This is a genomic window from Pseudomonas silensiensis (assembly GCF_050434865.1).
GTDB classification, from domain to species: Bacteria; Pseudomonadota; Gammaproteobacteria; order Pseudomonadales; family Pseudomonadaceae; genus Aquipseudomonas; species Aquipseudomonas fluorescens_W.
On sequence record NZ_JBNDJH010000021.1, the window covers coordinates 1 to 57,671 of the forward strand.

The 57,671-nt window shown below is 60.2% G+C and carries 44 protein-coding genes and 8 tRNA genes; 5 read left to right on the forward strand and 47 right to left on the reverse strand.

Going from position 1 to position 57,671, the window contains the following annotated elements; genetic code table 11:
* Window positions 1-1,104: 1,104 nt before the first annotated feature.
* Window positions 1,105-1,181 (reverse strand) — tRNA-Val (locus tag QF010_RS24910).
* Between the two features lie 183 nt (window positions 1,182-1,364).
* Here QF010_RS24910 and QF010_RS24915 point away from each other — a divergent pair.
* The gene (locus tag QF010_RS24915) at window positions 1,365-2,648 is read left to right on the forward strand and encodes an NAD(P)/FAD-dependent oxidoreductase (RefSeq protein WP_033061824.1); all 1,284 of its coding nucleotides are present in this window, start codon (window positions 1,365-1,367) and stop codon (window positions 2,646-2,648) included.
* A gap of 61 nt (window positions 2,649-2,709) precedes the next feature.
* On the opposite strand, the gene QF010_RS24920 is transcribed toward QF010_RS24915, so the two are convergent.
* From QF010_RS24920 to leuC, 35 genes are all read right to left on the reverse strand, one after another.
* Complete coding sequence (locus QF010_RS24920) at window positions 2,710-3,342, reverse strand: RraA family protein (RefSeq protein ID WP_429534141.1); 633 nt, start codon at window positions 3,340-3,342, stop codon at window positions 2,710-2,712.
* The gene (locus QF010_RS24925) at window positions 3,333-4,115 is read right to left on the reverse strand and encodes an IucA/IucC family C-terminal-domain containing protein (RefSeq protein WP_429534142.1); all 783 of its coding nucleotides are present in this window, start codon (window positions 4,113-4,115) and stop codon (window positions 3,333-3,335) included. Before QF010_RS24925 ends, QF010_RS24920 begins: the two co-directional genes overlap by 10 nt.
* Window positions 4,112-4,903 carry an ABC transporter ATP-binding protein gene (locus tag QF010_RS24930; protein ID WP_033061828.1) on the reverse strand — a complete coding sequence of 264 codons (792 nt, stop codon included), beginning with the start codon at window positions 4,901-4,903 and terminating at the stop codon, window positions 4,112-4,114. Before QF010_RS24930 ends, QF010_RS24925 begins: the two co-directional genes overlap by 4 nt.
* A 12-nt stretch (window positions 4,904-4,915) precedes the next feature.
* Window positions 4,916-5,947 carry a FecCD family ABC transporter permease gene (locus QF010_RS24935; RefSeq protein ID WP_429512685.1) on the reverse strand — a complete coding sequence of 344 codons (1,032 nt, stop codon included), beginning with the start codon at window positions 5,945-5,947 and terminating at the stop codon, window positions 4,916-4,918.
* Complete coding sequence (locus QF010_RS24940) at window positions 5,940-6,929, reverse strand: FecCD family ABC transporter permease (RefSeq protein ID WP_033061830.1); 990 nt, start codon at window positions 6,927-6,929, stop codon at window positions 5,940-5,942. The genes QF010_RS24935 and QF010_RS24940 overlap by 8 nt, the downstream gene beginning before the upstream one ends.
* Window positions 6,926-7,846 (reverse strand): ABC transporter substrate-binding protein, encoded by a 921-nt coding sequence (locus QF010_RS24945; protein ID WP_429534143.1) that lies wholly within the window; start codon window positions 7,844-7,846, stop codon window positions 6,926-6,928. The genes QF010_RS24940 and QF010_RS24945 overlap by 4 nt, the downstream gene beginning before the upstream one ends.
* A complete protein-coding gene (locus QF010_RS24950) occupies window positions 7,839-9,686 on the reverse strand; it encodes an IucA/IucC family protein (RefSeq protein ID WP_429534144.1) in 1,848 nt (615 codons plus the stop codon). Before QF010_RS24950 ends, QF010_RS24945 begins: the two co-directional genes overlap by 8 nt.
* Before the next feature lie 4 nt (window positions 9,687-9,690).
* On the reverse strand, window positions 9,691-10,464 hold the full coding sequence (locus QF010_RS24955) for an HpcH/HpaI aldolase family protein (RefSeq protein WP_429534145.1): 774 nt from the start codon (window positions 10,462-10,464) through the stop codon (window positions 9,691-9,693).
* On the reverse strand, window positions 10,458-12,329 hold the full coding sequence (locus QF010_RS24960; protein WP_429534146.1) for an IucA/IucC family protein: 1,872 nt from the start codon (window positions 12,327-12,329) through the stop codon (window positions 10,458-10,460). Before QF010_RS24960 ends, QF010_RS24955 begins: the two co-directional genes overlap by 7 nt.
* Before the next feature lie 19 nt (window positions 12,330-12,348).
* The gene (locus QF010_RS24965) at window positions 12,349-13,776 is read right to left on the reverse strand and encodes a DHA2 family efflux MFS transporter permease subunit (protein WP_429534176.1); all 1,428 of its coding nucleotides are present in this window, start codon (window positions 13,774-13,776) and stop codon (window positions 12,349-12,351) included.
* A complete protein-coding gene (locus tag QF010_RS24970; RefSeq protein ID WP_429512674.1) occupies window positions 13,773-14,984 on the reverse strand; it encodes a type III PLP-dependent enzyme in 1,212 nt (403 codons plus the stop codon). Before QF010_RS24970 ends, QF010_RS24965 begins: the two co-directional genes overlap by 4 nt.
* Window positions 14,977-16,761 carry an IucA/IucC family protein gene (locus QF010_RS24975; RefSeq protein WP_429534147.1) on the reverse strand — a complete coding sequence of 595 codons (1,785 nt, stop codon included), beginning with the start codon at window positions 16,759-16,761 and terminating at the stop codon, window positions 14,977-14,979. Before QF010_RS24975 ends, QF010_RS24970 begins: the two co-directional genes overlap by 8 nt.
* Before the next feature lie 212 nt (window positions 16,762-16,973).
* Complete coding sequence (locus tag QF010_RS24980) at window positions 16,974-18,350, reverse strand: diaminobutyrate--2-oxoglutarate transaminase (RefSeq protein ID WP_429534177.1); 1,377 nt, start codon at window positions 18,348-18,350, stop codon at window positions 16,974-16,976.
* 355 nt (window positions 18,351-18,705) lie between these two features.
* Window positions 18,706-21,129 (reverse strand): TonB-dependent receptor, encoded by a 2,424-nt coding sequence (locus QF010_RS24985; protein ID WP_033061837.1) that lies wholly within the window; start codon window positions 21,127-21,129, stop codon window positions 18,706-18,708.
* Between the two features lie 67 nt (window positions 21,130-21,196).
* Window positions 21,197-22,147 carry a FecR domain-containing protein gene (locus QF010_RS24990; protein ID WP_429534148.1) on the reverse strand — a complete coding sequence of 317 codons (951 nt, stop codon included), beginning with the start codon at window positions 22,145-22,147 and terminating at the stop codon, window positions 21,197-21,199.
* On the reverse strand, window positions 22,144-22,653 hold the full coding sequence (locus tag QF010_RS24995; protein ID WP_033061839.1) for a sigma-70 family RNA polymerase sigma factor: 510 nt from the start codon (window positions 22,651-22,653) through the stop codon (window positions 22,144-22,146). The genes QF010_RS24990 and QF010_RS24995 overlap by 4 nt, the downstream gene beginning before the upstream one ends.
* A gap of 381 nt (window positions 22,654-23,034) precedes the next feature.
* Window positions 23,035-23,111 (reverse strand) — tRNA-Asp (locus tag QF010_RS25000).
* A 93-nt stretch (window positions 23,112-23,204) separates the two neighbouring features.
* Window positions 23,205-23,281: transfer RNA gene (locus QF010_RS25005), tRNA-Asp, on the reverse strand.
* Window positions 23,282-23,336: 55 nt separating this feature from the next.
* A tRNA-Val gene (locus QF010_RS25010) sits at window positions 23,337-23,412 on the reverse strand.
* Between the two features lie 159 nt (window positions 23,413-23,571).
* On the reverse strand, window positions 23,572-24,348 hold the full coding sequence (locus tag QF010_RS25015) for an SDR family oxidoreductase (protein WP_033061840.1): 777 nt from the start codon (window positions 24,346-24,348) through the stop codon (window positions 23,572-23,574).
* A complete protein-coding gene (locus tag QF010_RS25020) occupies window positions 24,345-25,556 on the reverse strand; it encodes an O-succinylhomoserine sulfhydrylase (RefSeq protein ID WP_033061841.1) in 1,212 nt (403 codons plus the stop codon). The genes QF010_RS25015 and QF010_RS25020 overlap by 4 nt, the downstream gene beginning before the upstream one ends.
* Window positions 25,557-25,637: 81 nt before the next feature.
* A complete protein-coding gene (gene purF / locus QF010_RS25025) occupies window positions 25,638-27,143 on the reverse strand; it encodes an amidophosphoribosyltransferase (RefSeq protein WP_007905939.1) in 1,506 nt (501 codons plus the stop codon).
* Window positions 27,144-27,184: 41 nt separating this feature from the next.
* A complete protein-coding gene (locus tag QF010_RS25030) occupies window positions 27,185-27,745 on the reverse strand; it encodes a CvpA family protein (RefSeq protein WP_033061843.1) in 561 nt (186 codons plus the stop codon).
* 98 nt (window positions 27,746-27,843) lie between these two features.
* A complete protein-coding gene (locus QF010_RS25035; protein ID WP_429534149.1) occupies window positions 27,844-28,494 on the reverse strand; it encodes an SPOR domain-containing protein in 651 nt (216 codons plus the stop codon).
* A complete protein-coding gene (gene folC / locus QF010_RS25040; RefSeq protein WP_429512663.1) occupies window positions 28,478-29,785 on the reverse strand; it encodes a bifunctional tetrahydrofolate synthase/dihydrofolate synthase in 1,308 nt (435 codons plus the stop codon). Before folC ends, QF010_RS25035 begins: the two co-directional genes overlap by 17 nt.
* On the reverse strand, window positions 29,782-30,702 hold the full coding sequence (gene accD, locus QF010_RS25045; protein WP_033061847.1) for an acetyl-CoA carboxylase, carboxyltransferase subunit beta: 921 nt from the start codon (window positions 30,700-30,702) through the stop codon (window positions 29,782-29,784). Before accD ends, folC begins: the two co-directional genes overlap by 4 nt.
* Window positions 30,703-30,884: 182 nt before the next feature.
* The gene (locus QF010_RS25050) at window positions 30,885-31,505 is read right to left on the reverse strand and encodes a phosphoribosylanthranilate isomerase (protein ID WP_429512660.1); all 621 of its coding nucleotides are present in this window, start codon (window positions 31,503-31,505) and stop codon (window positions 30,885-30,887) included.
* Between the two features lie 63 nt (window positions 31,506-31,568).
* Complete coding sequence (gene truA / locus QF010_RS25055) at window positions 31,569-32,393, reverse strand: tRNA pseudouridine(38-40) synthase TruA (RefSeq protein WP_033061849.1); 825 nt, start codon at window positions 32,391-32,393, stop codon at window positions 31,569-31,571.
* Window positions 32,394-32,589: 196 nt separating this feature from the next.
* A complete protein-coding gene (locus QF010_RS25060) occupies window positions 32,590-35,436 on the reverse strand; it encodes a FimV/HubP family polar landmark protein (protein ID WP_429534150.1) in 2,847 nt (948 codons plus the stop codon).
* A 207-nt stretch (window positions 35,437-35,643) separates the two neighbouring features.
* Window positions 35,644-36,654, reverse strand: a complete 1,011-nt coding sequence (locus tag QF010_RS25065; RefSeq protein WP_033061851.1) for an aspartate-semialdehyde dehydrogenase — start codon at window positions 36,652-36,654, stop codon at window positions 35,644-35,646.
* 272 nt (window positions 36,655-36,926) lie between these two features.
* On the reverse strand, window positions 36,927-38,039 hold the full coding sequence (gene asd, locus QF010_RS25070; protein ID WP_033061853.1) for an aspartate-semialdehyde dehydrogenase: 1,113 nt from the start codon (window positions 38,037-38,039) through the stop codon (window positions 36,927-36,929).
* 68 nt (window positions 38,040-38,107) lie between these two features.
* On the reverse strand, window positions 38,108-39,190 hold the full coding sequence (gene leuB, locus QF010_RS25075) for a 3-isopropylmalate dehydrogenase (protein WP_046054220.1): 1,083 nt from the start codon (window positions 39,188-39,190) through the stop codon (window positions 38,108-38,110).
* A 65-nt stretch (window positions 39,191-39,255) separates the two neighbouring features.
* Entirely contained in the window at window positions 39,256-40,023 is a 768-nt protein-coding gene (locus tag QF010_RS25080; RefSeq protein ID WP_033061855.1) for a class I SAM-dependent methyltransferase, read from the reverse strand.
* 137 nt (window positions 40,024-40,160) lie between these two features.
* A complete protein-coding gene (leuD, locus tag QF010_RS25085; RefSeq protein WP_033061857.1) occupies window positions 40,161-40,805 on the reverse strand; it encodes a 3-isopropylmalate dehydratase small subunit in 645 nt (214 codons plus the stop codon).
* 10 nt (window positions 40,806-40,815) lie between these two features.
* Window positions 40,816-42,234, reverse strand: coding sequence for a 3-isopropylmalate dehydratase large subunit (gene leuC, locus QF010_RS25090; RefSeq protein ID WP_008151269.1), 1,419 nt, complete (start codon window positions 42,232-42,234; stop codon window positions 40,816-40,818).
* A 146-nt stretch (window positions 42,235-42,380) separates the two neighbouring features.
* Here leuC and QF010_RS25095 point away from each other — a divergent pair, with 146 nt between their 5' ends.
* Window positions 42,381-43,271, forward strand: a complete 891-nt coding sequence (locus QF010_RS25095; protein ID WP_008151271.1) for a LysR family transcriptional regulator — start codon at window positions 42,381-42,383, stop codon at window positions 43,269-43,271.
* A 65-nt stretch (window positions 43,272-43,336) separates the two neighbouring features.
* The gene (locus tag QF010_RS25100; protein WP_429512652.1) at window positions 43,337-46,615 is read left to right on the forward strand and encodes an EAL domain-containing protein; all 3,279 of its coding nucleotides are present in this window, start codon (window positions 43,337-43,339) and stop codon (window positions 46,613-46,615) included.
* Between the two features lie 46 nt (window positions 46,616-46,661).
* On the opposite strand, the gene QF010_RS25105 is transcribed toward QF010_RS25100, so the two are convergent.
* The 10 genes from QF010_RS25105 to gltX form a co-directional block, all read right to left on the reverse strand.
* On the reverse strand, window positions 46,662-47,111 hold the full coding sequence (locus QF010_RS25105; protein ID WP_033061859.1) for an Hsp20 family protein: 450 nt from the start codon (window positions 47,109-47,111) through the stop codon (window positions 46,662-46,664).
* A gap of 122 nt (window positions 47,112-47,233) precedes the next feature.
* On the reverse strand, window positions 47,234-48,193 hold the full coding sequence (locus tag QF010_RS25110) for a tRNA dihydrouridine synthase (protein ID WP_429534151.1): 960 nt from the start codon (window positions 48,191-48,193) through the stop codon (window positions 47,234-47,236).
* A gap of 172 nt (window positions 48,194-48,365) precedes the next feature.
* Window positions 48,366-48,803, reverse strand: coding sequence for an acyl-CoA thioesterase (locus QF010_RS25115; RefSeq protein ID WP_033061861.1), 438 nt, complete (start codon window positions 48,801-48,803; stop codon window positions 48,366-48,368).
* A 48-nt stretch (window positions 48,804-48,851) separates the two neighbouring features.
* Window positions 48,852-49,685 carry an alpha/beta fold hydrolase gene (locus QF010_RS25120; RefSeq protein WP_033061862.1) on the reverse strand — a complete coding sequence of 278 codons (834 nt, stop codon included), beginning with the start codon at window positions 49,683-49,685 and terminating at the stop codon, window positions 48,852-48,854.
* 31 nt (window positions 49,686-49,716) lie between these two features.
* A complete protein-coding gene (locus QF010_RS25125) occupies window positions 49,717-50,256 on the reverse strand; it encodes a TetR/AcrR family transcriptional regulator (RefSeq protein ID WP_429534152.1) in 540 nt (179 codons plus the stop codon).
* A gap of 183 nt (window positions 50,257-50,439) precedes the next feature.
* Window positions 50,440-50,515: transfer RNA gene (locus tag QF010_RS25130), tRNA-Glu, on the reverse strand.
* Window positions 50,516-50,595: 80 nt separating this feature from the next.
* Window positions 50,596-50,671, reverse strand: a tRNA-Ala gene (locus QF010_RS25135).
* A 53-nt stretch (window positions 50,672-50,724) separates the two neighbouring features.
* A tRNA-Glu gene (locus tag QF010_RS25140) sits at window positions 50,725-50,800 on the reverse strand.
* Between the two features lie 79 nt (window positions 50,801-50,879).
* A tRNA-Ala gene (locus QF010_RS25145) sits at window positions 50,880-50,955 on the reverse strand.
* A gap of 190 nt (window positions 50,956-51,145) precedes the next feature.
* Window positions 51,146-52,627, reverse strand: a complete 1,482-nt coding sequence (gltX, locus tag QF010_RS25150) for a glutamate--tRNA ligase (protein ID WP_008037650.1) — start codon at window positions 52,625-52,627, stop codon at window positions 51,146-51,148.
* 219 nt (window positions 52,628-52,846) lie between these two features.
* Between gltX and QF010_RS25155 the strand changes: the two genes are divergently transcribed.
* Complete coding sequence (locus QF010_RS25155; protein WP_429534153.1) at window positions 52,847-53,896, forward strand: HlyD family secretion protein; 1,050 nt, start codon at window positions 52,847-52,849, stop codon at window positions 53,894-53,896.
* Complete coding sequence (locus tag QF010_RS25160) at window positions 53,886-55,436, forward strand: MDR family MFS transporter (RefSeq protein WP_488169047.1); 1,551 nt, start codon at window positions 53,886-53,888, stop codon at window positions 55,434-55,436. Before QF010_RS25155 ends, QF010_RS25160 begins: the two co-directional genes overlap by 11 nt.
* 145 nt (window positions 55,437-55,581) lie before the next feature.
* Here the strand turns inward: QF010_RS25160 and uvrB are convergent, their stop codons facing one another.
* Window positions 55,582-57,597 (reverse strand): excinuclease ABC subunit UvrB, encoded by a 2,016-nt coding sequence (gene uvrB, locus QF010_RS25165; protein WP_033061866.1) that lies wholly within the window; start codon window positions 57,595-57,597, stop codon window positions 55,582-55,584.
* Window positions 57,598-57,671: the final 74 nt, after the last annotated feature.

A 57,671-nucleotide genomic window follows, 5' to 3' on the forward strand; every position in this document is an offset into this window, starting at 1 on the left:
AGGAGTAAAGGAGCGGCGTTGTTTGGTCATCTGACACCTCGATCTGGCGAGCATTCTCGCCTAAATGGGTGTCCGGTTTCATTAGACCACTACACGTTTGCCTTAGACCACCTTATAACACCCAGTTTAAAACCAATCAAGAGATCAAGGCAGCGAAACACTTACCGTGCTGTCCGATAAGCTAACCCTCTATTAAAAGGCACAGACCGCATTAGCTCCATCTGATCGATTCCCTCCACCTCCCCCCGAAACATCTGAACGTTTTTTATTGCACTCAGTATCAATTGCTGCTCTCCGAACGCAGCCCGCATTTCCTCAAGCCCATCAACCAAATACCCACTCACAAGTGTTGCCGTATCTCCAATAGACTGATTAGCATTGGACGCCAAACCTAATAAAATAAGGTGCCGGCTTAGCCCTCCCAACTCAACAGCGCTATGAAATAGACGCCTATTCACACATAAATAGTCCGCAACCCGATTCCCGAACTTCCGACCCGACCAGACCAGACCAGACGACAGCAACCGCCTTAAATATACCCACCGGATTCATAAACGCACTCCCTGCTACTCACTTGCTGAGAGGCTACCTTCGCACCTCAGAGGGAGTGATGTCACCTCGACATCCTGAGTTTCCGCTAGAAATTCATGAGCGACATTGCATACATAAGCACCCCTCCCCTAACCCCCTGCCCCACCCCTGTTAAACAAACCCTCACAGGAATTCCTACAGCATCACCTATGGGCGTTCACGATTTAACACATGGCGTTGGATGTAGAGCGTGGCCGATAGGCGTCTATCGCCTCACAGCAGGCACGTAGCTCAGTTGGTTAGAAAGCCTGCCCTTGTGAGGTACGAACAACGGGCAAGGGAGTGAGCTTGCGAACGTACCACCACCTAGACAAGATAGTGCTCGCGCCTTACGTATCAATAGGTTAGGTAGAGTCGTTCACAATTCTGAGTGTGAACAGAGGCAGGCATGAATCCACGTTCACATTGCCTTGTGTGAACGAAGCCTATAATTTGTGAACGTTTTCTTAGGCAAAGAAAAAGGGGAACCCTTTCGGATTCCCCTTCACACCGCCCAGCAGAGCGGATTTTGTTTGGTAGGCGCGATTGGACTCGAACCAACGACCCCCACCATGTCAAGGTGGTGCTCTAACCAACTGAGCTACGTGCCTGCTGTGAGGCGGCATTCTACGGAATTCCGGAGGGGTGTCAACACCTTTTTTCGAGCTAACCCTATGAATATGCAAAATATTTAATTTCGCCGCTGCAAAGAAGATTTTGCGGTGGCTGGCGGTCGATTTTTATCTCGGGTAGGATCGATGCACTCGTAAAATATATTAAACAGAGGCTGCAGGATGGCGAACACCCCCTACCCGGAATCCTATTACGCCGCATCGGCCAATGCGGTTCCGCCGCGCCCGGCCTTGCAGGATGACGTGGAGACTGATGTCTGTGTGATCGGTGCCGGTTACACCGGTCTGTCCTCTGCCCTGTTTCTGCTGGAAAACGGTTTCCGGGTCACGGTGCTTGAAGCGGCGAAGGTAGGTTTTGGTGCGTCGGGGCGTAACGGTGGCCAGATCGTTAACAGTTATAGCCGCGACATCGATGTGATCGAGCGCAGTGTCGGTCCCAAGCAGGCTCAGTTGCTGGGGCAGATGGCGTTCGAAGGTGGGCGGATCATTCGTGAGCGGGTTGCCAAATATAATATCCAGTGCGACTTGAAGGACGGTGGTGTATTCGCCGCCATTACCGCCAAGCAGATGGGCCATTTGGAATCCCAGAAGCGTCTGTGGGAGCGGTTCGGTCACACGCAGCTTGAATTGATGGATCAGCGTCGCATCCGTGAAGTGGTCGCTTGCGATCAGTACATTGGCGGCATGCTCGACATGAGCGGCGGGCACATTCATCCGCTGAACCTGGTGTTGGGCGAAGCAGCAGCGGTCGAGTCGCTGGGCGGCACCCTTTATGAGCAATCGCCGGCGGTACGCATCGAGCGCGGCGCGAGTCCGGTGGTGCATACGCCTCAGGGCAAGGTCAGGGCCAAGTTCATCATCGTTGCGGGCAACGCGTACCTCGGTAATCTGGTGCCGGAACTGGCCGCCAAATCGATGCCCTGCGGGACTCAGGTGATCACCACTGAACCCCTGGGCGACGCGTTGGCCAAGAGCCTGTTGCCGCAGGATTACTGCGTCGAGGACTGCAACTACCTGCTCGACTACTACCGTTTGACCGCCGACAAGCGCCTGGTCTTCGGCGGTGGTGTGGTGTACGGCGCGCGGGATCCGGCGAACATCGAGGCGATTATTCGGCCGAAGATGATCAAGGCCTTTCCGCAGCTCAAGGACGTGAAGATCGATTACGCCTGGACCGGCAATTTCCTGCTGACCTTGTCGCGTCTTCCTCAAGTCGGACGCCTGGGCGACAACATCTACTATTCCCAGGGTTGCAGCGGCCATGGCGTGACGTACACCCATCTGGCAGGCAAGGTCCTGGCCGAAGCGTTGCGTGGCCAGGCCGAGCGTTTCGACGCGTTTGCCGACCTGCCTCACTACCCGTTCCCCGGCGGACAACTGCTGCGTACGCCGTTCGCTGCGTTGGGCGCCTGGTATTACGGACTGCGCGACAAGCTCGGCTTCTGACCGACCAGACGCAAAAACGGGGCAACTGCGCAGTTGCCCCTTTTCATTTCAGCTCGGGAAGTCAGCCCCTTCGCTGATTGAGCCTCTGCAAGAATTCGGCCCTGCGCTGCTGGTCCATTTCCTCTTTGGCCAGGAACTCGGGAAGCAGCTCGGCCGCACGCCTGGCATCGAGGATGAAGACGCCGTCATCATCACCAATGGCCAGGTCCCCCGGCTGCACCTGAACCCCGCCCACATTGATCGACTGATTGACTTCCCCATGGTCGCCAATGCCGCGAGTCGTGTACGCACTGACGTCCCGGCAAAAGACCGGCAACCCATGGAGACGCAATGCGCTGACATCCGTGACCGCACCCGACACCACCACTCCGGCCAACCCTTTAATCAGCCCGGCCAGGGTGCGCAGTTCTCCCCAGCAGCCACACTCCTCGTCGCCCACACATTCGATCACAAGCACGTCGCCGGGCTCACTCAGCAACAGCGCTTCACGCAAAATGCTGCCATCCGGTGGGAAGACTTTGACGGTGACGACATTGCCAACCACGCGGATGTTGTTGAACAGCGGCTTGATCCCCCGCAGGAAACCTCTATCGGAGAAATGGCCGATGGTTGACGAAGGGATCGACCGGTAGGCGCTGAGCAACTCCGGGGCGACCTTCTGCTGGCGCGGATTGATCTGATAACTCATCGGCATTTCCCCGGACGCAATAGTGGGCAGGTTGAACAATATTCAGCGGGCTCGGTAGCCAGGTAGTAGAAGCAGCACGTTCGCCGAAAACGAATGCTGCGCTGCCCCTCGTCGACCAATGTCGGCGGTCGACGGAAATGGCTCAGCGGGTTGTAATCGAGGCCGAACAGCGCAGGTTCTGCCTGAGTCAGCAACCAGTTGAAGTCGGCTTCATAGCGCTCGCGCACTGCCGGCTCGTCGATTTTTGCCATGCGTTTTTCATACAACGAATACACGCGCACTGCGGAGTTTTCCCACAAGATGCGCCGTGAAACGCCACTCACACGGTTGAAGGTTTGCCACAGCGGTTTCAGCAGCCCGGCAAACAGTGCCTGCACCAGGGTTTCCCGCCAGGCCTCGCGCTCACCTGCCCCGTACGTCAGCGGCAGGGAATGAGCCAGCGGCATCGAAGACGTCCACAGCCCTTCATCGTGGCCGTACTCGATCACCGTGTTGTCCAGCGACAGCAGCAGTCCTTTGTCGTACACCGACATGGCGTACAAACAGGCGCCGGTGGCCAGGAACGACAGGCGCTTGCCCAGCAGCGAGGCGGTGATCGCCCGCGACGGTGAGCCAATGACCGGGCTCAATGTGTCCAGCAATCGCTCGCACACATCTTCCTGTAACAGGTCACGCGCCATCAGAGAACGTAATGGGTCGCGCTCGGCGCAGTCCTTCAACCGCAACCCACTGCCCAACACGCTCCACTCCTGCGCGGTGAAGTAGTGAGCCAGACTCATTGCGGCAATTCCCGACCAAACGGGATGCACATCGGCGTACCGAAGAACGGGTCAGGAATAATCCTGCAGTTGAGATCGAACACGGTTTTGACCAGCGCCTGAGTCAAGACGTCCTCAGGCCGGCCCTGGGCAAATGCCGTACGCTCATGCACCGCGACCATATGATCGGCATAACGACAGGCCAGGTTGAGGTCGTGAAGCACCATGATGATGGTTTTGTTCTCGAGCCGGTTGAGGTCGCGCAGCAGGTCCAGCACTTCAATCTGGTGAGCCAGGTCGAGGAAGGTCGTCGGCTCGTCCAGCAGCACAATGCCGGTGTCCTGGGCCAAGGTCATGGCGATCCACGCGCGCTGACGCTGCCCACCGGACAAGGCATCCACCGGCCGATCCGCCAGCGCCTGCAAACTGGTCTGCGTCAGTGCGCGATTGACCATGGTTTCATCCTCGGTCGACCACTGCTGCATCCAGCTCTGATAAGGGTATCGACCCAGGGCCACGAGTTGGCGAACGGTAATGCCCTCGGGCGCCGTCGGTGTCTGGGGCAGGATGGCCAGTTCACGCGCCACCGCCGCCGTGGATTTTTGCTGGATATCCACACCGTTGAGAATCACCGAGCCTTGCTGCGGTTTCAGCAGTCGGGCAAAGGATTTGAGCAAGGTACTTTTGCCGCAGCCGTTACTGCCAATCAGCACCGAGATCTTGCCCTTGGGCAGTTGCATGTCCAGCGCGTCAATAATCACCTGGCGCTGATAACTCAGGGTCAGGCCCCGACTTGCAATCGACGTCATACGTTGAATTCCTTAATGACGCTGTTTAATCAATAAATAGAGAAAAAAGGGTGTGCCCAGCACCGCGACAAAGATCCCGGCCGGAAGATCCAGGGGCAAAAACAGCGTGCGCCCGACCAGGTCGGCCAGCATCACCAGGATTGCGCCAATCAGGGCTGCCATCACGGCTTGTCCAGCGAAACCCGGGGCCACCAAGCGTTTGGCAATATGCGGCGCGATAAGCCCGACAAACGCGATCGCCCCACCCCAGGCAATGGCCGCACCGGCCAACGCCACACTCACCAACAACAAACCGGCCCGCAGCCATTGCACGCGCACGCCGATGCCCTGGGCCAGGTGGTCATCCAGCTGTTGCACCATCACCTGACGGGCCAGCAGCACCAGCAGCGGACAAATGCCCAACAACCAGCTCGCAAGCGCCAGCGGTTCGGGCCAACTGGCGCCGTATACGCTGCCGGTCAACCAGACGTAGGCCGACAGGGTGGTGGTCAGCGGACTGAACACCAGAATGAAGGTGGTCGCGGCCGTCAACATCGCCGAGACGCCCACGCCGATCAGCACCAGTCGCAGCGGTGAGGCCCCCTGCTTCCAGGCCAGTAGATAAATGGCCAATGTCGCCAGCGCCGCACCGAGCATCGCGGCCAGGGGCAGAAATTGTTGCCCGAGCGTCGCGGACAAGAACGACAGGTAAAGCACGGCGGCGGCACTGGCACCGCTGGTGATGCCCAGCAGGTCCGGCGATGCCAGCGGGTTGCGGATGATGCTTTGCAGGATCAGCCCGGACACCGACAACGCAGCGCCCACCAGCGCCGCCAGCACAATGCGTGGAAAGCGCAGTTGCTCGACGATCAACGTCAGGCTGGCGTCCTGATTGGAAAACAGGATTCGCATGACCTCGAGGGGCGAGAGGATGACTTTGCCCAGCGACAACGAGGCGAGCATCACCAGCACCGTCAGCACCAGCGCCGCTGCCAACCGCAACCACGTGGAAAGGTTCACCTGCCGGGAATACCCGCCCCGGCGCCAGGTCACTACCCTATCCATAACGACCTCCACGCCGGGCCAGCATGATGAAAAACGGCGCGCCAAACAGCGCCGTCATCACCCCCACCGGCACTTCTTGAGGCAGGATCAAAACCCGCGACAGCGTATCCGCCAACAGCAGGAGAATCGCACCGAGCAGCGCGCAACCGGGCAACAACCAGCGATGGTCGATGGACAACCCCTTGCGCACCATGTGCGGCACCAGAAGACCGATGAAACCAATGCTGCCGGCCAACGCCACCGCGCTGCCCGCGAGACAAATCACCAGCACGCTCATCAGCAGCCGGATCAGGCCGGTTCTCTGCCCCAGCCCCGTAGCAATCTCTTCCCCCGCGTTCAGCACGTTGACCTGCCCGGCCAGCATCAGCGCCCCCGACAACCCGAACACATCAGTCAGCAACAAGGGGGCGGCGCTCGACAGGTTGCGTTCGGACAACGAACCGGCCAGCCAGAACAGCACTGTGTCCAATCCATCCTGATTCACCACCAGCAGCGCCTGGCTGAAGGCGGAGAACAACGCGGCGATCGCCGCGCCCGCCAGCACGATGCGCAGCGGACTGAGACTGCCCTGCCCCATGTTGCCGATCAGCCATACCAGACAACCTGCCACGGCAGCGCCAAGGAACGCCGACCATAGCCAGGCATCCGGGGATGAGAGCGAGAAGATCGAGGAAAACAGGATGATAAAAAAGGTCGCACCAGCGTTGATCCCGAACAATCCGGGGGATGCCAAAGGATTTCGCGTCAGAGCCTGCATCAGGGCACCCGCGACCGCCAGACTGGCACCTACGGAAATCGCCATCAGGGTGCGCGACAGGCGCGTGGTGGTCACCAGTACATGATTGATACTCAGCGGGTCGGGATCGACAAACGCTGCGGCAATCTGTGGCAGTGGAATCCAGGTGGCACCGACCGCCAGGCTCAACACGCAGCACAGCAGCAACACGACACCCGCGCTGCACAGCTTTACTCCCGGGCTCATGAGGCCACCTGCGCGGCGGCCACGCGGGCCACGTCGTCGAGCATCAGGTTCGCCCCCAACATCCCGCCCGACAGACTCCACGCGACGCCATCGACCTGCCACACCTGTCCTTGCTGCGGGGCACGCATCTGCTTCCACAGCGGGTGTTGCACCAGGCTCTCGTAGTTGCGCTGCACCGCCGCGTTCTGCGCGCGCAGGAACACAAAAAAGATGTCGGCATTCACCACGGCAAGGCTTTCCTTGCTGGTGAGTTTGATCGATACCCCACTCGCCTCCCGGCTGCTGTCACTCCAGTTGAATCCCAGTTCGGTGAGCACCGAGCCCGGAAAACTCGCCGGCAAGTAACTGCGGATGTGGTCCTCGCGGATGTCCAGTATCGACACCGTCGGTGGCCAGCGTCCGGCAAATGTCTGCTGCAATTGCTGACCCACCTGTGCCACGCGTTGCTGCCATCGGTTCAGAATCTCGTCGGCCCTCTGTTGCTGGTGTAAAGCAGCGCCCATCAGCGCCAGGGTCTTCTTGAATTCAAACACTTCCTCCAGCATCAGCACCGGAGCGATCTGCCTGAGCAACGATGCAATGCGTTCGTGGCGAAAGCGCGAGGCTACAATCAGGTCCGGCTTGAGCAACGCGATGTCTTCAAGACTGGGCTGGGTTTCCAGGCCGACATGGGGCACCTGATCCAGAGCCCAACGCAAATAGTGAAAGGTGGGTTTTTCGCTCCAGGAATCAACCACGCCACACGGGGTCACGCCCAACACCACGGCGCAGTCGGTGGCGCCCTGAAACAGGGTGATCACCCGCAACGGCGCGGCGCCAGCCTCGGCCCACGCTGGCGCGGAAAACCTGAGGGCAAGCGCCCCCAGGGACAGGCGCAACAGCGTGCGCCTGGAGGGTTCACATCGCGGTTCAGGCATTACGATCGAGCCTGTGAAACGGGTTGACCACCTGCCCTTTGCCAAACGGCATGCTGCCAGGGCCGCCCGCGCGTTCGATCATCGGGGTGAGCAGCAATTTCTGCGGCCAATGTGGCGCTTCGAACAACTGGTGCTTGATCATCATCCGCGCCTCGGCGTCAAACTCGATGGTGTCGATCAACTCGTTGAGCACCTCGCCCATCGCCGTCCACAACCCGGTCGCCGGCAATGCGTAGACCTCAGCCAGCGTATCGATGATCGCGCGGAGGTTGACCTGAATACCCAGGGTCTGTAACCAGAACAGCAGGTCTTCAGGGCGATCGTGGTACAGCGTGTTGGCATGCCCCTTCTTCAGCCGGTAAGCCGGGTCGGCCAGGCCGTTGCGTTCCAGCCACGGCACGAAGATGCGCAACGAATCGTGATCGCGCAACAGCAAGCCCTGTGCATAACCGGCCTTCCACACCAGCACCGCGTTCTGCCCGTGAATTTCCCCCAGCATGCCGATGCGGAACATCCGCAGGTTGATATCGAAGAAGCTGTGGCACAGCTCGCGGAACAGCGTCATCACCGACGCGGCGTTGGTCGGCAGTTGACGGTAGCCCATCCAGTCATCGAAGAAGTGCTGATTGCTACCCGGCAGTGGCGTGCCCAATGCAGCCATGGGCACCAGTCGGGTGTCAGGATCTTCCAGCAGCGCAGGTGGATAGCCGCGCACCATGGCCGACAGGTGACGCGGCGCTTCGTCGAACAGCGTCGCGTCTGGCGGCATGAACGCCCACCATTTGGTTTCGTCGCACAGGTGCAGCGACTGCTGCAGCGTTTGATCCTTGCTCAGTGCCTGACGCAGCAGCGCCTCGCTCAAGCCGCCGTTGATCATTTTTACTGCGGGCAGATAACGCGACGCACCGAGGGAATAAATGGCCATCGGCAACTTGAGGTAATCGGCGCTGTTGAAGCACGGGGTCATCGAGCGCAACGACGAGGTGGCGAAGAAATCACCGTCGGTGAAGTCCAGTCGCTGGCAATCACCCTTGGCGAACGCGTCGCCGAGTTGCGCCTCCAGTACGTGCTCGAACTGCCACGGGTGCACCGGCAGCGCGATGTGGCTCTGGGCAATCCCCCGCTGCTGCAGCTCCTGTTGCAAGTTGGCCTGCAACAGCGGCGGCAACAGGTATTGAGCGGGATAACTCTGCGCCAGGTCCGTCACACCGACGCCGCATTGCAGCAACGTGCGATCGACCGCGACCCAATTGAGCGCTACCGGACGGGCGAACTCCGCCTGATACTGCTGATATTCCGCATCGTCCAAACCCTGCTTGGCCTTGGCCAGCGGATGGTAGGGACGATCACGCAACGAAGCCCACTGCTCCATCGTCAGGAAAAAGTCTGCGTTGCTCTTTTCCAGCAAGCCTTCGCTGTCGACCCGATGGGCCAGGGACAATTCGGTTTGCCGGAAGCTGGTGCGCAGCACATCCAGAAACAGGGCGAAGCCTTTTTCATTGTCCGGGTAGCGATCCGTCATCCCTGCCAACACCTGGGTCGTGAAAGCCTCGGGTGACAGCGCGGTCAGTTGGTCATTCTGTCGCGCCCAAACCGGCGTGCCCGGTACTTTCTCCCATTGCTGGGTAATGCCGGGACGCAGGGCAATAACGATGCAACCCTGGGGATCGGTAGGCCATTCCCAAATCCGTTGTTCGGCGCTCAACCCGGTAAACGGCTGATCAGCCGATGACGAGAGCGTCACCAGATTCAGCGGCTCGGTGCCGAAAAAATGTTCGGCCAGCAAACAATCGACCAGATCCTGCATCACCTTGTCGGCGGCCATTGTGGTGAAGTTCATCCGATTATTTTCCTTCTGCTGAAGTGGCGGCCAATTTGGCCTGGAGGGCGCGAAAAGCGATGCCACGCTCGTCACCCAAAACAAAACTTTTAACGCCCCGGCTCAACCACCGTTCGTGGTCACCCGGCTGACGTGGAATCGCGCAATACGGCACACCTGCGGCACTCGCCGCTTGCCAACTGGAGAGCAGCGCTTGCTGCACCTCGGGCCGGTCGATCTGCCAGGGCATGCCCATCGATTGCGACAAGTCGGCGGCCCCTTCGAGGATCATGTCGAGGCCGGGCACGGCAGCAATTTCCGCCGCGCGTCGCACACCTTCGGCACTTTCGATCATCGCCACGACCATGATTTGCTCGTTGGCCAGCGCGACGTACTCCGCCAGGCTGTGTTTGCCAAAGGCACCGGGGCGACCGGCATTCAGGCTGCGGGTGCCCTGCGGATGGTATTTGCAGGCACGAATGCTTTCGGCCAAAGGCTCGGGGCCTTCGATCATCGGCAAGACAATGCCCTGGGCGCCCCCATCGAGCAGGCGCAGCAGGGTTTTCGGGTTGAGGTCCGCCACCCGCACCAGCGGGGTCAGCGCGTAACTCTCGGCGGTGCGGATCATGTTCTCCACAGTCTCGGGATTGATCAGCACGTGTTCCATATCGATGATCACGAAATCGAAACCCGCCTCGGCAATCAGTTCGACGGCCGCTGGCGACGGAATCGAACTGATCAGGCCGTAGACCGGCTCACCGGTTCTGAGCTTCTGCTTGAGCAGATTGGTCCTCAGCATGATTGCGGCCGGAATGCGTGCAGCGGATTGGGAACCGATTTGAAACGACGCTCGCCGTCGCCCAGCAGGCGGCGCTTGGTCAGTTCTTCCACTTCGTAGAACGGCGCGAAGACATCAAACGCTGCATAACGCGGACGGTGTTGCGGATGCTCGGTCTGGTAAGCGGTGATCACCTCGGCGGTCATCTGCCAGAACAAGGTTTCTTCCAGCTGATAGTGCTGATGCAGGAAGATCGCCATCTCGGCCAGGGCGATGAAAAAGAACGAATCACAGGAAAAATCCCGGACCGCATCCAGGTCGTCGGTGAGGATGAACGAATTGCGATTGAGCTTGGCGTGGCTGGCGGGCAGCGGCACCAGGGTCGGGCACAAATCCGGGCGCCCAAGGTGCTGCGGCGAATAGCGCACGCCGTCGTGGAAGTCTTTCAGGGCAATACGCTGCGGCCAGCCCTGCTTCACGATCAGGACGATGTTCTGCCCATGGGATTCCATGCCGATGCCTTCGGCGTACAGCATGTGAATGATCGGCGACACTGCCACCTGCAACAGTTGGCGCGTCCAGGCGTGCAGGCCGTATTGAGCGATCCAGGCATCGATGAACGGGGTCTGTTCACCCGAGCCGTAGCGATTGTCCACCGAACTCAAACCATTGAACGGCACCGCTTGCTCATCATCTTGCAGGTACTGGTGAATGCTCTCGCGCCACAGCGTGCCCATCGTGCCGTAGGCCTGGGACATCCGCGTGGCGGGCAGGTGATCGTAGTCAAAACTGACGCCGACCACCTCACCAAGAATCACAAAGCCAAGGTCGCGGGCGGTGCTGTCGCTGCCGATCAACTGCTGCAACCAGTCGGTAATGATCGGGCCGTTCATCACTGTATGCCGGGCCAGAATTCGGGTGCTGGAGGTATTGGTCATGCTCAGCGCGAGCTTGACGTAAGGCCGCTTTTTCTCAGTGACGTTGGCCAGGGTGCGGATCGACTGCTGCGCCTGATAACGGTCATCCGTGGTGCCCAGATAGATCACTTCACCGCTGACCAGCTCGGGGTAGAAAACAGGAACGATGATGTTTTCCCACTGCCACGGGTGCACCGGCATCAGCCAGTAATCGCCCATCGCCTTGCCTTGGTCGGTGAGACGCTCGGCGAGTTGCTGCCAGCGCTGAAGTCCGAACTCCTGCTGGATAAATCCGTCGTAATCCAGCTGCTGCGAGATGTTCATCGCCCCGCAGGATTTGGCCACGGCCAGCCAGACAATCGCGATGGGCGCGGCAAATTCCGGCCCGTAATGGGCGTTGTCCTTGAGCGAGAAACCGATGCGCGATTTGTAGCAAGGGTGATAGCTGTGGGCATCCATGAAGTGCTGTTCCAGCGCATCCACATCCAGTTGATGGGCTGGCTTGGCCGCTTGGTAACCTTGGCTGCGCGATTGCAGATCCTTGAGCATCGTTTGTTCAAGCTCATGGGTGAAGCGTGGCAGGTGCGGGCTGTCCTGAAGTTCGCTCAGCAGCTCCGCCAATGCTTGATGAAGGTGCGGCTGGCGGCGCGCGCCCAACGCATCAACGCGTTCGAGACTGGCATAGTCGAGGCGGATCAGCTCGAAGCTTTCACTGAGCAATCCGCTGCAGTGGTACTCCACCGGTTGTTGCTGCGCATCAACGCCGCTGACGACAAAGCGGTACTGGCCGCCATCGAGCGGCGAATGGCGATACGGCAGGACGTTTTCATACAGCAGCGTTTGCAGCAGCTGGCCCACCACGCGCTGTTCCACTTGCTGATAGTGGCGCGGATCGGCCGCCGCCAGCCAGACGCCGGGTGCTGAATCCGCAGCCTGAGGTGTTGCCTGTGAAGAAGTCGCCATAGTCATAACCTTGTCCATGAAAGAATTAACGGTGTTCGAGGGCTGAGGGCAATGCCTCGGCCGGCTCGTCGGATGCGTGAACGGGAAAACGCCAGGCACAGGGCAATGCCAGCAGGATGAGGATGCCGGTGGCCATGAAGACCTCGCTGATCGCCCCCGGGGTCGCCACCGAAACAATGCCGCCCGCCGAATCGGCGGCCAGGCGAAACTCGAGCCAGAGCGAGGCAATCACGATGGCCAGCGACGACACGAGACGGCGGGAAATGTTGTTCATCGCCGCGCCCTGAGTAACCATCGGTTCAGGCAGCGCATCGAGGCCGGCGGTGGTGATGGGGATATAGGACAGGCCCAGCCCGGCGCCGCGGACCATCATCAGGAAAAACACCACCCCGATTGAAGCGCCAGCCCCCAGCACGCCCAGTCCCAATGTGGCGCCCCCGGTCAGCAGCAATCCCCAGAGCACGACGCCACGCGGGCCGTGACGATCCAGCCACTTGCCGCCGAGATGCCCGAACAGGCTGGCGAACATCGCCGTGCACAGCAGCGAAAGGCCGGTCCAGATAGCGCTGTAGCCCATCACCACTTGCACCAGCAGCGGCAGGAGGACCAGGCATTCGAACATGCCGACCGACTGCACCACGGCGATGATCACGCTCAAGCGATAACCGCGCAGGGCAAAGATGCGCAGGTTGAGCAGCGGCGCGGTCCGGTTCAGTTCCAGTCGTACAAACGCGACCAGGCACAGGATCGCAGCCAGCAGCATGCCGAGGTTGAGCGGATCAGTGAGGGCTTCGGCATGGCGCAGACGGCCAACAGCAATCATCAGCAGACCGATGCCCGTCGCGATCAGCACGTAACCCGCCAGGTCGAAAGGTTTGCGTTCCGATGCTTCAGAAGCTGGCAAAACACCGACGCCAAGGATCAGCGCCAGCAGGCCAATCGGCACATTCATCAGGAACAGCGAGCGCCAACTGAACCACTCCAGCATCAGGCTCCCGCACAAGGGCCCCAATGCCGGCGCCAGCATGACTGCCGCGCCCCACAGGCCAGTAACCCTGCCCCGCTCGCCCTTGGCGTACACCGAAAAAATGATCGCAAGCGACAGCGGAATCATCAGCCCGCTGGCGATGCCTTGCACCACGCGCGCGGCAATCACCAGCGCGATGGAGTTGGCCAACGCCCCCAGCAGCGAACCGCAGACAAACAACGCCACGCCCCACAAATACAGGGATTTGCGCCCCATCCGCTGACTGAGAAAACTGGTGAGAGGCATGGTCATGCCCATGCTCACCATGAACGCAGCCACGATCCAGGTGGCCAACAGCGGGCCGATATCAAAGGCCTCCATGAACGCCGGCAACGCCGGATTCAGCGAGCTGTTGTTCAGGCTGACCGTCAGCGTGCCCAACAACACATTGACCACCACCAACCAGCGCGGCACGGCAAACGTCAATCCCACGGGGCGACTCCGGCCTGTTGCACAAACACCTGCGGCGGTCGCGGATGACAGAGGAAGTCGGCATGGGAGATGTTGTAGCCATAGGCACCCGCCAGCGGCAGCACCAGCATGTCGCCGATCTCCACTTCCGTGAGCGGGCAATCGCGGCTCAGCACATCCTTGGGCGTGCAGAGTTGCCCCACGACGGTCCACTCCTGTTGTGGCGCTGTTGGCGTTACGCGATGCCGGGGCAGATGAATGACCGGGTGATCATGCCCCTGGGCAACCGGCAGACGGAACTGATGGGTGCCGCCCCGACAGACCAGGAAGTGCTTGCCGTGACTGGTTTTCTTGTCCAGCACTTCAATGGCGTAGTAGCCGCAAAAGGCGCTGATGAAACGACCGGGCTCAAAGCGCACGATGGGCGCATCGGCACACGCTGCAAGGCTCTGGCCCAAATGCGTACACAAGCGCTGCCAATCGAATTGCTGCGGCCCGAGGTAGTTAACGCCGATGCCACCGCCCACATTGAGATGAGTGATCGCCGCAGGATCGGCCGACAACGCTTTCCATTGCGGCCAGCGCTGCAGGTACAGATCAAGCAATTGTTCATGGCGCTCCACCAGCGACTGATGGGACATCGCATGCACATGGAAACCCTTGAGCCGCAGGTGGCTGGCGTTATCGACCCAGCTCACCGCTTGGGCCAGCTCCGACTCATCGATCCCGAACGGTGTGGCCGTGCCGGCCATCGCGAGTTTGCTGGAGAGCGGCGACGGCAGTTCGGGGTTGATCCGCAGCAAGACGTCTTGCACGCGCCCCGTTTCCAGTGCCAGACGTTGCAGGCGGACAATTTCATTCAGGCTTTCAATGTGAATCGCTTCGACCTGGTGTTGCAGCGCCGAACGCAGGTCAGAATCCAGTTTGCCGGGGCCGGAGAAGATGAATGGCTTGCGCGTCGGGCAGGCCTGGAGACGATCGATCTCGCCGCCGGAGGAAATCTCGAACCCATGCACCAACGGCGCGATGGCAGCGAGGATCTGCGGTTCACTGTTGGCCTTGATCGCGTAGTAAAGCTCCACGCCTTCGGGCAGCGTCGCCATCACCTGCGTCACGTGCTGTTTCAACGCATCGAGGTCATAGATGAACAGCGCCAGCGGATCTTCGTACTGCGTGCGGGCTTCGTCGATGGCGGCCAATACCGCTGCGGGCAGCTTATCCATGCTTGGCTTCCTTGCCCCACGGGGACACCAGACTGACGTAGCTGGCCTGGCGATCAGCCTTGGCGGCCAGGCGAACCTTAAGGTTGGTTTTGCAGGCAATCGGCTGACCGGCGATCAGTGCGTCCAACTCCGGCGCCGCACGGGTCAATTCGGCGCGGATGCTGATCAATTGCTGCTCCACCCGTTGCCACATCAGCGGCGCCAGGTGCGGACGCTCCCAGCTCAGGGCCAGTACCGCCTCGGACAAATTGTTGACGAACAGGCAATAGACGATGCGATTCCAGCCTTGCTGACGGGAATAGAGCAGCGACTCACGTACCCGCGGATGAACGTCTGCGTCGATCCGGGAAGCACCCAGTTCGTCGGTCAGTTTGACCCCTTCGAAATCCCGCAGCAGCAAGCGCTGAGGACGACCGTTGTCATGCACCAGCACGCTGTTCTGCAGGTGCGGTTCCATCACGATGCCGTGGTTGAAGAACAGCGCCAGCACCGGCCGCAGCAGCAGCGCCTGATAGTCGTCGAACCAGCTCAACAGCGTTTGATCGTCGATGTCGTTGCTGTTGAACCGGCTCAGAAACTCATGCACCAACGGCGGTAAATGCAGGCCACGAGCGAACAGCGTACCGGCCATGATGCTGCAGTCGGTGCCGGTGTCGAGGCAGAAGTTCTCCCGCAGAATCGCCCCGGTCTGTTCGCGGAACCAGTGGTTATCGGCTTCGCTGGCCTGTTGCGGCGCCCAGCTCAGATTGCCCGGTTCGGCCACCACCGAGAGCCCGCCAAGGGTTTCGGGCCGGGTCAGTTGGAGGTTACGAAAGACTCGGTCGATCATCAGTGCGCTTTCCAATTCGTACCAGGCGTTTTTCCTGACGCAGTTGGTGATGCGCACATTCAGCGAGCCCTTGATGAAGAACTCATGGCCCTCGATGTACCAGGTGCGGATGGACGCTGTGGGGTTGGCCATCAGCCCTGTGGCGCCAAGGTCGACGATGGACGCGGATTTCAACAAACGCTGAACCCGGCCATCCTGCATGAACAGCTGGGCCTGTACCGGATGCATGCAAATAACCGCGTGCCCCGGCCGCGCCTGCGCCTGATCGGCAAAACCGGCCAGCACTTGGGCTTTGCTCAGGCCGTTGGCTCCGACGTTCAATCCTTCCAGCGGCACCTCGAACAGGTGCAATGGCGTGCGGGCCTGGAATTCCGGGGCATAGGTTTCCTGAGCCAGATGAGCTGGCCACAGGCGCGCCTTGGGTGCCGGATGGTTCGGATGACCGAACCACAAGCCCTGCTCGCTGGCGAGGTAACCGCTGAGGGGTGCCGGATGCTGGCCGTCCATGTTGTGGCCGACGATGGCCGCGGTCAGCAACTGGCTTTGCAACACCTGATCCAGCAATTCGTCGTTGCTGGCGCGGGTCATGTGTTCGCACGCCGCGAGCAACTGCTCGACGAACTCGGCAAACCTCAGGCACGACCAGTCGCCCTCGCCACGCCGGGCATAAACGTCTGACAGGTAACGGTGACTGCCCAGACCATCACGGCGGTCCACCATCACAAAGAACTGCTGCTGGTTGGGCAGGCTGATGGTCAGGGGAATGCCCTTCCATTCCAGCCCCTCGAGGTAACTGCCCGGGGCGATGCCTTGCATCTGCGCCGGCCAACTGTAACTGAGGCAGTTTTCCGGCAAGGCGAACTCTTTGATCAAACAATTAAGCAACGCACGCGTCGTTGCCAACTCACTGACCATATTCGATAAAACACTGCGATCTGGATGATTCATGGGTGCTCCACAGTAGCCCGCGAGGCCACTGGACACGTTATATGGCGAAAAAATTAGTTGCTGATCGACCTGTTTTACGGCCAACGAAACCCCACGTAACGACATCACGTCACTGAACCTTTTTAAACAATCAGACGACCATCAAAGTTATTTTCAGCCCTGCCATCAAACTGCAACTCAGCGGACTGCTAATGCAACTTCAATTGATTCATTCAAGGGCGTAACTGCAATAACGCTGCGGCCATCGCGTTATCAAAACGCTGGATAACTTGCTGGCATTGTTCATCGTCGATAATCAATGGCGGCAACAAGCGGATGACATTGCCCTTACGTCCGCCGCGTTCCAGCAACAGGCCTTGTTTGAAGCACTGTTGCTGGATGGCCACGGCCAGCGCCGGGTCCATCGGGAAATGCCCGTGGCGATCCGCCGGCTGGCGCTCGTCGACGATCTCGATACCCAGCATCAGGCCGCGGCCGCGCACCTGGCCGAGGGCCGGATAATGCGCCTGCAACTCGACCAGTCGGTCCTTGAGCCACTGGCCACGGCGCTCGGCCTGGGCGGCGAGGTTTTGCTGTTGCAGCACCTGCAACGTGGCCAGCCCGGCGGCCATGGCCATCTGGTTGCCGCGGAAAGTCCCGGCGTGATTGCCTGGCTCCCAGGCGTCGAATTCACGACGGATGCCCAGCACTGCCATGGGCAAACCGCCACCGACCGCTTTGGACATGACGATCAGGTCCGGCTCGATGTCGGCGTGTTCAAAGGCAAACATCTTGCCGGTGCGGCCGAAACCGGTCTGCACTTCGTCGAGGATCAGCAGGATGCCGTGCTTGCGCGTCACCTCGCGGATCGCCCGCAGCCAGCTCGCGGGCGCACAGTTGACACCGCCTTCACCCTGCACCGCTTCAAGGATCACCGCCGCCGGCAGTGACACGCCGCTTTCGACGTCTTCGATGAACTGGGTGAAATAGTGAGTCAAGGCCTCGACCCCGGCCTCACCGCCGATGCCCAGCGGGCAGCGGTATTGGTGGGGGTACGGCATGAACTGCACCCCGGGCATCAGGCTGGCGATGGCATTTTTCGGCGCCGTGTTGCCGGTCAGGGCCAGGGCGCCGTGGGTCATGCCATGGTAGGCCCCGGAGAAACTGATGATGTTGTTGCGACCGGTGTAAGTCTTGGCCAGTTTCAGCGCGGCCTCCACTGCATCCGCCCCGGACGGCCCGCAAAATTGCAGGCAGTAATCACGACCCTGGTTCGGCAGCAGGCTGAGCAGGGTTTCGCTGAAAGCGTCCTTGACCGCGGTGGTCAGGTCCAGGGTATGCATCGGCAGGCCTGAAGCGAGGAAGCTGTCGAGGCTGGCCATGACGGCCGGATGATTGTGCCCCAAGGCCAAAGTACCGGCGCCGGCCAGACAGTCGAGGTAAGTATTGCCCTCGACATCGGTCACCCAGAGCCCGTGCGCCTTGGCAATGGCCAGTGGCAACTTGCGTGGATAACTGCGTACATTAGATTCGAACTTGCTTTGTCGAGCCAAATAGTCGGCATTGGTTTTTTGCAAAGTATTAGAGTGCAATACGCCATCATTCAACATCGCTTCACCCTCGTTAAAGTCGATATGCAACTTATTCTCATTACCGAGTTGTTGCAACTAATTCTTACAACCTATTTGGAAATTTACATATAGCGATTTCAACTACTTTAAAAACTATCAGGCACGCAAAAAACCAAGTTAATAAACCTGGTATGAACTTCGGAAGCGCCATGATCTTGCCATGATCTTTTAATACAACTGACAACTTCGCTATAGGCTACGGACAGATAGCGACTTATACGCAAGTGTCTTAATGCTCATTAACTGATGGGGTGCATAGGTCCTTCCTCATATACGAATCAGGTCATGGTCCAACGAAGACGCCCCGATCCCTGGGGCGCATGACACGGGTGGATCAGAAGTCAACGGTCGCCGAAAGAAGATAGGTGCGCGGGGTCGACAGCGTCAAACCAGGCTCGCTGTCATCCGAGGCACCGGCCGAACTCCAGTAGCGCTTGTCCGCCACGTTCTCGACATTGGCACGCAGGGTGATGTTCTTTTCCTCGACCTTGAACGCATAGCGTGCGCCCACGTCGAAACGCTCCCAGGAGTCGATTTCCTTGTTGTTGGACTGGTCCAGGTACTGCGAGCTGGAATAGATGCCGCGGCTGGTCAGGGTCAGGCCCTGTACGGTCGGCACGTCCCACTCGGCGCCCAGGTTGACGTTGTATTTCGGCGTGGCCGGCGCCCGGTTGCCGTCGAAGGTGCCATTGGTGGTGTTGCTCAACTCGCTGTCGATGTACATCACACCGCCGAGCAGACGGAAACCATCGAGCGGTTCACCGAACACACTCAGTTCCACACCGGTGTTCTCACGCTTGCCGTTCGGGCCGAAGACGCGGGTCGTGGCGTTGGTCTCGTAAGCCGGCTGCTTGATCCGGAACACGGCGGCGGTGACGGCGAACGCACCGGCGTCATACTTGGCGCCGACCTCGACCTGGCGGCTGATGAACGGCGGGAAAATCTCGTCCTCGTTCACCGAGGTCGACGGTGCGATCTTGCCCTGGCTCAGGCCTTCCATGTAGTTGGCATAGAGCGACAGCTTATCGGTTGCCTTGAACAGAATGCCGCCTGACGGCGAAACCTTTTCCTCGTCGTAGCCAGTGTCGCCTCTGACGTTATCGGTCCAGTCGTCAACCTTCACGCGCTGCCAGCGGGCGCCGAGGGTCAGCAGCAGCCGGTCATCGAAGAAGCCCAGGGTGTCGGACAACGCCACACCGGTGGAGCGGTTCTCGGTGTAGACCTTCGAATCCTGTCGCGTGGGTCTGACAGGCGTTGGTGTTGTCACGGGGTTGTAGAGGTTGCTGTTGCCTGCGGCATAACGGGCGCCGCCATTTTCGAAGTCCATGTAGTAATAGCTGGCAGCCAGGTTGACTTCATGGCTCACCGGGCCGGTATGAAACCAGTTGCGCACCCCCGCCGTGCCCGTCCGGACATTTTCGTCACGGGTGAAGTCACGGGGTAGAACGCTGAAATTGCCAGCGTTGTTGATAACCGAAACGGCATGACGGAGAAAGTCATGGTTACTTTTGCGTGCGCCCACTCCGCCGTACAGCATCACGGAATCGTTGACATCGAATTCGCCGTTCACCATCCCGAAAGTGTCGTTGGTACTCGCCTTGCTCCAGGGCTGCGCATAGTTGCGGCGCACATCGCTGGCATGCGGAACCTGCGCGTTAGGGCCAACCTGTACGCGCTCCTGCGGTGCGTCGGTATCACGTTCGGTGCGCCCGATGTCCGTCGAGAGTCGCAGGCGTTCACCGCGAAAATCCAGGCCCAGCACGGCCATCTCACGGTCGACATTCTGGTGATCCCATTCGGTGTCGCCGGACTGCTTCACGCCGTTGAAACGAAGGCCAAACTTATTGTCTTCACCGAAGCGCCGGCCGACATCCACGGCACCACCGACCTGGCTGTCGGACGCGTAGCTGCCGGTGAATGAAGTGATGGGCTTGTCGGTCGCGCGCTTGGGCACCACGTTGATCCCGCCACCCACGCTGCCCCGCGGCGAGATGCCGTTGATGAGCTGGCTGGGGCCTTTGAGGACGTCGACGCGGTCGGCCATCTCCATGTCGATCGTATAGGTCGGCAGGACGCCGTAGAGGCCGTTGTAGGAAACATCACTGTTGAACAGGCTCAGCCCGCGAATGGTGAACTGCTCATAGCGCCCACCCGCCGGGTTGGTGGCGCGAACCGAAGGATCGTTGGCGACCAGGTCGCCCAAGGTCCGCGCCTGCTGGTTTTTGACCACCTCACTGGTGTAGGTGGTCATGCTGAACGGCGTTTCCATAAAGTCTTTCGAGCCCAGCAGGCCCTGTGAACCGCGACGCGCAACTTGGCCGCCGGGATACGGATCGCCGTGCTCCGAGTCAGTGGCACCGACAATCGAGGTGGCCCCCAGTTGCAGGCTGCCGCTTTCTGGCGCCGGAGTCAGGATGTACGCCTCTTCACCTACCGGTTGCAGTTGCAGACCGGAACCCTGCAACAGACGGGCAAAGCCCTCCTCCACCGCGTACTCGCCGGAAAGTCCAGGGCTGGTGCGACCGCCCACCAGTGCCGGGTCGACTGACAGATTGACCCCGGCCAGCCCGGCGAAACGGGTCAGCGCTGCACTGAGGCTGCCTGCCGGCACCTGGTAACTGCGTCGAGGCGCGTCTTCGGCCCAACCGGCAGTGATGAACAACGGACAGGCACTCAGACTCAGCATCAGACTCAAGTGCAACAACGGGCGCAGTCTGGAAGAACCCAGACGCGTACTGCAGGGCATCACTACAGGCATTGAGAATCTCTCTGATTTCGTTTCACTTGCCTTGAATGACAAGCGACGCGAAAAAAGGGGACACACCTCAAACACTATTTTTGCGCGGCAGCAACGTGACCCAGTAGCGGGTTCGCCTATGCACCTCCAGCGGCAAGCTGGCCGCCAGCAACGTCAGGATGCGATCGGTGTCTTCCAGACGGAAACTGCCGGTGACGCGCAGGGATTCAAGTTCCGGTTCCCAGCGCAACAATCCCGGACGATAGGTACTGAGTTCGCGCAGAAAATCGCCCAGGGGCTGGTTCTGTGCCATCAACACGCCGTCGCGCCAGCCAGGCGCAAGTACATCGAAAGGTTCGACGCGTCCGGCCCCCATCGCCTGAAGGCTGACTTGCTGGCCTGCGCGCAATGAAAAGACCGGTCCGCGCAAAGGCTGCAACTGCACCGCACCTTTAAGCACTGACACCTTGCACCCCGTCTGCCCCTGACGAACGCACACTTCGCTCTGACTGGCGACCACTTGCCCGAAACGCGTCTGAATCGTCAGCGGCGATGTGCCGGGAACATTGAGCGCTATTTCGCCTTCCACGAGTGTCAGTCGCCGGTTCTTCAGGTCGATATCGACGGCACTTGCGGTATTCAATTGCAGCGAGCTGCCATCGGCCAACTGGACCTTTTTGCCCTCCCCGGTCGCCGTTCGCAGGTCAGCGCGCCAGACATCCAGAGGTAGCTGCCGGCTGATCAGCCAGGCGGTTGGCACCAGCGCCACCGCCCCGACGGCGCGTTTGAGCACCGTGCGCCGACTCGTCTGCGGCCGATCCAGGCTGGCCATGGCCAGTGCCGACGGCAGGTCGGTAAAGCGTTGGCGCAAGAGCTGGGCTTTCTGCCAGGCCTGTTCGTGACTGGGATGGCTGTCACGCCAGTGCTGCAGATTGGCACGGTCGCGATCATTGGCGGCGCCTGATTCCATGAGCGCCAGCCATTGAGCGGCAGCCCGCACGACTTGCCGGGCTTCAGCCGAAGGCGGCGAACCGATCACAATTCCACCAGCAGGCAATGTTCATAGGCTTGCGCCATGTAGCGCTTGATCGTGCGCTCCGAGACTTGCAGGCGTTCGGCAATTTCGTGATAACCCAGGCCTTCCAGTTGGCTCCAGAGAAACGCCCGGCGCACCGCGGTCGGCAATCCATCGAGCAATTCGTCCAGGGCTTGCAGGGTTTCCAGCAGCAACCAACGTTGCTCGGGGGACGGCACGCAGTCCTCAGGCAGCAGCGCCAAGGCGTCGAGGTAGGCCTGCTCCAGGCTGCGGCGCTTATAGAAGTTGCTCAGCAGCCGCTTGCCGACTGTCGCCAGATAGGCGCGGGGTTCTTGCAGGTCGGCGATGTGCTGGGAGCTGGCGAGTAAACGCACGAACGTATCCTGGCTCAAGTCCGCCGCATCATGGCCATTGCTCATGCGTCGTCTCAACCAGCTTTCGAGCCAGCCACGATGGTCGCGGTACAGGTCGTGGAAGGTTTGCGCCGCCGGCATCGCTGCATCACTCATCTAAAGGAACCCTGCGCGAAGAAATATTTTAAATGCGACTCATTCTAATTAGTGTTGATACGTCAAACCAAGCGCTTTATGTGTTTCGCCCCAAGGAAAAACCTGGATACGCGAATGAAAGACAGGTGTTTCTGCCACGCAGCCACCGGTTGATCAGGGCTGAGCGTTATTGAGGGGAATCGTCGAGAGGAGGAAGAATTCGATGCACGGCCGCATTTGGCCGGCAGATGCGAATACCCATGGTTGCGGGGGGAAGGAGAAAAAGCCAAATCGCAGGCACAAAAAACCCCGGTCTTTCGACCAGGGTCTTTGCTATCGACTCGAAGTAGCCAGCGGCTAACTTCGTAGCTCCAAGGCGTTCAGTGGGCCTTGAGGCAGATATGGCGCAGCGGACGGGACTCGAACCCGCGACCCCCGGCGTGACAGGCCGGTATTCTAACCGACTGAACTACCGCTGCGTATCGCTTTGGACTTTCGTCCAAGTAACTCGTCTGACTGAAAGCTTCGAGGCTTTCAATCTCGAACCAGAATAAATTCTGACTCGGAAAATATGGCGCAGCGGACGGGACTCGAACCCGCGACCCCCGGCGTGACAGGCCGGTATTCTAACCGACTGAACTACCGCTGCGCGTCGGTGGAGGCTTTTAAAAGCTTCCATCTTGCTTTCGCAAGACTCTCGGAAGTGGTGGGTGATGACGGGATCGAACCGCCGACATTCTGCTTGTAAGGCAGACGCTCTCCCAGCTGAGCTAATCACCCGTTTGCATCTCCGAGGCCGCGAAATTTACGCAGGTACCGAAGCTAAGTCAATACCCCGCTTGAAGTTTTTCTGAAAAAGACAAAATCATGTCATTTCCCGCAGCGCTGCCCACGGCCGCCTGCAACCTCAAACCGCCGCTGTCGCGGCCCCTGCCCGAATTACTCGCTGTAAATCATCTTCTTGGTCATGCCGCCATCGACCACGAACTCCTGGCCCGTGACAAAACCGGCGTTCTTCGACAACAGCCAGGCGACCATCGCTGCCACGTCCTCGACCGTCCCTACCCTGCCCGCCGGATGCTGGGCATGATCGGCATCGGTCAGTGGTTCGGCACGGCGTGCGGAAGGATCCCGCGCATCAATCCAGCCCGGACTAACCGCATTGACGCGGATTTCCGGCCCAAGGCTGATCGCCAAGGCATGAGTCAGGGCCAGCAGGCCACCCTTGCTCGCCGCATAAGCCTCTGTGTCGGGTTCCGACTGCCCGGCGCGGGTCGAGGCCAGGTTGACGATCGCGCCGCTGTGAGCACGCAGGTACGGCGCACAGTGCTTGGCCAACAGCATCGGCCCACTGAGATTCACCGCCAGCACCCGATTCCAGTACGCCAGATCAAGGCTTTCAAGGGTGATGTTGTGCGGATCGGTAACCGCCGCGTTGCACACCAGTGCATCCAGACGTCCGAATTGCCCCAGCACTTCGGCGACGCCTAACGCCACCTGCCCTTCGTTCGAGACGTCCATGGCGATGAACCAGGCGTTGTCGCCGAGTACCTTCGCCACTTTCGAACCGCGCACCCGATCAAGATCCGTCAGCACCACTTGCCAGCCTTCGCTGATCAGCCAGGCCGAGATCCCCAGACCAATGCCCCGCGCAGCACCCGTGACCAGTGCAACGCGGCCATTGGTGCCAGTGCCCGGCGCGGACAACTCGATCACAAGGCAGCCAACCCGCGCGCCAGATCGGCTTGCAGGTCTGCCACGTCTTCCAGACCGACCGCGATGCGGATCAGGCTGTCACGAATGCCCGCGGCTTCACGCTCTTGCGGCGCCAGACGGCCGTGAGAGGTGGTGCTTGGGTGCGTAATGGTGGTTTTGCTGTCACCGAGGTTGGCGGTGATGGAAATCAGGCGAGTCGCATCGATAAAGCGCCAGGCGCCCTCTTTGCCGCCCTTGACCTCGAAACTCACGACCGCACCAAAGCCTTTCTGCTGACGCAGGGCCAACTCGTGCTGCGGATGGCTTTTGAGACCGGCGTAATGGACTTTCTCGATACCGTCCTGCTGCTCCAGCCATTCGGCCAGTTGCTGGGCATTGGCACAGTGCGCCTTCATGCGCAGGCTCAGGGTTTCCAGGCCCTTGAGGAAGATCCAGGCGTTGAACGGGCTCAGAGTCGGCCCGGCAGTGCGCAGGAAACCGACGACTTCTTTCATTTGTTCGCTGCGACCGGCCACAACACCACCCATGCAACGGCCTTGGCCGTCGATGAACTTGGTCGCCGAATGCACGACGATGTCCGCGCCCATCTTCAGCGGCTGCTGCAACGCCGGGGTGCAGAAGCAGTTGTCGACCACCAGTAACGCGCCTTTGGCGTGAGCGATTTTCGACAGCTCGGCGATATCCACCAGTTCAGCCAGCGGATTGGATGGCGATTCGACGAACAGCAATTTAGTGTTGGCCTTGATCGCCGCATCCCAACCGGACAAATCCGCCAGGGGCACGTAATCGACTTCGATGCCGAAGCGCTTGAAGTACTTCTCGAACAGGCTGATGGTCGAACCGAACACGCTGCGCGACACCAGCACGTGATCGCCAGCGCTGCACAGACTCATCACCACCGCCATGATTGCGGCCATGCCGGTCGCCGTGGCCACGGCTTGCTCGGCGCTTTCCAGCGCGGCAATGCGCTCTTCGAACGCACGTACGGTCGGGTTGGTGTAGCGCGAGTAAACGTTACCCGGCACTTCACCGGCAAAGCGTGCCGCCGCATCAGCAGCGGTACGGAATACGTAGCTGGAAGTGAAGAACATCGGATCACCGTGTTCGCCTTCCGGCGTGCGGTGCTGACCGGCGCGTACGGCCAGGGTGTCGAACGCTACGCCTTCGAGGTCGCTGTCCAACCGACCGGCATCCCAATCCTGACTCATGCTGTCACTCCTTGCCCCGATTTTTATAAATAGGAATTCTTTTAGTAGATACAAAACCGGCCCCTCAGGGCCGGTAGTTACTCAGTTGTTATACAGATCAATGATCGCACTGACTGCCTGCGTCTTGACCTTGGAGGCATCATTACGTGCCTGCTCGATCTTGTTCAGGTAAGCCTCATCAACGTCGCCGGTGACGTACTGGCCGTCGAACACCGCGCAATCGAACTTCTCGATCTTGATCTTGCCGCCACCGACCGCTTCGATCAAGTCAGGCAGGTCCTGATAGATCAACCAGTCAGCGCCGATCAGATCAGCCACGTCCTGGGTCGAACGGTTGTGCGCGATCAGCTCGTGCGCGCTCGGCATGTCGATGCCGTAGACGTTCGGGTAGCGAACGGCCGGTGCCGCGGAGCAGAAGTAGACGTTTTTGGCGCCGGCTTCGCGGGCCATCTGGATGATCTGCTTGCAGGTGGTGCCGCGAACGATGGAGTCGTCCACCAGCATCACGTTCTTGCCGCGGAATTCCAGCTCGATGGCGTTGAGCTTCTGGCGTACGGATTTTTTCCGTGCGGCCTGGCCCGGCATGATGAAGGTCCGGCCGATATAACGGTTCTTCACGAAGCCTTCGCGGAACTTGACGCCCAAGTGGTTCGCCAACTCCAGGGCCGCGGTACGGCTGGTATCCGGAATCGGGATGACCACGTCGATGTCGTGATCCGGACGCTCGCGCAGAATCTTCTCGGCGAGTTTCTCACCCATGCGCAGACGGGCTTTATAGACCGACACGCCGTCGATGATCGAGTCCGGACGCGCCAGGTAGACGTGTTCGAAGATGCACGGGGTCAGGGACGGGTTGGTCGCACACTGACGGGTGTGCAGCTTGCCGTCTTCAGTGATGTAGACCGCTTCGCCTGGTGCCAGGTCGCGAATCAGGGTGAAACCGAGCACGTCCAGGGAGACGCTTTCGGAGGCGATCATGTACTCGACGCCTTCGTCGGTGTGACGCTGACCGAAGACGATCGGGCGGATGCCATGCGGGTCGCGGAAACCGACGATGCCGTAACCGGTCACCATCGCCACGACCGCGTAACCACCGACGCAACGGTTGTGCACGTCAGTGACGGCCGCGAACACGTCTTCTTCGGTTGGCTGCAACTTGCCGCGCTGGGCCAGTTCGTGAGCGAACACGTTGAGCAGCACTTCCGAATCGGAATTGGTGTTGACGTGGCGCAGGTCAGATTCGTAAATCTCCTTGGCCAGCTGTTCAACGTTGGTCAGGTTACCGTTGTGCGCCAAGGTGATGCCGTAAGGCGAGTTGACGTAAAACGGTTGGGCTTCGGCCGAGGTCGAACTGCCCGCGGTCGGGTAACGCACATGGCCAATACCCATGTGGCCGACCAGGCGCTGCATGTGACGTTGATGGAACACGTCACGCACCAGGCCATTGTCCTTGCGCAGGAATAACCGGCCATCATGGCTGGTCACGATACCGGCAGCGTCCTGGCCGCGGTGCTGGAGGACGGTTAGCGCGTCATACAGCGCCTGATTGACGTTCGACTTACCGACGATACCGACGATGCCACACATGCGACGCAACCCCTACTTAATGGATCTGAACTGAACACAACTCACTGAGGCGTTTTGGCCATCGGCAAGAGGTGCTCCTTGAACGGTATCTCAGCGGGTATGCTGATACCGCTGGCAAGCCACTGACTGCTCCACCCGAGAATCAGGTTTTTGGACCAGTCTGCGACCAAAAGAAATTTTGGCACGAGCTGTGACTCTTGCCACCACCCGTCCTGCTGTACCGGCCCCAGGCTCAACAGCCCGACCGCCACGACCACCAGCAACACGCCACGCGCGGCGCCGAAGGCCATGCCGAGGAATCGATCGGTCCCGGACAGCCCGGTGACGCGAACCAATTCGCCGATAAGATAATTGATCATCGCGCCTACGATTAACGTGGCGACAAACATGATGGCACAGCCCGTGATCACACGGGCCGACGGCGTTTGGATGTATCCGGCGAGGTACTCGGACAATGAACCACCGAACATCCAGGCGACGACTCCTGCGATGATCCAGGTCACCAGCGACAGTGCTTCTTTGACGAAGCCGCGGCTCAGACTGATCAATGCGGAGATGGCGACGATTGCAACGATCGCCCAGTCAACCCAGGTAAATGGCACAGTGCAGCCTACAGACGGATAAGGCGGCGCATTTTAGCAGAGCGCATGGCTATCGGTAAGCTGCGATTGTCAGTGCATTTCATATCGGGGCGATAGTTTTAGCCACGCTCAGGCTGGAAACGCACCACAAAACCCTTGAGGTTCTGCTGACGACTCAACAAGTCACGCAGACGATCGGCTTCTGCACGCTCGATCAGCGGTCCGACAAACACCCGATTCTTGCCGTCGGCAGTCCGAATGTAGGCGTTGTAGCCCTGGCTGCGCAGGGATTTCTGCAGGCTTTCTGCACTTGCACGGCTCGACAGGCTGGCCAGTTGCACCGACCAGCTGACCGACAGGCCATTGGCATCGACGCGGCTTTGCGTCGTGTCCGGTTTGCCCGGTGCAGCCGTGATGGGCTGGCTAGGTGCAACCGTTGGTTTGTTGACCGGCGCCGGAGCTGGCGCGACCGGTTTGGCGGCAGGTGCAGGCGCAACCGGGGCAAACGGAGCAGAAGGTGCTTCTCGCTGAGCGATTTCATCATCACTCGGCACAGGCTCCTGAGGTAGCGCTTGCGGCTCAGGCACCACCACCGGCTCGACCTGAACTTGCGGCACCGCAGGCGCTTGCGGCGCAGCCGGGGCTTCAACCGTCACTTGACGCTGTTCATCCTGACGGGAAAACAGCATCGGCAGGAAAATCACCGCCAGCGCCACCAGAACCAGGGCGCCAACCATGCGCTGTTTGTATGCCTTATCCAGCAATGCCATTTGCCGCTTCCTCCGTGGAGCGCCGGGCCAGCCATTCAAGGGCCTCGGCGACACAATAAAATGATCCGAACAACAGAATCTCGTCGTCGTTCGTCGCCAGCGCGCACTGCCCTTCCAGGGCGGCGGCCACACTGTCATAGGATGTTACCGAGGCGCCAAGGTTCTGCAACGCCGCGTGCAAATCGGCAACCGGGCGTGCTCGCGGTGAATCCAGCGGCGCGACGGCCCATTGCTGGACACTAGCATTCAATTCACCGACAACACCATCCAGATCCTTGTCCGCCAGCAATCCGAACACCGCCAGACGCTTGCCGGCTGGTGGTCGGCTGGCCAGGCGGCGAGCCAGATACTCTGCCGCGTGCGGGTTATGCCCCACGTCCAGCAACAGGCTCAGGCGCTTGCCCTGCCAGTCGAACTGACGGCGATCGAGGCGACCGACCACCCGAGTGGCTTTCAGCGCAGCAATAATGTGTGCATCCGCCCAAGGCAACCCGAGCAGCAGGTAAGCCTGCAACGCCAGCGCGGCGTTTTCCATCGGCAGATCGAGCAACGGCAAATCGTGCAACTCGACCACACGCCCTTGAGCGTCAAGACCGCGCCATTGCCAGTTGTGATCGGTGATGCCGAGGTCGAAATCGCGCCCACGCAGGAAAAACGGGCAATTGAGCTCGCGCGCTTTATCCAGCAGAGGTTGTGGAGGATTCAGGTCGCCACACAGCGCAGGCGCGCCCTGGCGGAAAATGCCGGCCTTTTCGAACGCTACGGACTCGCGGGTATCGCCCAGATAGTCCGCGTGATCGACACCGATGCTGGTGACCAGTGCCATGTCGGCATCGACCACATTGACCGTGTCCAGACGCCCGCCCAGACCGACTTCCAGCACCACCGCATCGAGACTGGCGTGTTGAAACAGCCAGAACGCCGCGAGGGTGCCCATTTCGAAGTACGTCAGGGAAGTGTCGCCACGGCCCGCCTCGACCGCTGCAAAGGCTTCGCACAGCTCGGCGTCAGTGGCTTCGACGCCATTGACCTGCACCCGCTCGTTGTAACGCAGCAGGTGCGGAGAATTGTAGACACCGACGTTCAGGCCCTGCGCCCGCAGCAACGAAGCCACGAATGCGCAGGTAGAACCTTTGCCGTTGGTGCCGGTGACCGTGATCACCCGAGGCGCCGGTTTGCCCAGTCCCATGCGGGACGCTACCTGTTGCGAGCGCTCCAGGCCCATGTCGATGGCCGAAGGGTGCAACTGCTCAAGGTAGGCGAGCCACTCGCCAAGGGTACGTTCGATCATATGTTGGCGGGTACCGGTGGAACTACGATTGGTTCGATTGGCGCGGCGACGAATTTTGGCGTCGGCAGGCCCATCATTTGTGCCAGCAGATTGCCCAGGCGCGGACGCAGTTCCTGACGGTGAATGATCATGTCGATCGCACCGTGTTCCAGCAGGAACTCGCTGCGCTGGAAGCCTTCCGGCAGTTTTTCACGCACGGTTTGTTCAATAACGCGCGGACCGGCGAAGCCGATCAGGGCCTTCGGCTCACCGACGATCACATCGCCGAGCATCGCCAGACTGGCGGAAACGCCGCCGTAGACCGGGTCGGTCAGTACGGAGATGAACGGAATGCCTTCTTCACGCAGACGCGCCAGTACCGCAGAGGTCTTGGCCATTTGCATCAGGGAGATCAGGGCTTCCTGCATCCGCGCACCGCCAGAAGCGGCGAAGCAGATCATCGGGCAACGGTTTTCCAGCGCGTAGTTAGCAGCGCGAACAAAACGCTCACCAACGATCGCGCCCATCGAACCACCCATGAAGGAGAATTCGAAGGCCGACACCACTACCGGCATGCCCAGCAGAGAGCCGCTCATGGAGATCAGTGCGTCTTTTTCGCCGGTCTGCTTCTGCGCAGCGGTCAGGCGATCCTTGTACTTCTTGCCGTCGCGGAACTTCAGACGGTCAACCGGCTCCAGGTCAGCGCCCAGTTCGGCACGGCCTTCAGCGTCGAGGAAGATGTCGATGCGGGCGCGGGCGCCGATGCGCATGTGGTGGTTGCACTTGGGGCAAACGTCCAGGGTCTTTTCCAGCTCCGGACGATACAGCACAGCCTCGCAAGACGGGCATTTGTGCCACAGACCTTCAGGCACCGAGCTCTTCTTGACCTCGGAACGCATGATCGAAGGGATCAGTTTGTCTACTAACCAGTTGCTCATGCTTTCTTTCTCCAGTACCGGCGGCCCGAACACTCTGGTTCGCAGCCCCGCGTATGCCCTTGAGCTAAATTCATGTGTGTGGCGATGATCGATGGGTTGCCGGATCAGCGAAACGTGACCTGCGTACACCCCAAAAACCCTCAGCCATGCCTGTGGACGGCGGCAGTGTGCCAGCCGTCACATCAGCTAGTGCGTACCGCTTTAATGAATGCCTGAATCTTTGCGTGATCCTTGATGCCCTTGCTCGCCTCCACCCCACCGCTGACGTCCACGGCATAAGGCCGAACCCTTGCAATCGCCTCGGCGACGTTGTCCGGCGTCAAGCCACCCGCCAGGATGATCGGCTTGCTCAAGCCTTGCGGTATCAGAGACCAGTCGAACGCTTCACCGGTTCCGCCGGGCACGCCTTCAACGTAGGCGTCGAGCAGGATGCCGCTGGCGCCTGGAAACGCATCGCATGCGGCCGCGATATCGTCACCGGCCTTGACCCGCAGCGCCTTGATGTACGGACGATTCCATTCTTCGCACTCGGCCGCGGTTTCGTCGCCATGGAACTGCAACAGGTCCAGCGGCACGGCGTCGAGGATTTCCCCCAACTCGCAGCGGCTGGCGTTGACGAACAACCCCACGGTGGTCACGAACGGCGGCAACGCGTTGATGATCGAGCGCGCCTGCTGAAACGTCACGGCCCGAGGGCTTTTGGCGTAGAACACAAATCCGATCGCATCAGCCCCGGCCTCAACCGCTGCCAACGCATCTTCTATGCGGGTAATCCCACAAATCTTGCTGCGAACGGCCGACATGTCGATAGAACCCCAAGGTAAATCCGAGAAAGTCCCGGATGGTAACAAAAGCGTTCGAGGGCGTCAGCCGTCAAGTTCCGAGAAACCGGTCAAGAAGTGCGGCCCAATGTAACGCTCGGGCAATTCGAACTCGTCGCGGTACTCGACCTGCACCAGGTACAGGCCGTACGGATGCGCCGTCACCCCGCCGGACCGGCGAATGCGGCTCTCCAGCACCTCTTTCATCCACTCCACCGGGCGCTCGCCGGCACCGATGGTCATCAGCACGCCCGCAATGTTGCGCACCATGTGATGCAGGAAGGCGCTGGCGCGGATGTCCAGCACGATCATCTTGCCGTGGCGCGTGACGCGCAGGTGATGCAGCTCCTTGATTGGCGACTTGGCCTGACACTGGCCAGCACGGAAAGCGCTGAAATCGTGGGTGCCGACCAGGTACTGCGCCGCCTCGGCCATGCGCTCGACGTCCAGCGGACGGTGGTTCCAGGTGATTTCTTCGTTCAGGTGCGCTGGGCGGATCTGATCGTTGTAGATCACGTAGCGATAGCGCCGGGCAATCGCCTTGAATCGCGCATGAAAATGCGCCGGCATGACCTTGGCCCAGCTGACACTGACGTCGTGAGGCAAATTGATATTGGCGCCCATGACCCAGGCTTTCATCGAACGCTCGACCTGGGTATCGAAATGCACCACCTGACCGCACGCATGCACACCGGCATCCGTACGCCCGGCGCAGAGCAACGACACCGGTGAGTCAGCGACTTTGGACAAGGCGTTTTCGAGCGTTTCCTGCACCGTCAGCACGCCAGAGGCCTGGCGCTGCCAGCCGCGATAGCGCGAGCCTTTGTATTCAACGCCCAACGCGATCCGGAAAAAGCCGTCGGCCACCATTTCGGCGGCCGGATTATCTATATTTGCCAAGGAGTGACAGCCTGCTGATATACGCAAAGGCGGGCATTATAAGGCCGCCGGACCGGGACGCCAGAGGCGTGTTCTGTTTGTGGCCTGCCAGGAGCGATCTGTCGTCGACTGAAACAAAAACGGCAGCCTCAATGGGCTGCCGTTTTGTTTACGCCTTACCGATCAATCAAGCCAGGCGCGAAAGCATTTCCTTGGCTTCGCTCTTCTGACCTGCATCACCCTCGGACACCACCTCATTGAGGATGTCCCGAGCGCCGTCGGCGTCGCCCATGTCGATGTAGGCCTGGGCCAGATCAAGCTTGGTCGCGACTTCGTCAGTGCCGGAAAGGAAATCGAATTCCGGCTCGTCAGCTGCGGAGGCCATGGCGTCTTCCGCCGTGAAACTTGGCTCGCCAAGGCTCTGGGACAGACGATCCAGCTCGGCGTTGACGTCATCCAGTTCGGCTGCGAATGCGTCCGGAGCGTCTGGCGCGTCCATTTCATCAGCCAGCGACAGGTCGAAATCGGCTGGCAGCTCCAGATCGTCCAGCGCAACCTCGGGAACAGCCGGCGCTTCAGCGACCGGTAAATCCAGGTCCTTGACGCCTTCATCCAGGCTCAACAGGAAGTCGTCTTCGGCCAGGGTCGCCGGCGAGGCATCCCCACCAAGATCCATATCCAGGTCGAAGTCCGACAGGTCATCAAGGTTTTCCTTGATCTCGGTCTGCTGCTGCAACACCGATTCGAAGCTCAAGTCGTCGTCCAGCGGGAACTCGTCCAGCTCGGTCGCAGACACAGGTTCAGCTTCTGGCTCTGGCTCTGGTGCAACCACTGCCGGAGAGGCAGCTTCCAGATCATCCAGGCTCAAATCGAAAGCACTGTCGAGGTCATCGGGCGCTGGTTCTGGTTCTGCTGCAACCACCGCCGGAGCGGCAGCTTCCAGATCATCCAGGCTCAAATCGAAGGCACTGTCGAGGTCATCGGACTCTGGTTCTGGTTCTGGCTCAACCACCGCTGGAGTTGAAGCTTCAAGATCATCGAAGCTCAAATCGAAGGCATTGTCGAAGTCATCGGGCACTGCCGGCGCTGGCACTTCAGGCTCGTCCTGCAACAGATCCTTGACGTATTGCGCGTCCAGTTCGGCAGCGATCGCAGCAGCGGCGATACCACCGGCGGCCGCAATCACCATGGCCGGGAAGCGGCTCTTGAGTTTTTCGACCTGTGCATAGTTGTCACCATTGGCCACCAGTTGGCGTTCCTGGGCAACGAATGCATCGCGGTCGCCTTGCTGACCGTAGACTTCCATCAGCTTGAGGCGCAGGTCACTGCGTTGTGGCTCTTGCTTGATCCCGTCTTCCAGCAAAGCAGCCGCCTGATTCAGACGACCGGCCGTGATGTGCGACTGCGCCTTGGTCAGTACGTCGTCATTGCGCTCGCCAGCAGGCGAAACCAATGGCGCGGCGATTGGCGGCGTTACCACCACCGGAGCAATTACCGGCGCTGGCGCGGGGGCCGGGGCTGGTGCAGGCGGTGGCGTCGGGGTTGGCGCGGTAGCGAGCTTCACGCTCGGCGGCGGCACGTCCAGGTCATCGAAGATGCTTTTTGGCAGGTCGAGTTCAGTGGAGAACGCCTGCTCCTCGGCCAAGTCACGGGCCATACGCAAATGCTTCTCGGCTTCTTGCTGGGCTTTGCGGCGACGCGCCAGCAACAGCAGTAGCAACAGCGCCACCACCGCACCGCCACCTGCCAGGCCCAGCAGCCACGGATTGGTCAGCAGCTCTTTGAATTGCTGATCGTCGGATGCTGCCGGCGTCGGCTCGACTGGCGTCTCGGCCGGAGCCGGAGTGGCCTCGGGCGCAGCTGCCTCAGGTGCAGGTGTTGCCGGAGCCGCTTGCGTAGGCGCTGGCGCAGGGTTGGCCGCCAGTTCGGCTGACATTGCCGGAGCAGTCGCATCCGGTGCCGGCGCACCCGCCGCGCCTTCAGCCTGCAACTTGGCCAGTTGATTGTTCTTCAGCTCGATCAGGCGTTGCAGCTTGTCCATCTGACTTTGCAGATCGGTCATGCGGCTTTTCAGTTCAGCGTTGTCACGACGGCTCGTGTCGAGGTTTTCCTTGGTCACGGCCAGCTTGTTGCTCAAGTTCTTGGCGTCGCCCGCAGCGCCTTTGCCACCGGCCTTGCCGGACTCGGCGGAGACCAGGCTCAGCTTGTCTGTCGTCGCTTGCGACGAAGGGCCTTCACCGCGAGCGCGTTTGGTGGCATCGATCTGCTGCTGTCCGGTCCCGGGCTTCGCCACATAGCGACGGCCCTGACGCCACGCGGTGTTCTGTGCGGAAACTTCAGCAATGGCTTTCGGTTGCGGCAGGCTGGTGCTCTGCGCCTGATCCGGCATACGCAACACCTGACCGGCTTTCAACCGGTTGATGTTGCCGTCGATAAAGGCATCCGGGTTCAACGCCTGGATGGCCAGCATGGTTTGCTGGACCGAGCCGCCAGTGCGCGTCTTCGCAGCGATTTCCCACAGGGTATCGCGCGGCGCGGTGGTGTATTGGGTTGGGTTGGTGCCACCGGTCACCGGTGCGGTGACGGTTTGCGTCGGTGCAGGCTGCGCAGCCGCATCAGCGGTTTGCGGCGAGAATTTGGACGGATCGAGCAGCACGCTGTAATCGCGCAGCAGGCGACCGCTGGGCCACATCACCTGAACCAGGAATTTCACCATGGGTTCGGAGAGGGGCTTGCTGGATGTCACACGCAGGATGCTTTTGCCGCTGGCGTTGAGCACCGGGGTGAAGGTCAGGTCATTGAGAAACGCCTGGCGATCGACACCGGCCTTGGCGAAATCTTCGGGCGAAGCCAGGCTCGGCACCAATTCGGCAGCGGTGAGGTCCTTGACGTCGAGCAACTCGATTTCTGCCACCAGGGGCTGGTTCAGCGTCGACTTCAGGGTCAATTCCCCGAGCCCGAGGGCATGCGCCATACCGGAGGACAGCGCCGAGGCGGCCGCTATTGCTAACACCAGTTTGCGAACTTGAACCATAGCCTCATCCTTTGTTTGAACATTCCTCGGCCAGCGAGAAGGTGTTGATAGTCGCTGCCGTAAGGCATTGCGTGCGGCGGCGAAGAGTCGTCGCGCGCGATCATTTCATTCATGCCACGCAAAGCCCCGGAGGGAGCCTGCTTTCAGCAGTCCGACCAAGCATAGCGCCCGGCCGGATTCATTCGACAAATTGTTGCCAAGTATCTTTTACAGGAGGTCTTTTATCAACAATTCGGCCACCTGCACAGCATTGAGCGCTGCGCCTTTGCGTACGTTATCTGACGTCAGCCACAAATTAAGTTCCGACAGGTCGTCGATCCCGCTGCGAACCCGACCAACGTAGACCACGTCCTGCCCTACCGCATCGCCTACCGGTGTCGGGTAATCGCCGGCTTCCACCAGCTCGATACCGGGCGCGTCTTCCAGGGCGGCGTTGACTTTTGCCAGGTCGATATCGCTCGAAGACTGCAAGGTCACGTTAAAGCTATCGCCAAAAAACACCGGGGCTTGAATGCAAGTGACGGAAATCTTTAATAAAGGTAGCGCCATGACCTGACGCAGCTCGCGTACCAGGCGTTTTTCCAGCAGCGTGTGACCCTGCTCATCAGGCTTGCCCACTTGCGCCAGCAGGTTGAAAGCCATCTGCCGATCGAAGAAAGTCGGCTCCAGCGGACGCACATTGAGCAGCTCGGCCGTTTGCCGTGCCAGCTCGGTGACCGCTTCGCGGCCCTGGGCGGAGACGGCCAGGCTGGCGGTCAGATTGATGCGTTGCAGGTCGAGCAAACCGAGCAACGGCGCCAGCACGACCGCCAGTGTGGTGGCCGAAGGGCTTGGACTGCTGACCTGGAACGGCTTTTTCAAACCGGCCAGCACCTGCGCATTGGCCTCTGGCACTACTTGTGGCGCTTGATCAGCCGGCAAGGCGCCGGACAAGTCGATCAGCGAGCAACCGGCGGCCGTGGCACGCGAAGCGAAACTCAGGGTTACCGCCGGGCCGGCCGCGAAGAACACCAGCTGGACTTTACTGAAGTCGAACTCATCGACTTCCCGCACCCGCACGTTCTTGCCGCGAAACGGCACCGAATGCCCGGCCGACTCACTGCTGGCAAGCAGGTGCAGATTGCCGACCGGGAAGTCGCGTTCTTCGAGAATCTGCACGAGCGTTTCGCCGACAGTACCGGTGGCGCCGATCACGGCGATATCAAAGGACTGGCTCATGGTTCTACCTCTGGCGAAACGGGGGGAGCGGCACTTTACCGGGTGGTTGGGATGCAGGCAATTCTGACTGGGATTTGCGGTGGTCGACCCGGCCCCATCGCGAGCAAGCTCACTCCTACAATGGTCGATGTCGAACAGAAATCATGTGTACACCCTCACCCCTGTAGGAGTGAGCCTGCTCGCGATGAGGTCAGACCAGACAACCGATAAATCACAGGCATAAAAAACCCGCGCCTTTCGCAAGGCACGGGTTCTTTTATTACTTCAACCGATCAACGCTCAAGCAGGATCCGCAGCATGCGACGCAGCGGTTCGGCCGCGCCCCACAGCAGTTGGTCGCCGACGGTGAACGCGCCGACGTACTGCGTGCCCATGTTCAGCTTGCGCAGACGGCCGACCGGTACGTTCAGAGTGCCGGTGACTTTCGTCGGGCTCAGTTCCTGAATGCTGGCTTCGCGGCTGTTCGGCACCAGTTTGACCCAAGGGTTGTGCTGGCTGATCAGCCCTTCGATATCGGCGATCGGCACGTCTTTGTTCAGTTTGATGGTCAGCGCCTGGCTGTGGCAGCGCATGGCGCCGATGCGCACGCAGATGCCATCCACCGGGATCGGGCTCTTGAAGCGACCGAGGATCTTGTTGGTCTCGGCCTGGGCCTTCCACTCTTCACGGCTCTGACCGTTCGGCAGTTCCTTGTCGATCCACGGGATCAGGCTGCCGGCCAGCGGTACGCCGAAGTTTTCGGTCGGGTATGCGTCGCTGCGCATGGCTTCGGCCACACGGCGGTCGATGTCGAGGATCGCGCTGGCCGGGTCGGCCAGTTGATCGGCGACAGCGGCGTGGGTCGCGCCCATTTGCTTGATCAGCTCACGCATGTTCTGCGCGCCGGCACCGGAGGCCGCCTGATAAGTCATGGCGCTCATCCACTCGACCAGACCGGCTTCAAACAGACCGCCCAGGCCCATCAGCATCAGGCTGACGGTGCAGTTGCCGCCGATGTAGTTCTTGGTGCCCGCGTCGAGCTGCTGGTCGATGACCTTGCGGTTCACCGGGTCCAGCACGATCACCGCGTCATCCTGCATACGCAGGCTGGAAGCGGCGTCGATCCAGTAACCCTGCCAGCCGGCTTCGCGCAGCTTCGGGAAGACTTCGCTGGTGTAGTCGCCACCCTGGCAGGTCAGAATCACGTCGAGGGTTTTCAGCTCATCAATGCTGTAAGCGTCCTTGAGCGGAGCAATGTCCTTGCCCACGGACGGGCCTTGGCCACCGACATTGGAAGTGGTGAAAAACACCGGCTCAATAAGATCGAAATCCTGCTCTTCCAGCATCCGCTGCATGAGCACGGAACCGACCATACCGCGCCAACCGATCAGACCTACACGTTTCATCGCAACTACACCTTCTTTAAAAAGTGGGCCGCTGCTTTCAAAGTGAAAGTTGCAGCGGGCCCGAGAGATTACAGATTCCGCAGCGCGGCGACTACTGCGTCGCCCATTTCCTGCGTACCGACTTTAGTGCAACCGGTCGACCAGATGTCGCCAGTACGCAGGCCTTGGTCCAATACCAGACTGACGGCCTTCTCGATTGCATCGGCCGCATCCTGCAGATTGAAGCTGTAACGCAACATCATCGACACCGACAAAATGGTCGCCAACGGGTTGGCAATGCCCTTGCCAGCGATGTCCGGCGCCGAACCATGGCACGGCTCGTACATGCCTTTGTTGTTGGTATCCAGGGATGCCGACGGCAGCATGCCGATGGAACCAGTCAGCATCGACGCTTGGTCGGAAAGAATATCGCCGAACAGGTTGTCGGTAACGATCACGTCGAATTGCTTCGGTGCGCGCACCAGCTGCATGGCGGCGTTGTCGACGTACATGTGGCTCAGTTCGACTTCAGGGTAATCCTTGGCCACTTGCTCGACGATTTCACGCCACAGTTGGCTGGAGGCCAGCACGTTGGCCTTGTCCACCGAGCACAGCTTCTTGCCGCGCACCATGGCCATGTCGAAACCGACACGGGCGATGCGGCGGATTTCGCTTTCGCTGTACGGCAGTGTGTCGTAAGCCTGACGCTCGCCGTTTTCCAGGGTGCGAACGCCACGTGGTGCGCCGAAGTAGATGCCGCCGGTCAGTTCACGGACGATCAGGATGTCCAGGCCAGCAACGATTTCAGGCTTCAGGCTCGAAGCCTCGGCCAGTTGCGGGTACAGGATCGCCGGACGCAGGTTGCCGAACAGGCCCAGTTGCGCACGAATCTTCAGCAGGCCGCGCTCAGGGCGGATGTCACGCTCGATGGTGTCCCATTTCGGGCCGCCCACAGCGCCCAGCAGTACGGCGTCGGCTGCGCGTGCACGGTCCAGGGTTTCGTCAGCCAGCGGCACACCGTGCTTGTCGATGGCGGCACCACCGATCACGTCATGGCTCAGCTCGAAGCCCAGGCTGTACTTGTCGTTCGCCAGCTCCAGCACCTTGACCGCTTCGGCCATGATTTCCGGGCCAATACCGTCACCTGGGAGAATCAGAATCTGCTTGCTCATGCTTTCCTCATGTCATCAGTCGGTGCGCCCTTGAGCGCACCCGGAAAAAGTCTATCGCCTGGAGGCTATCGCTCGGCCATCAGCACCAGCACATCGGTGCTGAACGAACCATCGGCCTCAATCTCAAAATATTCGCGTACTTCATTACCCATCGATTGCTGCAACTCGAGGATTGCCGCGCGCATCACCTCGGGTGTGCGCATACGCTCGACCCAGGAGGTGTACTCCAGTCGCAGCCGTTGACGGGCGGTGGTGCGGGTATGCAACCCCGCTTCGCTGACCTGACGCAACCACTCGCCGGCGGAATAATCGCGCACATGGCTGGTGTCGCGCAGCACTTCGACGCTTTGCAGGTAAGTGTCGAACAACGGACTGCCCGGTGACAACACGTCGACGAACGCCGCCACACCGCCCGGCTTCAGCACCCGGCGAACTTCTCGCAGGGCCAGGCCGAGATCGTTCCAATGGTGCGCCGAATAGCGGCTGAAGACGAAATCGAATTCGCCATCGGCGAATGGCAGGCGCTCGGCGGCGCCCAGCACGGTGGAGACGTTGGTCAGACCGCGATCGACGGCTGCACCGGCTACCACGTCGAGCATCTGCTGCGACAAATCGTAGGCCACCACTTCCTTGACCAGTGAGGCCACTTGAAAACTCACGTGACCGGCGCCGCAGCCCAGGTCCAGCACACGGGCATCGCCCTGCCCTGCCAGCTCAGCCTGTAGCAGCGCGAATTCGGTGCCTTGCGCGTGAACGGCGCTGCTCAGATAGGCCGAGGCTTGTTCACCGAATTGCTTTTGTACGACTTGGCTGTGCTGGGCATTGCGGGTCATGGGGACTTCCTTTTTGGGGTGAGTCTTGGGGTGTCTATTCTGGCCTCATCGCGAGCAGGCTCGCTCCTACAGGAGAACGCATTTCAAATGTAGGAGTGAGCCTGCTCGCGATGGCGCGGTCATGCCTTAACGCAAAATCAGGCGTCGCGAAACAACCAAGGCTGGCTCGCACGGTGCTTGGCTTCAAATGCCGCGATCGCTTCGTGGTCCTGCAAGGTCAGGCCGATGTCGTCCAGGCCGTTGACCAGGCAATGCTTGCGGAACTCGTCAAGTTCGAAGCTGTAGACCTTGCCATCAGGCCGGGTCACGGTCTGGGCTTGCAGGTCGACCGTCAACTCGTAGCCAGGATTCGCCTCGACTTGCTGGAACAGCTCATCCACTTCTGCGTCGGTCAAGATGATCGGCAGCAAGCCGTTCTTGAAGCTGTTGTTGTAGAAAATGTCGGCGTAGCTCGGCGCGATGATGCTGCGAAAACCGTACTCTTCCAGCGCCCACGGCGCGTGTTCGCGGCTGGAGCCGCAACCGAAGTTCTCGCGGGCCAGCAGCACGCTGGCGCCTTGATAACGCTCGGCGTTGAGCACGAAATCCTTGTTCAGCGGACGCTTGGAGTTGTCCTGGTAGGCGTAGCCCACGTCCAGGTAACGCCATTCGTCGAACAGGTTCGGACCAAAACCGGTACGCTTGATCGACTTCAAGAACTGCTTCGGAATGATCTGGTCGGTGTCGACGTTGGCACGGTCCAATGGCGCGACCAAACCGGTGTGTTGGGTAAAAGCTCTCATGTGCGGTTCCTCAGATCAGTTCGCGAACGTCGATGAAACGACCGTGGACGGCAGCCGCCGCGGCCATGGCCGGGCTGACCAGGTGCGTACGGCCACCGGCGCCCTGACGCCCTTCGAAGTTGCGGTTGGAGGTCGAGGCGCAATGCTCGCCCGATTCCAAGCGGTCCGGGTTCATCGCCAGGCACATCGAGCAACCCGGTTCACGCCACTCGAAACCGGCTTCGAGGAAAATCTTGTCCAGGCCTTCGGCTTCGGCTTGCGCCTTCACCAGGCCCGAGCCCGGCACCACGATGGCTTGCTTGATGGTCGAAGCGACTTTACGGCCCTTGGCGATCACCGCCGCAGCGCGCAAGTCTTCGATCCGCGAGTTGGTGCAGGAACCAATGAAGACGCGGTCCAGTTGAATGTCGGTGATCGCCTGATTGGCGCTCAAACCCATGTATTTCAAGGCGCGCTCGATGGAACCGCGTTTGACCAGGTCCATTTCCTTCGCCGGGTCCGGCACGTTCTGATCAACCGCCAGGACCATCTCGGGCGAAGTGCCCCAGCTGACTTGCGGCTTGATCTGAGTGGCGTCGAGTTCGACCACGGTGTCGAACACCGCGTCGGCGTCGGAAACCAGGTCTTTCCAGGCTTCGACCGCCATGTCCCATTCCGCGCCTTTCGGGGCAAATGGACGGCCCTTGACGTACGCCACGGTTTTTTCGTCGGCAGCCACCAGGCCAACACGAGCACCGGCTTCAATCGACATGTTGCAGATGGTCATGCGGCCTTCGACGGACAAGTCGCGAATGGCGCTGCCGGCGAACTCGATGGCGTGGCCGTTACCGCCGGCGGTGCCGATCTTGCCGATCACCGCAAGCACGATGTCCTTGGCGGTCACGCCGAACGGCAATTTGCCTTCGACCGACACCAGCATGTTTTTCATTTTCTTGGCGACCAGGCACTGCGTGGCGAACACGTGCTCGACCTCGGAAGTCCCGATGCCGTGGGCCAATGCGCCAAACGCGCCGTGAGTCGAGGTGTGCGAGTCGCCGCAGACCACGGTCATGCCCGGCAAGGTGGCGCCCTGCTCCGGACCGATCACGTGAACGATGCCCTGACGCACGTCATTCATTTTGAATTCAGTGATGCCATATTCGTCGCAGTAGTCATCGAGGGTCTGAACCTGCAAACGCGAGACCTGGTCGGTAATGGCTTCGATGCCGCCCTTGCGATCAGGCGTGGTCGGTACGTTGTGGTCCGGGGTGGCGATGATCGAGTCGACGCGCCAAGGCTTGCGCCCGGCCAGTCGCAGGCCTTCGAAAGCTTGGGGCGAAGTCACTTCATGGATGATGTGGCGGTCGATATAGATCAGCGACGACCCATCGTCGCGCCGTTTCACTTCATGGGAATCCCAAAGCTTGTCGTAAAGCGTTTTGCCGGCCATCAGACGGTCCTCATCAGCGTATTTCTATGCCCTGGGCTTTGAACAATTCAATAACCCCTTGGCTTGTGAGGTCGATCCTAGGGGGTTACATTAAATAACTCAAATTCATATTTTTTATGCTTTGGATAACCAACTGGAATACTGCAATGGACCTCGCCAACCTCAATGCTTTTATCGCGATTGCCGAGACCGGCAGCTTCTCCGGCGCTGGCGAACGGCTGCACCTGACGCAACCGGCCATCAGCAAGCGCATTGCAGGGCTTGAGCAGCAATTGAAGGTGCGCCTGTTCGATCGCCTGGGCCGTGAAGTGAGCCTGACCGAAGCCGGACGCGCCTTGCTGCCGCGGGCCTATCAGATTCTGAACGTGCTGGATGACACCCGCCGCGCCCTGACCAACCTGACCGGCGAGGTGACCGGCCGCCTGACCCTGGCCACCAGTCACCACATCGGCCTGCACCGCTTGCCCCCCTTATTAAGGGAGTTCACCCGACGTTACCCGCAAGTGGCGCTGGATATTCAGTTCCTCGATTCGGAAGTGGCCTACGAAGAAATCCTCCATGGCCGCGCCGAACTGGCGGTCATCACCCTGGCGCCGGAGCCCCACGCACTGGTCAAGGCCACCCCGGTGTGGGACGACCCGCTGGACTTCGTGGTCGCCCCGGAGCACTCGCTGATCAGCCACGGCCCGGTCAGCCTGGCGGACATTGCCCTGCACCCGGCGGTTTTCCCCGGTGGCAACACCTTCACTCACCACATCGTCCGGCGCCTGTTCGAAGCTCAAGGCCTGACGCCGAACATCGCCATGAGCACGAATTATCTGGAAACCATCAAGATGATGGTCTCGATCGGCCTGGCCTGGAGCGTGTTGCCGCGCACCATGCTGGATGATCAGGTTGCGCGAATACCTTTACCAGGCATACAACTCACTCGCCAGCTAGGCTATATCCTGCACACAGAAAGGACGCTGTCGAATGCGGCACGGGCCTTCATGGCCTTGCTGGATGCACAAATCGATCTGCCAGGGACTCTCGGCTAAGCTGTGCTACTTCTATAGAGCATCGAGTCACTGTACCTGACACCCTACTCAGCCAAGGCTTGCCAATGCCGAAATCTGTTGACCGTATTCCGACGATGCCGCGTATACAGGCGCTTGACCCGAAACGGTCGGAGCAGAGCTGGGAAAGCGCCCCACAATTGCTTGCAGCCCTCAACGGTGCACGTTTGGGCGCCTGGTATTGGGACATCGAACGTGGGCAGATCAGCTGGTCGCGGGGTACCCAGGCGCTGTTCGGCTTCGATCCGCGGCAACCGCTGCCGGCGGATCTGGAATACCTCGACTTGCTGCCGCCAGAGGATCGGGCGAAAACCATTCGCGCCTTCGATGCGGTGATCGCCGGCGCCCCGCTGGAACAGGCGATGCACCACCGCATCCGCTGGCCCGACGGCAGCCTGCACTGGCTGGAGATCAACGGCAGCCTGCTGCCGGACAAACACGGTCGACCACGCATGATTGGCGTCATCCGTGAAATCACCCACCAGCGCCAGCGCGAACAGGCGTTGAGCAGTTCGGAAAAACGCTTCGCCACGCTGTTCCACCTGTGTCCGAACATGGTGTTGCTGACACGCCAGGAAGACGGCCTGATCAGCGAAGCCAACCAGTATTTCGAAAGCCTGTTTGGCTGGCCAGTGCAGAACGCTATTGGTCGCACCACCCTGGAACTGGGCCTCTGGGTGCATCCGGAGCAACGGGCGCAACTCGTCAAAGCCACCAAGGCCAAGGGCGAACTGGTCAGCATGGAGGTGCAATTTCGTGCCAGCAACGGCCAGATCCACGACGGCATCCTCAGCGCGCAAAAGGTCGAACTCGAAGGCCAGCCTTATCTGCTGAGTACGTTCCTTGACACCACCGAACGCAAAGCCGCCGAACATGCCCTGAAAGACAGCCAGGAGCGTCTCGACCTGGCGCTGGATTCAGCGCAACTAGGCACTTGGGACTGGCACATTCCCAGTGGCATGCTGTACGGCTCGGCACGCGCCGCCCAGCTCCACGGGCTGGACCCCATACCTTTCCATGAATCCTTCGACGATTTTTTCGAAGGCGTGCCCGGCGAAGAGCGCGACACCATGCGCGATGCCTATCGCAGCCTGCGAGAAGGCCCTGCCGGCAATTATCAACTGACCTACCGCGTGCAACTGCCGGACGGTAGCTCGCGCTACCTGGAAAGCCGCGCCCGGCTCTATCGCGATGAAAACGGTGCCCCGCTGCGCATGGCCGGTACGCTGCTCGACATCACCGATCAGGTGGAGCGGGAGCAACTGCTGGTGGCGTCCGAAGAGAAGTTCGCCACCCTGTTCCAGGTCAGCCCGGACCCGATTTGCGTGACCCGTCAGGACACCGGCCAATTTATCGAAATCAACTCCAGCTTCACCCAGACCTTCGGCTGGAGCGCCGCCGACGTGATTGGCCGCAGCGCCGACGAAATCGGCCTATGGGACGCTTCGGCGCAAAGCCTGCGACGCATCGAGCAGGTCATCCGCGAACAGGGCCTGAACAACGTGGCGATCCTCGTTCAGCACAAAGACGGGCAAGCCCTGACCTGCGTGATTTCCAGCCGCCAGATCAGCGTCGGCGACCAGCCGTGCATCGTCACCAACTTGCGCGATATCACTCAGCAGCAACGCTCGGAAGCCGCGCTCAAGGCCAGCGAAGAGAAGTTCGCCAAGGCCTTCCACTCCAGCCCCGACGCCATCACCATCACCGAGCGCGACACCGGCCGTTACCTGGAGGTTAACGATGGCTTCTGCCGCCTGACCGGCTACCGCGCCGATGAAGTGGTGGGTCGTACGGTGTATCAGGTCGGCATCTGGGCCGAGGAAAAACAACGTTCGGCGCTGCTCGCCGAACTCCAGATCAAGGGCCGGGTGCATCACCAGGAAATGCTCGGGCGCAATAAACGCGGCGAGTTGCTGACCGTCGAAGTCTCGGTAGAACCGATCACCCTCAACGAAACCGCCTGCCTGCTGCTGACCGCGCGGGACGTCAGCCTGCTGAAAAACGCCGAAGCGCAGATCCGTCACCTGGCCTACCACGACCCGTTGACCAACCTGCCCAACCGCGCCCTGCTGATGGATCGCCTGAGTCAGCAGATCGCCCTGCTCAAGCGCCACAACCTGCGCGGCGCCCTGATGTTTCTCGACCTTGATCACTTCAAGCACATCAATGATTCGCTCGGTCATCCGGTGGGCGATACCGTGCTGAAAATCATCACCGCGCGCCTCGAAGCCAGCGTGCGCATGGAAGACACCGTCGCGCGTTTGGGCGGTGACGAATTCGTGGTGCTGCTCAGCGGGCTCGAAGGCTCGCGCAACGAGGTCAGCGAGCAAGTCCTGCAACTGGCGGACACCTTGCGTGAACTCCTGTCGGAGCCGATGTTCCTCGACGGACAACGCCTGCAAGTGACCCCGAGCATCGGCATCGCGCTGATTCCCGATCACGGTTCGACCCCGACCGACCTGCTCAAACGCGCCGACATCGCCCTCTACCGGGCCAAGGATTCGGGCCGCAACACCGCGCAGATGTACCACAACACCATGCAGAAGGCGGCGAGCGAACGCCTGCGCATGGAAACCGACCTGCGCCTGGCCCTTTCCCGGGGTGAGTTCCGCGTGCACTACCAGCCTCAGGTGGACGCCCGGAACGACCGCATCGTCGGCGCCGAGGCGCTGGTGCGCTGGAACCACCCGGACCTCGGCGCGCAATCGCCCACCGAGTTCATCAAGGTGCTGGAGGACAGCGGGCTGATTCTGGAAGTGGGTACCTGGATCGTCGACGAAGCCTGCAGCGCCTTCAAACAACTGATCGCCACGGGCCTGATAGACCCGCTCGATTTCAGCCTGTGCGTCAACATCAGCCCACGGCAATTTCGTCAGAATGACTTTGTCGAACGCATCGAACACAGCCTCCTCAGCCACGGTCTGCCCTGCTCGCTGCTGAAACTGGAAATCACCGAAGGCATCGTGATCCAGAACCTGGAAGACACCATCAACAAAATGCGCAGCCTGAAAAAACTCGGCGTGAGTTTCGCCATGGACGATTTCGGCACCGGTTATTCCTCGCTGACCTACCTCAAGCGCCTGCCGGTCGACACTCTGAAAATCGACCAATCGTTCATCCGCGACGCCACCACCGACCCCAACGACGCCGAGATCATCCGCGCCATCGTTGCCATGGCCCGCAGCCTGGAATTGAAAGTGATTGCCGAAGGGGTAGAGACGCCGGAGCAGCTGGAATTCTTGCAGGGGCTGGGCTGCCATTTTTATCAGGGGTATTTGCACAGCCCGCCGCTGCCGGTGGAGGATTTTCTGAAATTGCTCAAGTGACGGGTACAAAAAAGGGCGCCAGTGGCGCCCTTTTCATTGCTCTGCCTTAGTGCTGCAGCGCTGGCTTTTGCGTCCCGTTGATCGGGATGCGTTTGGCTTTCGCCTCTTCCGGAATTACCCGCAACAGGTCGATGCTCAACAAACCGTTGCTCAGGCCGGCGGCCTTGATTTCGATATGGTCCGCCAGACGGAAGGACAGTTTGAAAGCACGCTGTGCGATGCCTTGGTACAGATAAGTGACGGCTTCGGTCGCGTCACGCTTGCCGCCGCCACTGATGGTCAGCACACCTTTTTCCACTTGCAGCTCCAGGTCTTCTTCCTGGAAGCCGGCGGCGGCTACGACGATGCGGTATTGGTCGTCGCCGTGTTTTTCCACGTTGTAGGGTGGGTAGGTGCTGCCTGGCTCGTTGCGCAGGGCGGTTTCGAACAGGTCATTGAAACGATCGAAACCTACCGAGGAACGGAACAGTGGTGCCATCGAAAATGCAGTGCTCATGATTCAAATCTCCTGAAAACATATCAGCAAGTTTTTTTGTCTCCGCGACCCGAATTCGGCATCGCGTAATCCTTAAATAAGGACCGCTGATTGCTTTTCAAGAGATTATTTACAGATTTTTTTTAAGCTGCCTCGGACACCTGAAGACCCAGTAAACGCGAGACCTGATCCAGTTCGGTCTCGCGACGCAGCACGGTGAACAGCTCGACCGCTTCAGGGTAGTTGCGGGTCAGCATTGCCAGCCACTGCTTCAAGCGACCCGGCGATTGGCGTGGCGTCATTTGCGCCTTGGCTTGTAGCCAGAAGTCCTGAATCAATGGCAGCAGCTCGGCCCAGGTCATCTCGACGACATCCTCACCGGCTCGCGCCATCGCGATTTGCCGTGCCAGGTCCGGGCGCGAAACCAGCCCGCGGCCGAGCATGATGTCCTCGACGCCGCTGATTTCGCGGCAACGACGCCAGTCTTCGACGCTCCAGATATCGCCATTGGCGAACACCGGAACCTTGACCACATCCTGCACCCGGGGGATCCATTCCCAATGGGCTGGCGGCTTGTAGCCGTCAGTTTTGGTCCGCGCATGAACCACGATGTGCGCCGCGCCACCTTCGGCCAGGGCCGTGGCACACACCAGCGCACCGTCCGGGCTGTCGAAACCGAGGCGCATCTTGGCGGTCACTGGAATGTGCGCCGGAACGGCACGACGGACATGTTCGACGATCTGGTTCAGCAGCTCAGGCTCCTTGAGCAGCACCGCACCGCCACGGGACTTGTTCACAGTCTTGGCCGGGCAACCGAAGTTCAGGTCGATGACCTCGGAACCCAGTTCGCAGGCCAGCGCGGCGTTTTCCGCCAGGCATACCGGATCGGAACCGAGCAGCTGTACCCGCAGCGGCACGCCGGATGCGGTGCGGGCGCCGTTCAACAGTTCCGGGCCGAACTTGTGGTAATAGGCAGGCGTGAGCAGTTGATCGTTGATCCGAATGAACTCGGTCACGCACCAATCGATACCGCCCACACGGGTCAGCACGTCCCGCAGGATGTTGTCGACCAACCCCTCCATGGGCGCCAAAGCAATTTGCATGAAAAACACACTCAACGAAAAACGTGCGGCAGTTTACTGGATTCTCAGGCGAAAGACTTGCGCATACCTCTGTGGCGAGGGAGCTTGCTCCCGTTAGAGTGCGCAGCACTCTCTATTGCAGGGGACCGCTTCGCGCTCCAGCGGGAGCAAGCTCCCTCGCCACAAGATTGTGTCAGACAAGAACTTCCAGGGCCGGGCCGTAGCCCTCGATGAATTCCGCTGGCATGCGCTTGGGCTTGCCGGTCGACAGTTCGATGCAGACAAAGGTGGTTTGGGCCCGCAGCAACGTGGTGTTGTCGCTGGGGCGCTTCAACTGGAAGTGTCGGGTCATTTTCAGGCGCTGGTCCCAATCGACGATCCAGGTCGCCAACTGCAACTCATCGCCTTCATAGGCAGCCGCCAGGTAATCGATCTCGTGCCGCACCACCGCCATCGCCCGATCCAGCCGACGATACTCGACCAGGTCCAGGCCAAGGCGCTGGGAGTGGCGCCAGGCACAGCGTTCGAGCCAGGTCACGTACACCGCGTTGTTCGCGTGACCCAACCCATCGATGTCCTCTGCGCCGACTTCCAGATCAATGATAAATGGCGTTGCCCGATCCCAGCCCATGCCCCACTCCCGGTCAGAAAATTTTCACCGGGGCAGTGTAACGGATGCTCAGGCCGATTGGCGCGATTGCAGACTGCGACCGGCGAGCAACGAGAGAACGCCATCAATCACCCGAGGATCTGCCAACACCCGCTGATGGCCGCCTTCTTTGAGGCGCAGCAGACGGCTGTCGAACCAGGCTTCGTTGATCAGTTGCGATTCCTTGACAGGAACGTAGCAGTCATCTTCGGCGTGAACGATCAGGCCGGGCATGTCGAGTTGATAGTGCGCGACATCCAGCGCCGCAGCGCGCATGCCGACGTCTCTTTCGACCTGACGAATGAACGCCGAACGGGCTTTCGGCGGCAGCCGCACGTAGCGGGCGAAACCGCGCAACACGCCGAGAATTCGCGCCGGGGCCGCGATAGTGACCAGGGTTTCGGTACGCAAACCCAACTGGACGGCAAGCATGGCACTGGCGCCGCCCATGGAGTGGCCGATGACGGCTTGCAGCGGCGGCAACTCGGCAGCAGCTTCAAGCATGGCTCGGGCGAACAGCACCACATTGGCTTCGCGGCCCGGCGAGCGACCGTGGGCCGGACCGTCCAGCGCAACCACGGTGTAACCGGCATCGACCAACGCGGTGATAAGACTGGCAAACTGAGTCGGCCGGCCTTCCCAACCGTGCATCAGCAACACCGCGGGGCCTTGCCCCCAACGCAGCGCAGAGAGGCCGAAACGCAGAGTAATTCGCTCGGACTTCGCCAGCAGCGGCAATTCCCAATCACGCGGCGGCAGTTCCCGCGGCGTCATAAAAGCCAGTCGCATTTTGCTCGCGACCAGTTTCGGTGCGAACCAGCCCAAGGTGCCATTAACGCCACGAACCCACTTTAACGCGCTCATCGCTCTCACTCCTCAGGCAAACGCCTTTAGGTCACAGCACCGCAGACTTGGCGGCGCGCAGCAATCGATCGGACAATTCTCCTGGCCCCAACGCGCGAGCCAAAGCCAAACCACCAACCATCAAGGCCATGTCGGCCAAGGCTTTGTCGGTGTCTTCCGGGCTGGCCGCCAATTGCGCGACCATCATTTCCACATGCTCATTCAGTGCCACGCGAAACGCGTCCGGCAGGCGCCCCAACTCACCGACAGAAGCCGGAATCGGGCACGCTGAATCAGAGGAATCACGGTGTTTGCGTGACAGATAAAACGCAGCGACCAACGCGCGACGTTCTTCGCCGGTCAATTCGGCGTCCATGTCGGCGATCAAGCCACGGCGGTGGCTGAGCAGTTGCTTGAACGCTTCCAGCATCATCGCGTCCTTGCTTTCGAAGTGCGCATAGAAGCCGCCGACGGTCAGGCCGGCCGCGCCCATCACTTCGCCCACGCTCGGTTCGGCCGGGCCGCGCTGAATCAGCGCTGCGCTGGCAGCCTTGAGGATGCGTTCGCGGGTTTGAGCTTTTTTATCGTTCATCGTTGCCTCCGAATATTACGACTAGAATATTATTCTCATAATAATTTTACGCAAGTCGTGGATGTGACCGCTGGTCTGAAGAACAGTTTGAAAGAAATAGGGGATTTGGCCAAACGCCAGACAAACAAAAGGGCCATTCAATAATTGAATGACCCTTATAAAATCCCGCAGAGCGGGTAATCGTGGCGTCCCCTAGGGGACTCGAACCCCTGTTACCGCCGTGAAAGGGCGGTGTCCTAGGCCACTAGACGAAGGGGACGCAAAACCTTCTATACAACTGATCAGTGCTGAGAGCTGATCGATTCAAGGCCGGTGTGGCCAGACCTTGAACTGTAAAATTGGTGGAGCTAAGCGGGATCGAACCGCTGACCTCCTGCATGCCATGCAGGCGCTCTCCCAGCTGAGCTATAGCCCCGGATTTTTCGCCTCGCGGCGGAGCGACATCTTGCAACATCGCTTCTGTAAAACTGGCGTCCCCTAGGGGACTCGAACCCCTGTTACCGCCGTGAAAGGGCGGTGTCCTAGGCCACTAGACGAAGGGGACGCAAACCCTTCTATACAACAGATCAACGCTGAGTGTTGATCGCTTCAAGGCCGGTGTGGCCAGACCTTGAAGTGTAAATTGGTGGAGCTAGACGGGATCGAACCGTCGACCTCTTGCATGCCATGCAAGCGCTCTCCCAGCTGAGCTATAGCCCCTCATCGCTGAGGACGGGGCGAATCTTAATGGCGCATCGGAAAGCTGTCAAACTTATTTTTAAAATATTTCAAAGTTTTTTGCCGACATAACAATCACTTACCGCCCTCCCCCCGTAAATTCGGGGGAAGCGCCGAAGATCGAGATCAAAAGATCGCAGCCTTCGGCAGCTCCTACAGAGTCAAATGCCGTTTAGGCAATATTGCCCAGCAGTTTTTCCCACTCCTTGTTTTCTTTCTTCGACACGCCACCGAGCAAGTCGATCGCCTGGCGCAGACGGAAACGGGTCAGGTCCGGGCCAAGGATTTCCATCGCATCGAGCACCGATACCGAACTGGCCTGGCCAGTGATCGCAGCGAACATCAGCGGCATGGCGTCACGCAGCTTCAGCTCCAGGGATTCGACCACCGCTTGAATCGTTGCGGTGATGCTGTCCTTCTCCCACTGACGCAGGCTTTCCAGCTTCCACAGGATCAACTGCATCAACTGACGCACCTGATCGCCCGACAGCTTTTTCGATTCAAACAGCTTGGCGTCCGGGTTCACGCCACCGGCAAAGAAGAAACCGGCCAGCGGTGCAACCTGGCTGAAGGTTTCAACCCGACCCTGCACGTGTGGCGCGATCTTCATCATGTATTCCGGGTTCAGCGCCCAGGTTTGCAGGCGCGAAGCGAACTCTTCCACCGGCAAGTCGCGCAGCCATTGGCCGTTGAGCCACGACAGCTTCTCGATGTCGAAAATCGGCCCGCCGAGGGAGACGCGGCTCAGGTCGAAGTTATCGACCATTTCCTGCAACGAGAACTTCTCGCGCTCGTCCGGCATCGACCAGCCCATGCGACCCAGATAGTTGAGCATCGCTTCCGGCATGAAGCCCATGCGCTCGTAGAACGTCACCGAGGTCGGGTTCTTGCGTTTGGACAGCTTGCTCTTGTCCGGGTTACGCAGCAGCGGCATGTAGCACAGTTCCGGTTGTTCCCAGCCGAAGTATTCGTACAGCAGGATCAGTTTCGGTGCCGATGGCAGCCACTCTTCGCCGCGCAGAACGTGGGTGATGCCCATCAGGTGGTCATCGACGACGTTGGCCAGGAAGTACGTCGGCAGGCCGTCGGTCTTCATCAGCACTTGCATGTCCATGCGATCCCACGGGATCTCGACGTCACCACGCAGCATGTCCGGCACCACGCAAACGCCTTCGCTCGGCACTTTCATGCGGATCACGTGTGGTTCGCCAGCGGCCAGGCGACGCGCGACTTCTTCCTTGGACAGCAACAGCGCACGGCCGTCGTAACGCGGGGTTTCGCCGCGAGCCATTTGCTCGGCGCGCATCTGGTCCAGCTCTTCAGCGGTGCAGAAGCACGGGAAGGCATGACCCATTTCAACCAACTGCTGGCAGTACTTCTGATAGATGTCGCCACGCTCGCTCTGACGGTAAGGACCGTGCGGGCCACCAACGTCCGGGCCTTCGCTCCAGTCGATACCCAACCAGCGCAGGGCGTCGAAAATCTGTTGTTCGGACTCGCGGGTCGAACGCAATTGGTCGGTGTCTTCGATCCGCAGGATGAACTCACCGCCGTGCTGCTTGGCAAAGCAGTAGTTGAACAAAGCGATGTAAGCGGTACCTACGTGGGGATCCCCGGTAGGCGATGGCGCGATGCGAGTGCGGACGGTGGTCATGGCAAGTCTCGAAATGAAGATAAAACAAAGGGCGAATGGTAACAGGCGTTGCCCGCCCGGCTCCAGTGAGCAGGGCATTTAAGCCAAGGTTGCGTCTACAACGGGCTCTAGACTCGGTGAATGGCCGATTATCAGCCGATGGCATTTACCCATCATTCGCTGTGTGCCAGATTCGAGCACTGATAACTTTCCTTACAAATTCTCGACTACAGTCTGCCCATGCCTGCCCAACTCAAGCGTCGCCTGTTTATTTTCCTGCTGCTCGTCCTGCTGATTGCCGGGGGCTTTTTCGCCCAATGGTTCTTCAAGGGGCGATTCTATGAAAGCACCGACAACGCTTATGTCCAGGGCGAGATCACCCGTGTGTCGAGCCAATTGGGCGCGCGCATCGAACAGGTGCTGGTGCAGGACAACCAGCACGTCGAGAAAGGCCAGTTGCTGATCAAGCTTGAAGGCGATGACTTCCACCTTGCCGTCGACCGCGCCAATGCCGCCCTCGCCACCCGTGAAGCCGAACGACTGCAAGCGCGAAGCAAACTGACTCAGCAAGCCAGCCTGATCGCCGCCAGCGAGGCGCAAGTCGCGTCCAGCCAGGCGAGTCTCGGCCGCTCGCAGATCGACTTGTCTCGCGCTCAAACCCTGCGCAAACCCGGCTATGTATCGGAAGAACGGGTGACCACCCTCTCCGCCGACAACCACATCGCCCGCTCGCAAGTGACCAAGGCCCAGGCGGACGCCCAAAGTCAGCGCCAACAAATCAACTCCCTGGCCGCCGAGATCAAACGCCTCGACGCCATGATCGCCAACGCCAAAACCGATCTGGCCCAGGCCGAACTGAACCTGACCCGCAGCGAAATCCACGCGCCGATCAGCGGCCTGGTCGGCCAGCGCGCGGCTCGCGAAGGCCAGTACGTGCAGGCCGGCGCGTACCTGATGTCGATCGTCCCGGATCAGGACATCTGGATTCAGGCCAACTTCAAGGAAACCCAGATCGGCCGCATGCAGCCCGGCCAAACAGCCGAGCTGACGTTCGATGCCTACAGCAACACGCCCATCGAAGCACGAGTCGACAGCCTGTTTGCCGCTTCGGGTGCGCAGTTCAGCCTGTTGCCGCCGGACAATGCCACCGGCAACTTCACCAAAGTCGTACAACGGATTCCGGTAAAACTGACCTTCGCCGCGAACAATCCGCTGCAAGGCAAGATTCGTCCGGGCATGTCAGTCACCGCCAAAGTGAACATCAAAGACACGCCTGACGATGGCCGGTGATCAACTGATCCGCCCGGTCGGCGAACCGACTCGGCGGGACTGGATCGCGGTGATGAGCGTGATGCTCGGCGCCTTCATGGCGGTGCTCGACATCCAGATCACCAACTCGTCGCTCAAGGATATTCAGGGCGCGCTGTCGGCCACCCTGGAAGAAGGCTCGTGGATTTCCACCTCGTACCTGGTGGCGGAAATCATCATGATCCCGCTGACAGCGTGGCTGGTGCAGTTGCTCTCGGCGCGCAGGCTCGCGGTGTGGGTGTCCCTCGGGTTTCTTGCTGCTTCCCTGCTCTGCTCCATGGCCTGGAGCCTGGAAAGCATGATCATCTTCCGCGCCTTGCAGGGCTTCACCGGCGGCGCGCTGATCCCGCTGGCGTTCACCCTCACCCTGATCAAACTCCCGGAACACCACCGCGCCAAAGGCATGGCGATGTTCGCCATGACCGCGACATTCGCCCCTTCCATCGGCCCGACCCTCGGCGGTTGGCTGACCGAGAACTGGGGCTGGGAATACATCTTCTACATCAACATTCCACCGGGCCTGATCATGATCGCCGGTCTGATGTACGGCCTGGAGAAGAAAGAAGCCCATTGGGAATTGCTGAAAAGCACCGACTACCTGGGCATTCTCACGCTGGGCGTCGGCCTCGGTTGTTTGCAGGTGTTTTTGGAAGAAGGCCATCGCAAGGACTGGCTGGAATCGAGCCTGATCGTGACCCTGGGCAGCATTGCGCTAGTCAGCCTGATCACCTTTGTGATCGTGCAGACTTCCAAGCCCAATCCGCTGATCAACCTCGGCATCCTGCGCAATCGAAACTTTGGTTTATCGAGTATTTCCAGTGTCGGGATGGGTGTCGGATTGTACGGCTCGATCTACCTGTTGCCGCTGTACCTGGCGCAGATCCAGAACTACAACGCCCTTCAGATCGGCGAAGTGATCATGTGGATGGGTGTGCCGCAGCTGTTTCTGATTCCGCTGGTGCCGAAGCTGATGAAGTACGTCTCGCCGAAATGGCTGTGCACGTTGGGTTTCGGACTATTTGGATTGGCGAGTTTCTCATCGGGGGTGTTGAACCCGGACTTCGCCGGGCCACAGTTCAATCAAATCCAGATCATCCGCGCGCTGGGCCAACCGCTGATCATGGTGACCATCTCGTTGATCGCTACCGCCTACATCTTGCCGCAGGACGCGGGGTCGGCGTCGAGTCTGTTCAACATCCTGCGCAACCTGGGCGGCGCGATTGGCATCGCCCTCCTCGCCACCCTGCTGGATGCGCGAACCAAGACTTACTTTGATTATTTACGTGAAGCGATTGTGCCGACCAACCCGCAGGTGGCCGAGCGCATGGCGTCGCTCACGGATCGGTTTGGCAGTGAGACGGCCGCGCTGGGCAAGCTGAGTGAAATCGCACATCAGCAGGCCTCGATCATGGCTTACAACGATGCGTTTCACTTTGTCGGGATTGCGCTAGGGATCAGCATGCTGGCGGTGTTGCTGACCAAGGCGTTGCCCGCGGGGCTCAAGGCCGGGGAAGCACATTGAGACCGAGGCGCCCCAATCGCGGGCAAGCCCGCTCCCACAGGCTTTGTGGGTGGACACAAATTATGTGAACACCCTCAATCCTTGTGGGAGCGGCGGTGCGGCGATCCGACTTGCCCGCGATGAGGCCCGTCCAGGCACCGCAAACTCAAACAGTGATCAACCGCTCCCGCAGCTTGCTGATCTCGTCGCGCATCTGCGCCGCTGCTTCGAACTCCAGGTCACGGGCGAGTTGGTACATTTTCTCTTCCAGCGCCTTGATACGCTTGGCGACTTCGCCCGGTGAGCGCAATTCGGCTTCGTACTTGGCGTTTTCCTCGGCGGCCTTGGCCATGCCTTTGCGCTTCTTGCTGCGCGAACCCGGCACGGTGGCGCCTTCCATGATGTCGGCAACGTCCTTGAACACACCTTTGGGGGTGATGCCATTGGCCAGGTTAAAGGCGATCTGCTTGTCGCGACGACGCTCGGTTTCGCCGATCGCCCGCTCCATGGAACCGGTGATGCGATCCGCGTAGAGAATCGCCCGACCATTGAGGTTGCGCGCCGCCCGGCCGATGGTCTGGATCAGCGAGCGCTCGGAACGCAGGAAGCCTTCCTTGTCTGCATCGAGGATCGCCACCAGCGAGACTTCCGGCATGTCCAGGCCTTCACGCAGCAGGTTGATCCCCACCAGCACATCAAAGGTGCCCAGACGCAGATCGCGGATGATTTCCACCCGTTCAACGGTGTCAATGTCCGAGTGCAGATAACGCACCCGCACGCCGTGGTCGGCCAGGTAATCGGTCAAGTCTTCGGACATGCGCTTGGTCAGCGTGGTGACCAGCACCCGCTCTTCCAGCGCCACGCGCTTGCCGATTTCCGAGAGCAGATCGTCGACCTGAGTCAACGCCGGGCGGATTTCGATTTGCGGGTCTACAAGGCCAGTTGGGCGGACCAGTTGCTCGACCACGCGACCGGCGTGTTCCGCCTCGTAATTGCCCGGTGTGGCCGAGACAAAGATTGTCTGCGGGCTGATGCTTTCGAACTCGTCGAAGCGCATCGGCCGGTTATCCAGCGCGGATGGCAGACGGAAACCGTATTCCACCAGCGTCTCTTTACGCGAACGGTCGCCCTTATACATGGCGCCGACCTGCGGCACGCTGACGTGGGATTCGTCGATCACCAGCAAGGCGTCAGCCGGCAGGTAGTCAAACAAAGTGGGCGGCGCCTGGCCGGATTCACGGCCCGACAGGTAGCGCGAGTAGTTTTCGATGCCGTTGCAGTAACCCAGTTCGAGGATCATCTCCAGGTCAAAACGGGTGCGCTGCTCCAGGCGCTGGGCCTCAACGAGTTTATTGTTGGAGCGCAGGTAGTCCAGGCGCTCCTGCAACTCGACCTTGATCCCTTCGACGGCACCCAGCAGGGTTTCTCGCGGGGTCACGTAGTGGCTTTTCGGATAGAACGTGAACCGCGGCAGCTTGCGGATCACTTCGCCGGTCAGCGGATCGAAGGCGGACAGACTTTCAACTTCGTCATCGAACAGCTCGATGCGGATCGCTTCAAAATCGGATTCCGCCGGGTGGATATCGATTACATCGCCGCGGACCCGGAAGGTCGCGCGGGCGAACTCCATGTCGTTGCGGGTGTATTGCAGGTCTGCCAGGCGACGCAGCAACGCACGCTGATCGAGCTTGTCGCCGCGATCCACGTGCAGCACCATTTTCAAATAGGTTTCCGGACTGCCCAGACCGTAGATGCACGACACCGTGGTGACGATGATCGCGTCTTTGCGCTCCAGCAGCGCCTTGGTCGCGGACAGCCGCATTTGCTCGATGTGGTCGTTGATCGAGGCATCTTTCTCGATGAACGTATCCGATGACGGCACGTAGGCTTCGGGCTGGTAGTAGTCGTAGTACGAAACGAAGTATTCGACGGCGTTGTTCGGGAAGAACGCCTTGAACTCACCGTACAACTGCGCGGCCAGGGTCTTGTTCGGCGCCAGCACCAGGGTCGGACGCTGAATCTGGGCGATCACGTTGGCGATGCTGAAGGTCTTGCCCGAGCCGGTCACACCGAGCAACGTCTGGTGCGCCAGCCCGGCTTCGATGCCCTCGACCATCAGGCGGATGGCTTCCGGCTGATCGCCGGCGGGCTCGAAGCGGGTGACTAGCTGGAATTCAGACATGAAATACCTCTCGGTTTTCGAAGCAGGAGTCGCGCCTGTCCGGGCGAACCGGACAGCAACGGGAAAGACCGCAA

Bases quoted from the DNA above. Each gene is read 5' to 3' on its own strand.
- QF010_RS24915 (WP_033061824.1), top strand. From the start codon at position 1,365: ATGGCGAACACCCCCTACCCGGAATCCTATTACGCCGCATCGGCCAAT.
- QF010_RS24920 (WP_429534141.1), bottom strand. From the start codon at position 3,342: ATGCCGATGAGTTATCAGATCAATCCGCGCCAGCAGAAGGTCGCCCCG.
- QF010_RS24925 (WP_429534142.1), bottom strand. From the start codon at position 4,115: ATGAGTCTGGCTCACTACTTCACCGCGCAGGAGTGGAGCGTGTTGGGC.
- QF010_RS24930 (WP_033061828.1), bottom strand. From the start codon at position 4,903: ATGACGTCGATTGCAAGTCGGGGCCTGACCCTGAGTTATCAGCGCCAG.
- QF010_RS24935 (WP_429512685.1), bottom strand. From the start codon at position 5,947: ATGGATAGGGTAGTGACCTGGCGCCGGGGCGGGTATTCCCGGCAGGTG.
- QF010_RS24940 (WP_033061830.1), bottom strand. From the start codon at position 6,929: ATGAGCCCGGGAGTAAAGCTGTGCAGCGCGGGTGTCGTGTTGCTGCTG.
- QF010_RS24945 (WP_429534143.1), bottom strand. From the start codon at position 7,846: ATGCCTGAACCGCGATGTGAACCCTCCAGGCGCACGCTGTTGCGCCTG.
- QF010_RS24950 (WP_429534144.1), bottom strand. From the start codon at position 9,686: ATGAACTTCACCACAATGGCCGCCGACAAGGTGATGCAGGATCTGGTC.
- QF010_RS24955 (WP_429534145.1), bottom strand. From the start codon at position 10,464: ATGCTGAGGACCAATCTGCTCAAGCAGAAGCTCAGAACCGGTGAGCCG.
- QF010_RS24960 (WP_429534146.1), bottom strand. From the start codon at position 12,329: ATGACTATGGCGACTTCTTCACAGGCAACACCTCAGGCTGCGGATTCA.
- QF010_RS24970 (WP_429512674.1), bottom strand. From the start codon at position 14,984: ATGGATAAGCTGCCCGCAGCGGTATTGGCCGCCATCGACGAAGCCCGC.
- QF010_RS24975 (WP_429534147.1), bottom strand. From the start codon at position 16,761: ATGAATCATCCAGATCGCAGTGTTTTATCGAATATGGTCAGTGAGTTG.
- QF010_RS24980 (WP_429534177.1), bottom strand. From the start codon at position 18,350: ATGTTGAATGATGGCGTATTGCACTCTAATACTTTGCAAAAAACCAAT.
- QF010_RS24985 (WP_033061837.1), bottom strand. From the start codon at position 21,129: ATGCCTGTAGTGATGCCCTGCAGTACGCGTCTGGGTTCTTCCAGACTG.
- QF010_RS24995 (WP_033061839.1), bottom strand. From the start codon at position 22,653: ATGAGTGATGCAGCGATGCCGGCGGCGCAAACCTTCCACGACCTGTAC.
- QF010_RS25020 (WP_033061841.1), bottom strand. From the start codon at position 25,556: ATGAGTCAGGATTGGGATGCCGGTCGGTTGGACAGCGACCTCGAAGGC.
- purF (WP_007905939.1), bottom strand. From the start codon at position 27,143: ATGTGTGGCATCGTCGGTATCGTCGGTAAGTCGAACGTCAATCAGGCG.
- QF010_RS25035 (WP_429534149.1), bottom strand. From the start codon at position 28,494: ATGGCATTGCTGGATAAGGCATACAAACAGCGCATGGTTGGCGCCCTG.
- folC (WP_429512663.1), bottom strand. From the start codon at position 29,785: ATGATCGAACGTACCCTTGGCGAGTGGCTCGCCTACCTTGAGCAGTTG.
- accD (WP_033061847.1), bottom strand. From the start codon at position 30,702: ATGAGCAACTGGTTAGTAGACAAACTGATCCCTTCGATCATGCGTTCC.
- QF010_RS25050 (WP_429512660.1), bottom strand. From the start codon at position 31,505: ATGTCGGCCGTTCGCAGCAAGATTTGTGGGATTACCCGCATAGAAGAT.
- truA (WP_033061849.1), bottom strand. From the start codon at position 32,393: ATGGTGGCCGACGGCTTTTTCCGGATCGCGTTGGGCGTTGAATACAAA.
- QF010_RS25060 (WP_429534150.1), bottom strand. From the start codon at position 35,436: ATGGTTCAAGTTCGCAAACTGGTGTTAGCAATAGCGGCCGCCTCGGCG.
- QF010_RS25065 (WP_033061851.1), bottom strand. From the start codon at position 36,654: ATGAGCCAGTCCTTTGATATCGCCGTGATCGGCGCCACCGGTACTGTC.
- asd (WP_033061853.1), bottom strand. From the start codon at position 38,039: ATGAAACGTGTAGGTCTGATCGGTTGGCGCGGTATGGTCGGTTCCGTG.
- leuB (WP_046054220.1), bottom strand. From the start codon at position 39,190: ATGAGCAAGCAGATTCTGATTCTCCCAGGTGACGGTATTGGCCCGGAA.
- QF010_RS25080 (WP_033061855.1), bottom strand. From the start codon at position 40,023: ATGACCCGCAATGCCCAGCACAGCCAAGTCGTACAAAAGCAATTCGGT.
- leuD (WP_033061857.1), bottom strand. From the start codon at position 40,805: ATGAGAGCTTTTACCCAACACACCGGTTTGGTCGCGCCATTGGACCGT.
- leuC (WP_008151269.1), bottom strand. From the start codon at position 42,234: ATGGCCGGCAAAACGCTTTACGACAAGCTTTGGGATTCCCATGAAGTG.
- QF010_RS25095 (WP_008151271.1), top strand. From the start codon at position 42,381: ATGGACCTCGCCAACCTCAATGCTTTTATCGCGATTGCCGAGACCGGC.
- QF010_RS25100 (WP_429512652.1), top strand. From the start codon at position 43,337: ATGCCGAAATCTGTTGACCGTATTCCGACGATGCCGCGTATACAGGCG.
- QF010_RS25105 (WP_033061859.1), bottom strand. From the start codon at position 47,111: ATGAGCACTGCATTTTCGATGGCACCACTGTTCCGTTCCTCGGTAGGT.
- QF010_RS25110 (WP_429534151.1), bottom strand. From the start codon at position 48,193: ATGCAAATTGCTTTGGCGCCCATGGAGGGGTTGGTCGACAACATCCTG.
- QF010_RS25115 (WP_033061861.1), bottom strand. From the start codon at position 48,803: ATGGGCTGGGATCGGGCAACGCCATTTATCATTGATCTGGAAGTCGGC.
- QF010_RS25120 (WP_033061862.1), bottom strand. From the start codon at position 49,685: ATGAGCGCGTTAAAGTGGGTTCGTGGCGTTAATGGCACCTTGGGCTGG.
- QF010_RS25125 (WP_429534152.1), bottom strand. From the start codon at position 50,256: ATGAACGATAAAAAAGCTCAAACCCGCGAACGCATCCTCAAGGCTGCC.
- gltX (WP_008037650.1), bottom strand. From the start codon at position 52,627: ATGACCACCGTCCGCACTCGCATCGCGCCATCGCCTACCGGGGATCCC.
- QF010_RS25155 (WP_429534153.1), top strand. From the start codon at position 52,847: ATGCCTGCCCAACTCAAGCGTCGCCTGTTTATTTTCCTGCTGCTCGTC.
- QF010_RS25160 (WP_488169047.1), top strand. From the start codon at position 53,886: ATGGCCGGTGATCAACTGATCCGCCCGGTCGGCGAACCGACTCGGCGG.
- uvrB (WP_033061866.1), bottom strand. From the start codon at position 57,597: ATGTCTGAATTCCAGCTAGTCACCCGCTTCGAGCCCGCCGGCGATCAG.